Source organism: Myceligenerans indicum (assembly GCF_016742955.1).
Classification (GTDB): domain Bacteria; phylum Actinomycetota; class Actinomycetes; order Actinomycetales; family Cellulomonadaceae; genus Myceligenerans; species Myceligenerans indicum.
Genome location: NZ_JABBYC010000023.1, coordinates 1 through 57,671 on the forward strand (window position 1 = coordinate 1; position 57,671 = coordinate 57,671).

Genomic DNA, 57,671 nt, shown 5'->3' on the forward strand with positions numbered 1-57,671 from the left:
CCTTATCGTCGGCAGCGTCAGATGTGTATAAGAGACAGCCACCCACCCCGAGTCAGCCACCACACTCGAGGAGGCCCCCGCATGAGTCTGAGAGTCCCGTTGCGAGTCGTCGTGATCGGTTTCGGCATGGTCGGCGGCCGGTTCGTCGACGAGCTGCTGCGCCGTGACACCGACAACGCCTTCGACATCACCGTTCTCGGCGCGGAACCCTACGAGCCGTACAACCGTGTGCTGCTGAGCGACGTCGTCGCCGGCCGCACCGACGTCGCGGCGATCGGGATGCCGATGCCCGACCTGGAGCGCATCGACCTGTTGCGCGGCGTCGCCGCCGTCGCGATCGACCGCGCCGCACGCGTGGTCGTGGCCGACGACGGCACCCGGCACCCCTACGACCACCTGGTCCTGGCCACCGGCTCCGAGGCGCGGATCCCCTCGCTCCCGGGGCTCGGTACCGTCGGCAACTCCGCACTGCCCGCGGGCGTGCACGCCCTGCGCACGCTCGACGACGCCCGCGAGATCGTGGCCGCCACCGTGAACACCCCCCGCGCGGTGGTGGTGGGTGGCGGCGTGCTGGGCGTCGAGGCGGCATACGGCCTCGCGGCCCGCGGCCTGGACGTCACCATCGTCGACGGTGCGCCCTCTCTCATGGCCCGTCAGCTCGACGGCCCGGCCGGCGAGGTGCTCGCCGACGGTCTCGCCGCGCACGGCGTGACCGTCCGCGCCGGGGTGCTGCCGAGCGAGGTGCTCGTGGCCGGCGGCCGCGTGGTCGGCGTGCGGCTCGGGAACGACGACGTCGTGGCGGCCGGCCTCGTCGTCATGTCCACCGGAACGGTCCCGACATCGCGGATCGCCCAGGCGGCCGGCCTGAGCACCGACCGCGGGATCCTCGTCGGACCCGATCTGACCAGCCCGGACGACGGCCTGGTCTGCGCGATCGGCGACTGCGCACAGCCGCCCGAGGGTTCGCGCGGGCTCGTCGCCGAGGGCTGGGACCAGGCGCGGCGCCTGGCGGAACGGTTCGCCGAGCAGGCCGCCGCACGTGCCGCCGCGAGCGCGGAATCCGAGCGGGCCGGGGGCGGTCTCGACCCGGGCGCCGGGCCTCGCGAGCACCTCCGCCTTCCGGACCAGGGCGAGCGCCCGTCGATGGCGGTGCGTCTGGGCACGCTGCTCGGTTCCCAGGCGGTGTCCCGGACACCGTCCGACCGGGGGATCGAGACGCGCGGCACGGACGTGGTGAAGGTCAAGGCCGGCGACCTGAGCATCGTCAGCATGGGCGCGGCCGGCCTCGGCCGCGCCCCGCTGGCCGGCGAGCGCGCCGTGCGGCTCGCCGACCCCGCCGCAGGCCGGTTCGTCGAGGCGGTGGTGGCCGACGGTGTCCTGGTGGGTGCCACCTGCGTCGGTGACGCCCGCGTCGCCGCCGACCTCACGGCCGCCTACACGCGGCGGACCCCCGTTCCGGTGGATCCGGCGTTCCTGCTGCTGACGCCGATCATGCCGACCGCGGCCCCCGTCGACTCGCCCGAGCACATGCCGGACGACGCCGTCGTGTGCCGGTGCAACGGCGTCACCAAGGGTGAGATCGCCGACTGCTGCGCCGAGGGGAGGGACTCCCTGGAGGAGATCGCGGCCGAGACCCGTGCGACCACCGGCTGCGGCTCCTGCAAGGAGGCCGTCTGCGGGATCGCGGCCTGGGCGAAGTCCTCCCGCGGGGAACTCACGGGGGAGCAGGTCCCGGCCTGACACGAAACCTGGAGCAGCACCCACCTCTTGATCCAAGTTTCGCGGAAACTTGGATCAAGAGGTGGGTGCTGCTCCAGGTTTCGCCGGTCCAAAGGGCTGGTCGAGACCACGACGGCGCCCGTCTCAGCGGGGTTGCTCACGGCGCATCTCGGTCTGGGGCCGCAGTCGGCCCAGAACGCGCTGAGCCAGCTCACCGACGCCGGCGTGCTGGAGGAACGCACGGGTCTGCGCCGTAACAGGGTCTGGCAGCATGCCGGGATCATCGCCGTGCTCGATCACTTCGCCCAAAGCCTGATCCGGGGCTGATGCCGTGGTGCGGGAGTCGTCGCGTGACTGCCGCTAGGATCACGAATTTTCATGCGATCGCGGCGACCACGTCGCGGCGTCGGTCCACCGGGTTCGCCAGGGGGTAGGCCGTAGCTCGCTCACACGGATGCTTTGGCGGACGTGAGAAAGATGTTCCCCCGGCGCAACCGTCGCCGCACGGTACCGAAAAGGCGTCCGCCTACTTTCAAGACATGGTCAATTCATCCGTGCCCGGCTCCGCGGGCGACACCCAGCGCGAAGCCGCCCGCAGCGACGACACGCAGCGCGTCGTCGTCGTGGGCGGCGGCATGGTGGCGCAGCGCTTCGTCGAGGCGTTGCGCTCTCGCGACACCGAGAACCGCTACTCGATCGAGGTCTTCGCCGAGGAGCCCCGCCCGCCGTACGACCGCGTCGGCCTGAGCCGCTGGTTCACCGAGGGGCCGGAGGCCCTCACCCTCGGCGAGCCCGAGTTGTGGGACGACCCGCTGGTCACCCTGCACCGCGACCGCCGGGTCATGGCGGTGGACCGGGAGCGCAGGACGGTCACCGACCGCCTCGACAAGGTCCACCACTACGACCACCTCGTGCTGGCCACGGGCTCCTACCCGTTCGTGCCGCCCATCCCGGGTGCCGACCTGCCGGGCGTCTTCGTCTACCGCACCATCGACGACCTGGCGGCGCTGCGCGGCTGGGTCGAGCAGAAGAGAGAGGCAAGCCCGAACAAGCCCGTACGTGGTGCGGTGATCGGGGGTGGCCTCCTCGGCCTGGAGGCGGCGGGTGCCCTGAAGGCGCTCGACGCCCATGCCACCGTCATCGAGTTCGGTACCCACCTCATGGGGGTGCAGATCGACCAGGGCGGCGGTGAGGCCCTCAAGCGGCTCATCAACAACAAGGGCATCGCGGTCCGCACCCAGACGGCCACCAAGGAGCTCAAGCCGCACAAGCGCACCGGCCACGTCGGACGCATGGAGTTCGCCGACGGCGGCCGGCTGGACACCGACATCGTCGTCGTCGCCACGGGCGTGCGCCCGCGCGACGAGCTGGCGCGGGAGGCCGGCCTGGAGATGGGCGAGCGGGGCGGCGCCGTCGTCGACCTCGCCTGCCGCACCAGCGAGCCGGATGTCTACGCGATCGGTGAGGTGGCCTGTATCGAGGGCCGCTGCATCGGCCTCGTCGCGCCGGGCTACACCATGGCCGAGATCGTCGTCGACCGTCTGATGGGCGGCGACGCGACCTTCCCCGGTGCCGACACCGCGACCAAGCTGAAGCTGTCCGGTGTGGACGTCGCCTCCTTCGGCGACGCGCACGGCCGGGCCGACGGCTGCGTCGAGGTCGTCTGGGCCGACCAGGTGGCGGGCATCTACAAGAAGCTCGTGTTGTCCGACGACGCCCGCACCCTCCTGGGCGGCGTGTTCGTCGGCGACGCCGGGCCGTACGCGATGCTGCGGCCCATGCTCGGCGCCGAGTTGCCCGAGGGTGACCCGAGCGCCTTCATTCTCCCCGAGGGCGGTAACGGCGCCGCCCTCGGTGGACTCGAACTCCCGGACGATGCCGCCGTCTGCTCCTGCAACAACGTGTCGGCCGGCCAGATCCGCGCAGCAGTAACGGAGCACGGCTGCACCGACGTCCCCGGGGTCAAGGCCTGCACCAAGGCGGCCACCACCTGCGGGGCGTGCCTCCCGGTGGTCAAGAAGCTCACGAACACCGAGCTGGAGAAGGCGGGCATCGAGGTCAGCACCGCGCTGTGCGAACACTTCGAGCTGACGCGCGCCCAGTTGTTCGACGCCGTCCGCGTGGCCGACCTGCACACGTTCAGCGAGATCATCGGCCGGTTCGGACGCGCCCCCGAGGGCGCCACGAGCCCCGGTCGCGGCTGCGACATCTGCAAGCCCGTCGTCGCCTCGATCCTCGCGAGCCAGGGCAACGGCCACATCCTCGCGGGCGAGCAGGCCACGCTGCAGGACACGAACGACCACATGCTGGCGAACATGCAGAAGGACGGCACGTACTCGGTGGTGCCGCGCATGCCGGGCGGCGAGGTCACGCCGGAGGGGCTCATCGCCGTCGGCCAGGTGGCACGGGACTTCGGCCTGTACACGAAGATCACCGGCGGCCAGCGGGTCGACATGTTCGGCGCCCGCGTCGAGCAGCTCCCGGACATCTGGCGCCGACTGGTGGACGCCGGGTTCGAGTCCGGCCACGCCTACGGCAAGTCGCTGCGCACGGTGAAGTCCTGCGTGGGATCCACCTGGTGCCGGTACGGCGTGCAGGACTCCGTGGGCATGGCGGTCGAGCTCGAACTGCGGTACCGCGGCCTGCGCGCGCCGCACAAGCTCAAGATGGGTGTGTCCGGCTGCGCGCGCGAATGCGCCGAGGCGCAGAGCAAGGACGTCGGCGTCATCGCCACGGACAAGGGCTGGAACCTCTACGTCGCGGGCAACGGCGGGCAGCGCCCCGCGCACGCCAAGCTCCTGGCGGAGGACCTCACCCGTGAGGAGCTGCTGACCACGATCGACCGCTTCCTCATGTACTACATCCGCACGGGCGACCGCCTGCAGCGCACCGCCCCCTGGATGGAGGAGGTGGAGGGCGGCCTCGACGGCGTCCGCCAGGTCATCATCGCCGACTCCCTCGGCATCTGCGCCGACCTGGACGCCGCGATGGCGGACCACGTGGCCAACTACGAGGACGAGTGGAAAGCCGTGCTGGACGACCCCGAGAAGCTGCGGCGCTTCACCTCCTTCGTGAACGCCCCGAAGGAGTCCGACCCCAACCTCGCCTACGTCGCCGAGCGCGGCCAGCACCGTCCCGCCACCGACGCGGAACGCGCCGCAGCCGCCTCTGGCGCCGAGGACGCCCCGGTCCTGATCTCGGGTCCCAGCCTGGAGGTGCGCTCATGACCGTGTCCGAACACAGCGAGTCCCGGACCGTGTCCGGTGGTACCGCGACGCTCGCCGCGGCGTCCGGCGGAGGCAAGGGAGTGAACGTGATCGACGATCTCGTGTGGCACACGGTGTGCCCGGTGGACGACCTCATGCCCGAGCGAGGCGTGGCCGCGCTCGTCGACGGTGTGCAGGTGGCCGTCTTCCTGCTGGCCGAGCCGTTCGAGGGAGCGCGGGTGCACGCGGTGCAGAACCTCGACCCCTTCTCCGGCGCCCACGTCCTGTCCCGCGGGATCGTCGGTACCCGCGGCGGCGTGCCGACCGTGGCATCGCCGATCTACAAGCAGGTGTTCTCCCTGGTCACCGGTGAGTGCCTGGCCCTGGCCGACAAGGAGCCGAAGACGGGCCTCGCAGCGGACCTGACGGCGTACCCGGTGGACGTGCGCGACGGCGTCGTGCACGTCGGGACGCCGGCGTGAGGACCCCACAGATGTCGGAGCCGGGCGGTGCGGCAGGCCTGCCCGGCTCCGATCACCGGCGTGGGGGGCGGGTCACCCTCGTCGGCGGCGGTCCCGGTGCCGTCGACCTGCTGACGCTCCGGGCGTGGCGGGCGCTGCAGAGCGCCGACGTCGTCGTCGCCGACCGGCTCGGTGCCGTCGGCGTGCTCGACGACCTCCCCGCCACGACCGACGTGGTCCACGTGGGCAAGACGTCCGGCAACCATCCGGTCCCGCAGGAGGAGATCAACCGCATCCTCGTGGCCCGGGCCCGGGCGGGTGCGCACGTGGTCCGCCTCAAGGGCGGTGACCCGTTCCTCTTCGGGAGGGGCGGTGAGGAGCTGATCGCCTGCCGGGAGGCAGGGATCGAGGTCGAGGTCGTTCCCGGGGTCACCTCGGCGGTCAGCGTCCCGGAGCTGGCGGGCATCCCCGTCACCCACCGGGGCACCGCCCACGGGGTGCACATCACGTCCGGCCACGGGGGTCTGGACGACGCGGCCGTTGCCGTGGTGCGGGAAAACACGGCTACGCTGGTGATACTCATGGGAGTCTCGTCGTTGAGCACCATCGCCCAGCAGGCGCTGCGCGCCGGGACCGACCCGGCCACTCCCGTGGCGATCGTGGAGAACGGCTCCACGCCCGCCCAGCGTGTCACGCGGACCCGCCTCGACGAGGCGGCAGCCGCCGCCGCGGCGGAGGGCGTGGCAGCCCCCGCCGTCATCGTCATCGGTGGCGTGGCGGCGGACGGACTGCTGGGGAGTGTGCGTGACGGACGACTGGCAGGTGCCGGTGTCTGAGGCCACCGAGGGTGTGGCCACGCCTCGTCCTGCGCTGGGACAGGTCATGGCAGGATGCACCGTCCTCGTCACCGCCGAACGCCGGGCCACCGAGCTGGCGGCCGCTCTGGAGCGTCGCGGCGCCGAGATCCGGCACGCCCCCGCGCTGAGCATGATCCCGCACGTCGACGACCAGACGCTGCTCGCGGCCACGCGCGCGATCATCGCCGACCCGCCGGACGTCGTGGTGGTCACCACCGGGATCGGGTTCCGTGCCTGGTTCGAGGCCGCCGACGCGCACGGGCTGGCGGAGCCCCTCACCGCGATGCTGGCGGGAGTGCGGATCGTGGCACGCGGGCCGAAGGCGCGCGGCGCGATCCAGGCTGCCGGCCTGCAGGCCGACTGGGTCGCGGAGTCGGAGACGTCGGCCGAGGTGGCGGAGGTCCTGCTGAGCGAGGGCGTCTCGGGGCAGCGGATCGCGATCCAGCACCACGGCGCGGGTGCGGACGGCCTGGACGACGTCTTCGAGAAGGCCGGGGCGCAGGTGGCGAGCCTGGTCGTGTACCGCTGGGGTCCGGCGCCGGACCCGGACGCGGTGATCGCCTCGGCGGATGCCGCGGCCGTGGGGGAGATCGACGCGATCGTCTTCACCTCCGCGCCGGGCTCCGAGGCGTGGATGCGAGCCACCGAGCAGGCCGGCGTGCTGGCGGCCGTGCGGGAGCGGGTCGACGCCGACCAGCTGATCGTCGCTGCCGTCGGGCCGATCACCGCGAAGCCGCTCGAGGACCGCGGCATCAAGACGCTGCAGCCCGAGCGTGGTCGCCTGGGGGCGCTCGTGCGCGCCCTGGTGGGGCACTACGAACGGATCCAGTCGGTGGCGCTGGCCACGGTCGCGGGCCCGCTGCAGATCCGCGCGCGTGTCGCGGTGCTGGACGGGAGGGTCCTGCCGCTCTCGCCGACGGGCGTCGAGGTGCTGCGGCTGCTGGCCGCGGCCGGGGGTGACGTCGTCTCGCGGGACCAGGTGCTGGCGGCGCTGCCGGGGGAGTCCACGGACCCGCACGCGGCGGAGGTGGCGATCGCCCGCCTCCGGGAGACGGCCGGCAAGGACCTGATCCGAACCGTGGTCAAGCGCGGCTATCGCATCGAACTGGCCTGACCCTCAGGCGGGCAGGCTCCCCGAACCGTTGGGGTGCTTTACCGGCCTTCACGGCATCTTCACATCTAGGCGGTATCAGGATCCTGGATGGTCTCTCTGAGTCAGGTGAGATTCTTTTCGCGGGCAAGGTGCGTGATGCGGAAGAATCTCTCGGTTGCCCCCAACCATCGGGGGCGCTCGTTCGTGACGACCTGACATGAGAACCTTCAGGAGGCCCCTGTGCCACAGTGGGACAAGGAGCTGGCCGACCTCATGACGCATCGAGGTGCCGCCTTGAACGGCTACGCCTACCTGCTGTGCGGTGATCGCCATCAGGCCGAGGACCTGGTGCAGGAGGCGCTTGTCCGCACCTTCTCCCGGTTCCGGCGCCCGGCCGTACCCCGTGTCGCCGATTCCGGCGTGCAGCCGTTCGGCGAGGACGGTGCCTCGCGGGACGGCTTCGACCCCGCGATGGGCATCGAGCGCTACGTGAAGCGCGCGATGACCAACATCTACGTCGACGGCTTCCGGAGGCGATCCCGCTGGTTCGGCATCCAGCACCTCCTGGCGGACGACGGCCGCGCACGCAGCCCCGAGCACGCCGCGGCGGCGAAGGCGGACGTGGAGGCTGCTCTCGAACGCCTCTCCCCGAGGCAGCGGGCCGTGGTCGTGCTGCGCCACTTCGAGGACATGACGGTGCCGCAGATCTCGGCCACCCTGGGTATCGCGCAAGGTACTGTGAAGCGCCACTTGTCGGACGCGATGTCAGCGCTCCAGAACGTCATGGACGTGCAGCCGGGAGGAAGCCTGTGACGAACGCAGACCACCCGCCCGAAAGGGGACATCCAGCGGCGGGCAGCGGACTCGCGGCCGCCCTCGAGGAGATGTCCCGGCGGGGTGCGGCGATGGCTCCACCGCAGGAAGAGGCCTACGCAAAGGTGCGTGGGCGGGTGCGCTCCCGCAGAGCTGCCAAGGTCACCGGGGCCGGGATGATGTCCGTGGCCGCCGTGACGCTCGTGGCTGCCGGCGCGCTGTACGATCCGCCGCACGACATGGGCTACGCACCGGGGGTCGCCGGGTTCCCGAGCGGTCCTGAGGTGCTCGGGCTGGGCGCGGACGGCGAGGCCGACCTCATCCTCGGGTTCCAGCCGCCCGGCTGGGAGGGCACCGCCATCGCCTGCGGCGACCGACTGCCCGGCGAGCTCCTTCCGGACGGCCCGGACGTCGCCGGTCCGGATCCATCGGACGCGGCGGACACCAGGACCTACGGCCTGGAGATCACCGACGTAAGGCGGAACACGCTGGCTGTCACCCGGATCCCGAGATCGTTGTCGAGCGACGTCCTGGCGGGCCCCGTCTCGTACGTGTGGACGCAGGACGACCTGGTCGTGTCGCTCCCGGTGGACGCGGTGCAGGAGGCCACCCTGGGTGTCGAGAGCTTCACCCGGTACGACACGCCGTCGACACGGTCCGCCTGCCTGGGCCATGACGGCTCGGGCGAGGACACGAGCGCGCCCACGGCGGAACCGCCCGAGCTGCCCGCCGGCACCTATCAGGTGCGCGCCTACCAGTCCCTCGTCCCGGCCGGAGGCGACGCCGATTCCGGCGCCGTGGCGCGCGCCGTCGAGGACCCGTCCTCGTGGAGCGCCGCGGTCACGGTCAGGCTCACCGAGGACGGGGTCGTCCTGCCGGCGGACTGACGGTCCGGCCGGTGTCCCCACGCACCAGCGCGGCGGACACCGGCCGCAGGCACGTCAGTTCGCCAGGACCGCCGTCATGGCGCGGGCCAGGTACCACGGGTCGACCACGGCGGTCATCTCCCGGGCCGAGTGCATCGACAGGATGGGGACGCCCACGTCCACCGTCCGGATGCCGAGCCTTGTCGCGCTGATCGGGCCGATCGTCGACCCGCACGGGACGTCGTTGTGCGACACGAACTCCTGGCTCGGCACTCCCGCGGCCGAGCACGCGGCGTTCCAGGCGGCGGCGCCGTGCGCGTCGGTCGAGTAGCGCTGGTTGGCGTTGATCTTCAGGATCGGGCCACCCCCGGCGACCGGGCGGTTCGCCGGATCGTGGCGCTCGGGATAGTTCGGGTGCACCGCGTGTCCGACGTCCGAGGACACGTGCAACGATGTCGCGAACGACCGCGCGCGCTCCTCCGCCGACGCGCCGAGCGCCGCGTGGATCCGGCCCAGCACGTCCTCCAGGAAGGGGCCCGCCGCGCCGGACCGTGAGGCCGAACCGATCTCCTCGTGGTCGAAGGCGGCGACCATGGCGATCCTGGCACCTGCGGTGTCGTCGTCCGGCGACGCCGATCCGCCCTTGCCGTTCCTCCCGCCGTTGACGTGGGCGAGCAGCGCGGTGAGTGCGGCATGCGTGGACAGGAGGTTGTCGAGGCGGCCCGAGGCGAACATCGACTGGCCTGCACCGAAGGTGCGTGGTGGCTGGGTGTCCGCGACCACGACGTCGTACCCCGCGATCGTGGCCGGGTCGACCGCCTGCGGCGCGAGCTCCGCGAGCACGTCCGCGCCCAGCAGGTCCCCCAGACCCCACACCGGCTGGGTGTGGCGCTGCGGTTCGAGCTTGAGCCCCTCGTTCACGCCGCGGTCCAGGTGGATCGCGAGCTGCGGGATGCGCAGCAGCGGCCCGGTCCGGACCAGGTGCTCGGTTCCCTCGGTCGTCACGACGCGGCCGGCGAGCTCCAGCTCGCGGTCCAGCCAGGAGTTGAGGAGCGGGCCGCCGTACACCTCGACACCGGCCTGCCACCAGCCGTGGGCGCCGGTGGTCGGCCTGGGCTTGAGCTTGAAGCCCGGGGAGTCGGTGTGGGCGCCGAGGATGGTGACGGGGGCGTCCGGGCCGGCGTCGGCGGGGACGGCGAAGGCGATCACGGAACCGTCGCGAACCACGACGTACCGGCCACCCGGCACCACGTGCCAGGCGTCGGCCTCGTCGAGCACCACGAAGCCCGCGAGCCGCGCGCGCCGCGTGACCTCGGCCGCCGCGTGGTACGAGGACGGGGAAGCGGCCACGAACGCGCCGAGGTCTTCGACGTGCTGCTTGGCCGCCTTCGGCGCGGGCTGGCGCGGAGGGATCGACGGGGGCAGGGGCGGGGTCGAATTCTGAGGGCTCACCGGCACATTATGTCCGTCCGGCCTGCGGGCCCCCGACATCGCCGCCATGGCACGGCGCTGTCGGGTGCCCGTTGTCCAGGAGGCTCAGCCGGCGGCGGGATCCGGGCCGAGGAACGTGCGCCAGGTGCCGTCCGGCTCGATCGACAGGCGCCAGCCGTAGTACGTTCCGCCCGCGGCGCGCCAGGCGTCGGCCTGGGCCTGGGTGGCCAAGCCCTTCTCGACGGCGTAGTCCCAGGCGCCCGGGTCCTGGCGGTACTCGGGCGAGGCGACCGTGGGCCAGACGTAGTTCCCCGTGTCCGGATCCACGACTCCCACACCGTTCAGGAGCGTGGCGAGCTTCTCGTACACCGGGTCGCCCCGCTCGGGGAGGGCGAAGCGCTCGGCGACGGACAGTTCGGCGGCTCGGTGCAGCTGGGTGACGCCTGGCTCCTCGGCCTCCTGGAGAGCGGGAAGGTCGCAGGCGAGCGCGGCGTCCAGGAGGGCCTGAGCCGTTCGCGCCACCGGTTCGGGCTCGAACGAGAAGTCGCTCGAGTCCTCGGTGCTCGCGGCCGAGCAGTCGGGGCCCGGTGTGCTGCCGCCGCCGTCCGGTCCGTCCGCGTCGGCAGACCCACCCGACTCGCCCGACCCGTCGGCTCCGCCGGTCGGCTCGTCCGCGGGCGTGGTGTAACTTCCGGGTGCCGGCGCCAGCCCGGCGAGGGTTCCGTCGGCGGTCACCGTGACGGTCGTCGCCCCGCCCGAGACGTAGTCGCCGCTGCCGACGCTCGTCCACAGGACGGGGAGGACCTGGTACGCGCCGGCGTCCAGCACTCCCGTGTACTCGACAGGCTCGAAGGACGGCTGGTCCTGTGCGCCCTCGGGAGGGTCGCAGGCGTCGACGGTGTCCAGCCGGAGCTCGGCCTGGGCGGTGCCCGAGTCGTCGAACTCGACGGGCATCGGTTCGGGATCGAAGAAGCGGCTGAGGTTGACCACCTTGCCGTCCCGGACCCAGACGAGCGAGGGCTCGAGGGGCAGGCTCGCGGCTCCGGACCGGGACGGGTCGTGCACGGCCACCGTGATGCTCGCCGTCGCGTCCTCTCCCCGGTGGGGATCTGACGTGAACTCGATCGTGGAGTCCCCGGACGAGCGCGTGATCGAGGCCGCGTCGGCGCCGCAGAACAGGCCGGCGTCCGTGTAGAGGTCCCCCGGAGCCCAGCCGTACCCCGGGGGCGGCTCGCTCACCTCGGGGCTGGGGGGCGTCGTCGCCGACCGGGACGACGACGGCCCGGCGGGGAGCGCGGAACCGCCGTCGAAGGCCGTGAGCTGGGTGGCCCCCACTGCGAGACCTCCGACGACGACCAGTGCCGTGGCCCCGATTCCGCTGAGCTTCGTCGTGCGACGCCGGTGGATCCGGTCACGGACGGTGCCGAACTGCAGGTGCATCTCCTCCGTCTCACCTCCGGGCATCGCGTCCGCGGCGCCGTGCAGGGCGCCGGAGAGGAAGTTCGTGTCGTCGTTTTCGGGCATGTCGTGGTTCATCGGGCGGCCCTCCCTTCGGCCGGGCGGAGATCGTCGGGGCGGAGCAGGTCCCTCAGGTGGTCGGTGGCGTCGGACAGATACCGCTTGACCGTCCCCTGTGCGGTGCCGAGGGCGTCCGCGATCTGCGGGACAGTCAGGTCGTCGAAGTAGCGCAGCACCACGCACGCTCGCTGGCGGGGGCCGAGCCGGGCCAGTGCGGACATGACGTCGACCCGGGCGGTGGCGGCCGCCTCGGCGGCGCGGCCGACGCCGTCGTCGGCCAGCAGGTGCTTGATGTCGTACCAGCGCTGCCGCTTGCGGTAGCCGTCGAGGAAGAGCGTCAGGATCGCGCGTCGCACGTACCCCTCCGTGTTGTCGAGCGGCGACCCGTCGAGCGTGTGCACGCGCGCCCCTTTCGCGCTTCCGGCAGGGCCGCGGGTGCGGCCCGCCGGCCCCCGGAGCCGGGAGAAGACCTTGACGAGTGCGTCCTGCACCAGGTCCTCCGCGAGCGCGCGGTCACCAGAGAGCATGTAGGCATAGCGGACCAGCGCGTTGCCGCGCGTGGCCATCAGCTCGCCGAGCTCGTCCTCCCACGCCACGATGTGTCACCTCCGTGCATCATTTCCGGCCCGTCCGGCCGGACACACAGACCATGACGCGCGGGGTGCGGGGATCGTTGTATCGCCGTCGTGCACCCGGAGGCTCTGACCGCGTCGCCTCCGCTTGACAGCACTCGTTCGGGGCCTCTCGCGGCGTGAATCTTGCGCGGCTTCTGCCGTGGCGCGGCGGGTCTGGTCTCTGGCCTGCGGTGATATGTGGAGGTGTCACATCGGGACCGGGTGAAATCTTGGCCTGTTCGTCATGCATGCACCTGTTCACAGTGATATCACGGAAGTAATCTGCTCAGTCGAAGAGCGACTTGACGAATCATCTGGGAAAGTCGGTCATACAACGACAACGTCATGGGTTGCCAACAGGGGGAGGCTGGCGAAATGCCCAGTAGCAGAAAGTCACGAACTTGTGCTCGATGCGGGTGCGTGTTGAGCCGTTACAACTCCGAGGAGCAGTGCGCCGCGTGCCGGCGCACCGAAAGGGTCCCGGTGGTCGAGCTCCCGACCGTCCCGACGCATGTCTGGGACGACGCCGGAGTGCGTTCCGCACTCGACGACTGGGACTTCGGCCAGGTGAGCCGGATGGTTCGTCAGCTCGTGCCGCTGCGTCAGGAGGACGTCGCCGCGCTGACGGGGCTGAGCCAGTCCTACCTGTCCATGCTCGAGTGCGGTGACCGGAAGCTGACCGATGTCGCTCGCGTCGTCCAGTTCCTCTCGGGCCTGGGGACCCCGGTCGACCTCGTGCGGCTTCCGCTGCCCGGGTCGTCGCGCGGCGACGGCGCCGTGTCCGACCGGTCCGCGGCCGCTCTCGCGCCCGCAGGGGGGACCAGGCCGGCCACGGGGTCGGTCCGCACGGTGGTCAGGAAGAAGAGCGACGTGGCCCGCACGGGTGCCGCGAACGCCACGGCCGACGACGAGGTCGGTCCGAGCCTGACGGACCCGATGCTCGATCCCGTCGAGCCCTGGACCAACGACCGGCTCACGCTCGCGCTGCGCGCCGCGCTCCGGTCCGACGTCTCCGTCGAGGAACCGCGTTCCGCCCTGCAGTTCGCCGAGCCGAACGCCGGCAACTCGGCCATGCTCAGCGGTCTCACGCTCGCCGCCTACGTGCACCACTGGGGCACCGAGGAGACGGAGCTGCTGCGGCGTACGGTCGGCGGGGCACGGGTGACGCAGCAGATGTGCGACCACCTCCAGGGGACCACCGATCAGCTCCGGATGATGGACGCGGGCGCAGGCAGCGGTAGTGTCGCGGACATGGCGCGAGCCCACCTCGCCCTGGTGCTGCGGGCACTGGAGCACGGGAACTTCGACGAGTCGGTGGGACGCCGCCTCGCCGGAGTCGCCGCGGACACCGCGGCGCAGGCCGGGTGGTATGCGTTCGACGCCGACCGGCACTCGGCCGCGCAGGCGTACCTGCTCGGTTCGCTCCGGGCCGCGCACACGGCACAGGACGCGCGTCTCGGCGCGGGGGCCCTGTCATACCTGGCCATCCACGCCTACGCCAACGACCGTCCGCGGGACGCGATCGTCGCGGCCCAGGCCGGACGGCAGCAGGTCCGTGGCTTCGACGTGCCGCACCTGGAGGCGGTGCTGCTCACGCGCCAGGCGCGGGGGCACGCGCTGCTCGGCGAGCGCGAGGCGGTGCGCCGGGCGCTGGGAACGGCGGCCGAGCTCTGCGTGAAGGGCCCCGGCAAGGACGACCCGCACTGGATCTACTGGATGAACGAGGGAGAGATCCACGGTCAGACGGCGTCGGCCAGCCTGGCCATGGGCGACACCGCCGCTGCCGTCCAGTCGTTCGGGCGGGCTGCCGAGGGGCTGAACCCGACCGAGCAGCGCACCCGCGGGCTGTTCCTGGCCCGGGCCGCTCAGGCGTACGCCCGCGCGGGCGACCTCGACGCCGCCTGTGCGACGGGTGGCGAGGTCGTGACGCTCGCCGAGCGCGTGCAGTCGGCGCGGTTGCGCAAGCACCTCACCGATGTGGCCAGTGACGTGCGGGCTGCTGCTCGCCGCACCACGCGCGGCCGGTCGCACGCCGGGGCGCGCAACCTCACCGAGCGGATCGCCATGCTGGCGTGACGTGAGATGAACTCCAGCTCCACCTCACGCGGGGAACACGGCAAGGTCCTGTTGCTGTGGGACATCGACCGCACCCTGATCTACGTGGGGGAGGTGGACCGGACGGCGTATCGCGAGGCGTTCGAGGAGGTCGTCGGACGCCCCGCGACCCGTTTTCCGGCGCGCGGCACAGGCATGACGATGCCGCGCGCCGTTCGCGGTCTGCTCCTGGACAACGGCGTGTCCGACGCCGACGCCGAGTACCTGCTGCCCTGGATGCTGAAGGCGGTGCCGGAGCGGCTGGCCGCGCACGAGGTCGACGTCCGGCGCGACGGGGTCCTCATGCCGGGGGCGCGCGAGGCCGCCGCCGCGGTGGCGGACGACGGCCGGTTCGTCCCGGCCGTCGTCACCGGGAACCTCGAGCCGAACGCCCGGCTGAAGCTGCGGGTGTTCGGGCTCGACCGCTACCTCGACGCCGACGCCGGCGCCTACGTGTCCGACGACGAGCACCGTCCCGCGCTCGTCGCGATCGCCCAGAGGCGCGCCGAGGAGCGCTACGGCGAGCGCTTCACGCGGGACAACACCGTGATCGTGGGCGACTCGCTGGAAGACGTGCGCACCGGTGTCGAAGGCGGTGCGCGCGTGGTGGGAGTGGCCGCCGGCAGGACCTCCGCGGCAGCGCTCCGGGAGGCAGGGGCGGACGCCGTCCTCCCGGACCTCACCGACGTCGAACGGCTGCTCACCGCGGCCGATCCCTACCGCTAGTGACCGGCATCACATGCAGGTACACTCGGCCCATTCCCGCCGCCAACGTTGCCGACGGGACGTTCCCTACCCACCAAGGGTCATGACCGGTTCATGGACTTCCCCGTCGAGGAGGACGGATGCTCACACTAGGCTCCACCAGCATCACCGTTGTCGCGGTGATCGCCCTCATCGCACTAGGCGCGCTCACCTGTGCGTTCGTGCTGCGCAGGCAGGTGCTCGCGGCTCCTGAAGGCACCCCGAAGATGCAGGACATCGCACACGGGGTGCAGGAGGGCGCCTCTGCCTACCTCAATCGCCAGTTCCGGACGCTCGCGCTGTTCGCGGTGGTCGTGTTCGGCCTGCTGTTCCTGCTCCCCGGCGAGAGCGGGGTGCGGGTCGGCCGGTCCATCGCCTTCCTGTTCGGCGCCGGCTTCTCCGCGTCGATCGGCTACCTCGGGATGTGGCTGGCGGTGCGGGCGAACGTGCGTGTCGCCTCCGCGGCCACGCGCCCCGGGGGACGCGCCGAGGGTGCCCGGATCGCGTTCCGCACGGGTGGTGTCGTGGGGATGTCCGTCGTCGGCCTCGGCCTCCTCGGCGCGGCGCTGGTCGTGATCATCTTCCGCGAGCAGGCGCCAGGTGTCCTGGAGGGCTTCGGCTTCGGCGCCGCGCTGCTGGCGATGTTCATGCGTGTCGGTGGCGGCATCTTCACCAAGGCGGCCGACGTCGGCGCGGACCTCGTCGGCAAGGTGGAGCAGGGCATCCCGGAAGACGACCCCCGCAACGCCGCGACCATCGCCGACAACGTGGGCGACAACGTCGGCGACTGCGCAGGCATGGCGGCCGACCTCTTCGAGTCGTACGCCGTGACGCTGGTCGCCGCCCTCATCCTGGGCAAGGCCGCCATGGGCGAGCACGGCCTCGTGTTCCCGCTGATCGTCACGGCCATCGGCGCGTTCGTCGCGCTCCTGGGCGTGTTCATCACCCGCGTACGGGGGTCGGAGAGCGGGCTCACCGCCATCAACCGCGGCTTCTACGTCTCCGCGCTCGTGGGCGCGGTGCTGGCCGGTATCGCGGCGTTCGTCTACCTGCCGGGTTCCTTCGACCAGCTCAACGGCACCGCGGACCTGGGTGACGTCTCCGGGATTGACCCGCGCCTGGTCGCATCGCTCGCGGTGCTGGTGGGCGTGGTGCTGGCCGGCGTCATCCTGTGGATCACGGGCTACTTCACCGACACGAACAAGAAGCCGACCGCGCACGTGGCCGCCACCTCCCGGACCGGGGCGGCGACCGTCGTGCTCTCGGGCATCGGGGTGGGCTTCGAGTCCGCGGTCTTCACGGCCGGCACGATCGCCGCCGCCATCTGCGCGGTGTTCCTGCTGGCCGGGGGGTCGGTGTGGCTGGCGCTGTTCCTCGTCGCCCTGGCGGGCTGCGGCCTGCTCACCACCGTCGGCGTCATCGTCGCGATGGACACCTTCGGCCCGGTCAGCGACAACGCACAGGGCATCGCCGAGATGTCCGGCGAGGTGGACGACGACGGCGCGCAGATCCTCACCGACCTGGACGCCGTCGGGAACACCACCAAGGCGATCACCAAGGGGATAGCCATCGCGACGGCCGTGCTCGCCGCGACCGCGCTCTTCGGCTCCTACGCGGACGCGGTGACGCATGCGCTGAGCGAGGTCTCCGACCAGGGCACCGGCCTGGTCATGGCCATGCTCGACTACGAGATCATCAGCCCCGTCACCCTGGTGGGCGTCATTCTCGGCGGCGCGACCGTCTTCCTGTTCTCCGGGCTCGCGATCGACGCGGTGACCCGTGCGGCCGGAGCGATCGTGTTCGAGGTGCGGCGCCAGTTCCGGGAGCACCCCGGCATCATGACGTTCGACGAGCGCCCGGAGTACGGCCGGGTCGTCGACATCTGCACCAAGGACTCCCTGCGTGAGCTCGCCACGCCCGGACTGCTGGCCGCGTTCGCACCGATCGCCGTGGGCTTCGGCCTGGGCGTCGGTCCGCTGGCGGGCTTCCTCGGCGGCGCGATCGGCGCAGGCGTCCTCATGGCGATCTTCCTCGCGAACTCGGGCGGCGCCTGGGACAACGCGAAGAAGATCGTCGAGGACGGACACTACGGCGGCAAGGGTTCCGAGGCGCACGAGGCGACGATCATCGGCGACACCGTGGGCGACCCCTTCAAGGACACCGCGGGCCCGGCGATCAACCCGCTCATCAAGGTGATGAACCTGGTGGCACTGCTGATCGCACCCGCCGTCGTGGCGATGTCCATCCCGGCCGATGCCAACCACGTGATCCGTATCGCGATCGCGGTGGCCGCGGCCGCGATCGCGCTCGGCGCTGTGGCCTGGTCGAAGGTTCGCGCGAACCGGGAGAACGGTGCGTCCGAGGAGAGCCTGGAGAAGGCGTCGGCCGCGGTCTGACGTCGAAGCGGCATGGCCGGCCACCCGATGGCCGGCCATGCCGGTGCGGTGACGCAGGTGCGTGCTGCCCACGAGGTCGACCGTCACTCCCGTCGTGAGTGCGGGAAGATGGCAGCGTGCCTGCCTCTCCTTCGGTGACCACCTCCGCCCCGCACGTCGACACCGCGCTCGTCGAGGCGCTGCGCGTCGACCTCGTTGCCGGCGGCTACGACGTCGACGGCATCGAGGACCTGCTCGGGCCCGTTGCCTCCGCGGCCCTGCATCGCGAACAGGTGCTGCCCGCCCGCCGGGTCGTGGCCCCTGTCTCCGCCAAGGATCCGCGCGCCGCGCTCGTCTCGCTCTTCCTGCTCGGCGGCGTCGTCCCGCGCTCCGAGCTCGACCGGGCGCTGCCCACGACGGGCACCGTCGGTGCGGAACGTCTCGGCCTGGTCCGGTGCGCCGGTGCCGAGCCCGGCGACGACGTCCGCGCCGCCGTCGACCTGTACCCCTACGCCGCCACTGACGCCTCGGGTGAGGTGCGCTGGTGGCTCGCCTCCGACCTCGGCGAGGCCGCAACGGGTTCCCGGCTCTCCGGTGACCACGTCCTCGGCGCCGGCGGAGCCTCGCTCACCCTCGCGCAGGTCACCACCCGCAACCCGGCCGCACGTGCGCTGGACATCGGCACGGGGTGCGGGATCCAGGCACTGCACGCCACCCGCCACGCGCAGGGTGTCGTCGCCACCGACCTCTCACGGCGTGCTCTCGCCTTCGCCGCGTTCAACGCGGCGCTCAACCTGGGTGCTGACGCCGGGAAGATCGACCTGCGTCAGGGCTCCATGCTGGAACCCGTCGCGGGAGAACACTTCGACCTCGTCGTGTCGAACCCTCCGTTCGTCATCACCCCGCACTCCGGTTCCGCCGGCGCGGCCGTGCGGGACGCGCTCGGTGACTACGAGTACCGCGACGGTGGCCGGGCCGGCGACGACCTGGTGCGTGACCTGGTGACGGGAGTCGGGCAGGTGCTGGCGCCGGGCGGTGTCGCGCAGATGCTCGTGAACTGGGAGCACCGGCGTGGCCAGGAGTGGCAGGAACGTGTCGGGGAGTGGCTCGACGTCGCCCACGACCGGTACGGGCTCGACGGATGGGTGATCCAGCGCGAGGTCCTCGACCCCGCCGAGTACGCGGAGACCTGGATCCGTGACGGCGGCACCACACCCGATCGTGAACCAGAGGCCTGGTCCGCCGCGTACGGCGCATGGCTGGACGACTTCGCGTCCCGCGACGTCGAGGCGGTCGGTTTCGGGATCGTCACGCTCCGCCGCCCGGGCGGCTGCGGCGCCCCGGCCGGCTCGCGGGTCGCGGGCGGGCCGCCCGCAGAGGCCGAGGCCGCCGACGACGGCAGGAGAAGGCTGCGCCGTCTGGAGGAACACACCGGATCGGTGCGCCAGCCCCTGGGCGGTCATCTCGGTGCGGTGCTCGCTGCACATGCGTGGCTCGCCACGCGCAGCGACGATGATGTGGCGGTAACCCGCCTCGTTTCGGCCCCCGATGTCACCGAGGAAAGATATCTGACACCTGGATCGGCGGATCCGAACGTCGTGATCCTGCGGCAGGGTGACGGGCTGGGTCGTGGCGTGCAGGCGTCGTCGCCGCTGGCCGCGCTCGTCGGGGCGTGCGACGGAGAACTGACCGTGGGCCAGATTATCGGCGCCCTGTCAGCGCTCTTCGAGGTCTCGGCCGACGACCTCGCCTCCGAGCTGCTGCCCGCCGTGCGCGGGCTCGTCCTGGATGGTTTCCTCGTTCCCGCGGCGAACGCCGGTGGTGATCGCCGTTGGTGAAGCGTCATCATTTGTTGTATCCAGTTTCACCCAAACTTGGGCCTGTTTCCGGTATGTAACGGCGGGTGGCGGGCATCCGCCAATTGACTCCAGCCCCAAGACAGGGGCATGGGCGGGCGATTATTTTCCTTGACGTGGAACTCGACCTGCGCCACCTGCGGATGGTGGTCGCCGTTGCCGAGTCCGGGAGTGTGACCAAGGCCGCCGCTGTCCTTGGCATCGCGCAGCCGGCTCTGACGGCGCAGCTGAACCGCATCGACCGTGCTCTCGGCGGAAGCGTCTTCGTGCGCGACCGCAACGGCGCGCGCTCGACCGAGCTCGGCGATCTGGTGCTACGCCATGCTCGTGTCCTGCTGCCCGCCATGGCCACACTCACCGACGATGTTCAACGACTGGTCAACTCCGCGGACGGCGATCCAGGGGCGCTTCGCGTGGGTGTCTCCGGCAGCGGCATCGGTGGTCTCTTCGTCAACCGGCTGCACTCGGCGTTGCCCGGAGCCGAGGTGACCACCGTCCTGCCCCGCCGCGGGGACGACCTGAGCGGCGCTCTCGCGTGCGGCACCATCGAGCTGGCCGTCACGGGCATGTGCTCCGACTCCCCGCCGCCGGCCTCCGAGTCGGTGACCTGGACGCGGGTGAGCACCGACCCGCTGTTCGTGCTCCTGCACGAGGGACACGAGTACGCCGACAAGCCGGAGGTGACGCTCGCCGAGCTCGCCGAGGAGCAGTGGCTCAGCGTGCCCGACCACAGCTGTCTGGAGTCCTGCTTCGTGTCCGCCTGCGTGCGCGCGGGCTTCGCGCCCAGCGCCGTCGGCGAGGCGGACTGGACCACTGCGGTCGACCAGGTGCGCACGGGACGCGCGGTGGCGCTGGTGGAGCCGGGGCAGCCGGACCCTCCCGGGGTCCGCTCCGTGCCGCTCACCGACGCGCCGCTGCGCCGCACGCACTACCTCGGCTGGCGCCGCGACGTGCGTGGACTGCTCGACACGGAGCTCATCGAGGACGCCGCGTTCCGCGCCCATCGTGACGCGGTGGCGCGCAGCCCCCAGTACGGTCTCTGGCTGGAGCGTCACCCGAACATCGGGTGACGTCCGGCCCGCGTCCGGCCCGCGTCCGGTCCGGTCAGGCGTTGCAGTCGGCGTTCACGTACCGCGTGATGCGTTTGCTCGTCGCGATCATGTCGTCCGTGTTGACCTTGGTCGAGGCGATCTGAGCGGCTTCGGCGATGCCCTCGGCGTCGCCCGCCTCCTCGGCCTCCAGCGCGTCGGCGATGGTGGCGTAGAACGTGTGGGCGGCACCCCAGTCCTTGGCGATCGCCTCCGGGACGTCGATCGACTCCATCGCGTCGCGCGCCTCGATGAAGCCCGAGCGGACGGACGCCGGCTCGTCCTCGGAGATGCCCGTCTGGGCGTTGGCCGCCTTGGCCCACGCGGTCTGGGCCGCCGCGCACTGCTGCGGTGAGGCGGCGGCGAGGTTCTGCCCGGAGTCGAAGTAGTTGGTGGTCCAGCCGACGCCGAGTCCGAGCACCACGGCCACGACCGCGGCGATGATCAGCACGGTCGGCTTGTCCGCGGCCCTGGGCAGTCCCTTGGCCAGGATGCGGCGCAGCCGCTTGCCCGATGGCTCGGCAGGTCCCGCCGCGGCCGTCCGGCCCGCGGGCCGCCTCCCGGCGGGGCGGCCCCGTTTCGACCGGCCGGCGCCGGCAGGGCCCTCGGGCTTGTCCGAGGGCCGATCCGTCGTCCGGTTGTCCGCGGGGTGGTCCTCGGCCGGTGCTGACCGGCGGCTCCGGCCACGGGCCGGTGGTTCGGCGATCGCGGGGAACGGCGATCCGGTACCGGTCGGCGCCGTCTGGTCCTTCGTGTCCGGCGTCGTCCCGGGTGGGGTGAGCGCGGTGTCCCCCGCCTCGCGCTGCTGCGTCGCGGCGTTGCTCCTGCGTCCGGCGCGCCCGGGCGTGCCCGAGGGCTTCCGGGACGGCTGGGCGTCCGCGCCCGTGCCGCCACCGCGCCGACGGCTGCGCCGGGCGGGAGGTTCTGTCGCGGCGACGGGCCCCCAGCCGGGTGCGCCGTCGTCTCCCGCACCATCGCCGCCCGGCCCTGCGGGAGGCGCGGCTCCGAACGGTGGGGCGGCGCCGGTGGCCCCTGCTTCCAGGGATGAGCCGGGCTCCGGGCCCGTCCGGCCGAACGGGGTGGCGGCCGCGGTCGCCGACCCGGCCTTCGTGGACGCCGTCGGCCACGGGCTCGACGGTGTGGGCTCCTGTTCCGTGCTCCCCTTCGCGAGGCTCTCGGCCCATTCCAGCGCCGACGGTTGTGGTGCCTCCTCGCCCGTCGCGAGGCGCTCGGCCCATTCCAGGGCATTGCTGGTGGGCGGGCCGCCGGCGCGTGCGCCGGATCTGCCGCCTCGCGAGCGCTTACGCCTTGTCGCCATGACTCGCGAGGATACCCGGGTCGCCGGGTGGGGCAGGAGGGCTGAACGGCACGAATCCCTACTGCGGCGGGTGAAATCAGGCGCGGATCGGTCCGGCGGGTATCGCGTGGGTCACACCTGGAACGCTGCCGTGCCGGCCCAGACCATGACGACGAGGGCGAGCAGCAGGCCCGCCAGGATCCCCGCCATGGACCAGTTGCGGGCTGCCCGGGCAGCGGTCCAGGCGCCTTGCCTGTCGCCGGCCATCCAGCGCGGCGCGACGCGCGCGGAGAAGATCAGGGCGAGAAGCCCGGCGGGCGGGCAGAAGACGAAGGTGGTGAGCAGGGCGAGCCAGAGATAGGTGCGCGGCTGTGCATCCGGCGGGACGACGACGACTGGAACGGTCATGACGATCTCCCCTGAGCGTGGTGGGAGAACTTACACCTATTTCGGGTTTTTGTTGAATGTACAGGTCAGGGGATGATCGGGTTCGCTCGTCGCCGCCGTCCGGTACGCCGAAGGTGAGGTGCGAGAAGGGTCAACGGTTCGCCGTCGATGGATTCCATAAAGTCTCCGTATGACCTGAGTGCTATCTGGGCACGGTCAAGTCCTGCCTCTAGTGTGATTTCGGGTGAAACTCACCCAGGAACCCCCACACAAGGAGTAGCTGGACATGAGACGAACACGCACCAGGGCGTTCCTCGCAGCCACCGCTGCGACGACGCTCGTCGGCGGAGTCTGGACCGCCGCCGTCGCAAACGCCTCACCGGTACCCGCACCCGACTCCGGTGTCATCGACAAGTACGAGCCCGGGCTCCTGCGCGCGATGGAGCGCGACCTGGGCCTCGAGGCGCCCGAGGCCGTCGAGCTCATGGAGTTCCAGGCCGGCGCGAACAACACCGCCGACCGCCTGGCCAAGACCCTGGACGACTCCTACGCCGGTGCCTGGCTCGACGGTGCCGACGCGGTGACCGTCGCCGTGACCGACACCGCGGACGTCGCGGCCGTCGAGAAGGCCGGGGCGGAGGCCGTCGTCGTCGACCACTCGCTCGACGCGCTGGACGCCTGGAAGGCCGACCTGGACGACGTGCTCGCGGACACGAAGGGCGTCCCGTCCTTCTACGTGGACGTGGAGAGCAACCAGGTGGTCATCGACGTCAACCGGGGCGCACGGGCCAAGGCGGCCAAGGCGGTGCGGAAAGCCGGCATCCCGGCTGACGCCGTGACCTACGAGGTCACCGACGCGCAGCCCCAGACGCTCATGGATGTCATCGGTGGCAACGCCTACTACATCAACGGCAGCTCCCGCTGCTCGGTCGGCTTCGCGGCGACCGGCGGCTTCGTCTCCGCGGGCCACTGCGGGAGCGTGGGGGACAGCACCACCTCGCCGTCGGGCACGTTCACGACGTCGAACTTCCCGGGGAGCGACTACTCGTACGTCGACGTGGCGTCGGGGAACACCCCGATCGGTGCCGTCAACGACTACGCGGGCGGCACGGTCAACGTGTCCGGGTACTCCGCGGCGGGCGTCGGCACCTCGGTGTGCCGGTCCGGCTCGACCACGGGCTGGCACTGCGGCACGATCCAGGCGCTCAACGCCACGGTGACCTACTCCCAGGGCTCCGTCTACGGCCTGATCCGCACCAACGTGTGCGCCGAGCCCGGTGACTCCGGCGGTTCGCTGCTCGCCGGCACGCTCGCGCAGGGCATGACCTCGGGTGGCTCCGGCAACTGCACCAGCGGTGGCACCACCTACTTCCAGCCGGTGGGCGAGGCGCTGTCGGCCGCGGGGGTCTCCCTCATCACCAACGGCGGTGGCGGTGGCGGCGGCGGTGGCAGTGACTGCTCCGGTTACGAGTCCTCGTTCTCCGGCTCGCTCTCGTCAGGTCAGTCGTACGCGCACCCGTACTTCTACTCGGGCGCCGGCTCGCACGCGGGCTGCCTCGACGGTCCGAGTGGCACGGACTTCGACCTGTACCTGCAGCGGTGGAACGGCAGCAGCTGGAGCACTGTCGCGCAGGGCATCACGTCGTCGTCCCACGAGGAGGTCACGTACTCGGGATCGTCCGGCTACTACCGCTGGGTCGTGGACGCCTACTCGGGCTCCGGGTCCTACACGGGCGGCTACGACGCCCCGTGATCCGAGTGGTTCCGTGTCTCGTCACGACCACGTGACCTGACACGGCGTACCCGGTCGGGCGGCAGCACGGTGCGCGAGCGCCGTGCTGCCGCCGTGCCCGGCGGGCACGGCGGACGCGGTGCGGTCGTCCGTCGTTCCGGCCGGTCGGCGTCCCGGCGGCCAGCGGTCGGAGGTCGGAGGTCAGCGTTCCGGTGGCTCCGGCGTCCGTCGTTCCGTAGGTCGCGGTGGTCGGGGTGGTCAACGTCCCGTCGGCTCCAGGGGAATCCTGACCTCCATGGTGGTCCCGTCCCCGTCGGGCCGGTCGGTGACGGTCACCTCACCGCCATGGGCCGTGACGATCGCTGCGACGATCGCAAGCCCCAGACCCGTCGAGCCGTGGGAGTGACCGCGGGCGCGGTCGCCCCGGGTGAAGCGCTGGAACAACGTGGAGCGCAGGTCCGCCGGAATGCCGGGGCCGTCGTCGGACACTGCCACGACGGCGGTCGCCCGGTCCGCGGGCTCGTCCGGGACCCGCCCCGTGCCCGTGGGCGCCGACGGCGTTCGCTCGGTGCGGACCGACACCACGACGCGGGTCCCCGCCGGTGTGTGCATCCGCGCGTTGCCCAGCAGGTTCGCGAAGACCTGACGGAGCCGTGCCTCGTCGCCCGGCACCACCGCCTCGGGCGGGCCCGCCTCGGCGTCGTCGCCGGCGTCGTCCCCGGACCCGCCGGAGGGGTCGCAGGGCAGGTCCAGCTCCCACGTGTGGTCCGGACTCGCAGCGTGGGCGTCCGAGACGGCGTCCGCCGCGAGCGCCACCAGGTCCACGGGTTCCCGCTCCAGGGGGCGCCCGGCGTCCAGGCGGGCGAGCAGCAGGAGGTCGTTCACGAGCCCTCCCATGCGCTGGGACTCTGCCTCGATCCGTGTGAGGGCGTGGTCGACGTCGGCGCCGGGGCGCCTGGCGAGTTCCGCGTACCCGCGCACGGAGGCGAGGGGCGTGCGCAGTTCGTGCGACGCGTCGGCGACGAACTGGCGGACCTGGGACTCGGAGTCGTGTCGTGCGGTCAGGGCCCGTTCCACGTGTCCCAGGAGCCGGTTGAGGGCGGCGCCGACCTTGCCGGCCTCGGTGCGTTCGTCGGTGTGGCTGCTGGGGACGCGGGGTATCGCGCCGACCTCGCCGCGGGCGAGTTCCAGGTCGGAGGCGTTCACGGCGGCGGCGGCGACCTCGTTCAGGGGGCGGAGGGAGCGTCGCACGAGCCAGGTGCCGGCGGCCGCGGCAAGGGCGATGCCGCTCGCGCCGATCACGAACTCGACGGCGACGTACCTGGTCAGGGTGCCGGTCACGTCGCTGGTGGGCATGGCGATGATGGAGGGCTCGCCCTGGGACGTAGTGGTCGCGACCGCGCGGTAGGCGCCGAGGTCGGGGACGTCGACGGGGTGGGGCCGGTCGTCGGCGGGGACGGTCTGGAGCGTTGTGATCTGTTCCTCGGTCAGGGTGCTGAAGGCGCCCTCGCCGGTGAGATATCCGGCGCGGGAGACCTCGCCGTCGGTGTAGACGATCACAAGTGTTCCGGCGTTCTGGCCGAGCCAGGGTGCGGACGGCGTCTCCGTGGCGTCCGTGTCAGGTGAGGTCCGGTCCGGAAGCTGCATGCGGTCCCGGACGCGCTGCGGCGGAGGGTTGGCCGCGCGCCGGGAGGCCTCGGTGAGCTCGGTGTCGAGCTGGTCGGTGAGCTGGGAGCGCAGCGCGAAGGTCGAGGCGATCCCGACCACGAGGGTGAACGCGAGCAGTACGAGCAGCAGTGTCGCGACGAGGCGCGCCCGCAGGGTGGCGGGCAGGAGGGTCATGCGTCGCCGCCGTCGGTCCCGGCGGCGGGCTTGAGGACGTACCCCACCCCGCGCAGGGTGTGGATCATCGGTTCGCGTCCCTTGTCGACCTTGCGCCTGAGGTAGGAGATGTACAGCTCGACGATGTTGGCGCGTCCGCCGAAGTCGTAGCTCCACACGTGGTCGAGGATCTGTGCCTTGGACAGCACCTTGCGGGCGTTGCGCATGAGGTAGCGCAGCAGTTCGAACTCGGTCGCGGTGAGGCGGATCGCCTCCCCGTCCCGGGCGACGTCGTGGGATTCCTCGTTCAGGACGAGGTCGCCCACGACGAGGGCGGGCTCCGGCCGGATCGGCGAGGCTCCCGCCCGGCGCAGGAGTCCGCGCAGGCGGGCGACCACCTCTTCGAGACTGAACGGCTTGGTGACGTAGTCGTCGCCGCCGGCGGTGAGACCGGCGATGCGGTCCTCCACGGAATCCTTCGCGGTGAGGAACAGAACGGGCATGTCGTGGCCGCTCGCGCGAAGGCGGCCCAGCAAGGACACGCCGTCGGAGTCGGGCAGCATGACGTCCAGGACCAGCAGGTCGGGCGCCGCTTCGCGGACGGCGGCAGTCGCCGCCGCGGCGGTTCCGGCGGTGGACACCTCCCAGCCCTCGTACCGCAGCGTCGCCGCGAGAAGTCCGGCGATGTTGGGTTCGTCGTCGACCACCAGCACGCGCAGCGCCGAGCCGTCCGGGCGGGTCAGGTGCGGGCTTCCGAGCGCCGGGACGGTCGTGCCGCTCGGCGGCGTGGCGGTGGTCATGGCTTCCAGTCTGCTTCCCCGCATCCATGCCCGCTGTGGCGGACCTGTGTCCACGCTGTGTCTTCCCGGGTGCGAGCCGGTCGTCGACGCCCGGACGCCAGGTGGCTCGCCTACTGTGGGCCCGTGGCAGTCCCCACGACGCAGCAGGTTTCCCGTGTCCGGCTCGGTGGCCGGAGGCGTGCCGCCGCACGCGTGGGAGCGGCGGCGGTCACGCTGATCTCCGTGCTGGGCGTGTGGGCGGTCTGGCGGGTGATGGTCGTCACGGGGCTGGGCCAGCAGACCGAGGAGGCCGCGCTCGACGGCGCGGGCCGTTTCCAGGGCGCGTTCGCGCCTCTTGCCGATCCGGTGCTGCGGCTCGGCGAGCTGCGCTGGCTGGTGGCGGGGTCTCTCGTGGCGGTGGCCGTGGCGCTGGCGCGTCGCCGCCCGCTGGTGGCGGTGCAGGTGGCGGTCCTGATCGCGGGGGCCAACGTGACGACTCAGGTGGTCAAGGCCGACGTGCTGTACCGGCCGGACCACCTCGTGGGGTGGAACAGCGGTGTCAACACGCTGCCCAGCGGACACACCACGGTGGCCGCGTCGGTCTGGGCGGGTCTGCTGCTGGCGGTGCCGCGCGGGTGGCGGCCGGTGGTGGCGCTGGGAGGTGCGGCGGCGACGTCGGCGATGGGGGTCGCCACGATCGTGGACCGCTGGCACCGGCCGTCCGACGTCGTGGCCGCACTGCTCGTGGTGCTCGCCTGGGCCGCGCTGATCTGCGCCCTGACCCCCCGCTCCGCGGCCGACCAGCCCACGGAGGCAGGCGGCGGGTTCACCGTGACCGTGGCGGTCCTGCTCGGTGTCGTCGCGCTCGTCACCGGGGTCGTGGCGGTGCCGGCGATCGCGACGGTGGCCGGATTCGGCCCGCTGCCGACGTCGGGAATGATGACGGCGTACGCCGGAGCAGTCCTCGCGGTGATCTCGGCGAGCCTGGGGACGACGGCGGTGCTCCTGGTGGTCCGCCAGGCGACGGCCCGCTCACGCTGACCGCCCGGCGCGGTTCCCTGCGCCAGGCCGATGCGGGCGGTAGTGTCTGGAGGCCACCCGTGGCGTACCGTGGGTTCGCCGGTGCCGCACGTCGACGTGGCGGCCCGGACCGCCCAACGCCACGCCGACCGCCAGGAAGCAGGAACGGATCTCGGATGCCCCAGCCACGCAAGCTCGTGATCGTCGAGTCGCCCACGAAGGCTCGCAAGATCCAGGGCTATCTCGGCGACGACTTCGAGGTCGAGGCCAGCGTGGGGCACATCCGCGACCTCCCGCAGCCGCGCGAGCTGCCCGCCGAGATGAAGAAGGGGCCGTACGGCAAGTTCGCGGTCGACGTCGACAACGGGTTCGACCCGTACTACGTGGTGCACGCGGACAAGAAGAAGAAGGTCACCGAGCTCAAGCGGGCGCTCAAGGAGGCCGACGAGCTCTACCTCGCCACCGACGAGGACCGCGAGGGCGAGGCGATCGCCTGGCATCTGATCCAGGAGCTGAAGCCGAAGGTCCCGGTCAAGCGGATGGTGTTCCACGAGATCACCCGCGAGGCGATCATGCGGGCCCTGGAGAACACCCGGGAGCTGGACCAGGACCTGGTGGACGCCCAGGAGACGCGTCGCATCCTCGACCGTCTGTACGGGTACGAGGTCTCTCCCGTGCTCTGGCGCAAGGTGGGCAAGGGCACCTCCGCCGGGCGCGTCCAGTCGGTCGCGACGCGACTCGTCGTCGAGCGCGAACGTGAGCGCATGGCGTTCGTTTCCGCCGCCTACTGGGACGTGACGGGGACGTTCGCGCAGGCGGACGACGCCGGTCAGCCCGCGTTCCGCGCCCGGCTCGCCCAGCTCGGCGGGGACCGGGTGGCCACGGGCCGCGACTTCGACGACCGGGGCCGGCTGAAGGGCCGCACCGGTGTGATCCAGCTCGACGAGGCCGCCGCGACGGCCGTCGTCGGCGGGCTCGACGGCGCCGACTTCCAGGTCAAGAGCCTGGAGACCAAGCCGTACACGCGGCGCCCGGCGGCGCCGTTCACGACCTCCACCCTGCAGCAGGAGGCGGGCCGCAAGCTGCGGATGAGTTCCCGGCAGACCATGCGTACCGCGCAGGCGCTGTACGAGAACGGGTACATCACCTACATGCGTACCGACAGCCCGTCGCTGTCGAAGGAGGCCACGGACGCGGCGCGCCGCCAGGCGGCCGAGCTGTACGGCGCGGAGTACGTGCCCGGGTCGCCGCGGCTGTACCAGTCCAAGAGCAAGGGTGCCCAGGAGGCGCACGAGGCGATCCGCCCTGCCGGTGACTCCTTCCGCACCCCGGCGCAGGTGGCCGGGGAACTCGCCGGTGACCAGTTCCGGCTGTACGAGCTGATCTGGAAGCGCACGGTCGCCTCCCAGATGGCCGATGCCAAGGGGTCGACCGCGACCGTCCGGCTCGGCGCGCAGGTGGCGGGGTCGGCTCCGGCGCACGCGGGTAGCGAGGCGGTGTTCAGCGCGTCCGGGACCGTGATCACGTTCCGTGGGTTCCTCGCCGCCTACGAGGAGTCCCGGGACCTGGACCCGGACGCCGAGAGCGCGGACGGTGCGCGCAAGGCGTCGTCGGGACGGAACGGCGCGAAGGACGACACCGAGACGCGCCTGCCGACGATGGCCGAGGGCGACACGCTGACCGGCCGTGACCTCGCCGCCGAGGGGCACACGACGTCGCCGCCCGCCCGCTACACCGAGGCGTCTCTGGTCAAGGCGCTGGAGGAGCGCGGCATCGGACGTCCCTCCACGTACGCCGCGATCATCTCGACCATCCAGGACCGTGAGTACGTGTGGAGCCGCGGGCAGGCGCTCGTGCCGACCTGGCGCGCGTTCGCCGTCGTGCGGCTCCTGGAGCGGCACTTCGTCCGGCTGGTCGACTACGACTTCACGGCAGCCATGGAGGCGGACCTCGACGAGATCGCCGCCGGTGACCGCCACCGTGTGGCGTGGTTGCGGGAGTTCTACTTCGGGGAGGAAGCCCCCGGCGTCGACGACGTCGACGGAACGTCGGACTCCGAAGGCGTCGACGCGCACGGCGGGGGGCTGCGTGACCTGGTCGAGCACCTTGGGGAGATCGACGCGGCAGCGATCAACTCCGTGGACATCGGCGAGGGGATCCGGGTGCGCGTGGGCCGCTACGGCCCGTACCTGGAGGACACGCAGGCACAGGTGGCCGACGGGGAGAAGCCCGTCCGGCCCCGCATTCCCGACGACGTCGCCCCCGACGAGATGACGGTCGCCAAGGCGCGTGAACTGTTCGCCGCCGGAGCCGACGACGGCCGGGTGCTCGGCGACGACCCCGGTACCGGGCATCCGATCGTGGCGAGGAACGGCCGCTTCGGGCCGTACGTGACCGAACAGCTCCCGGAGCCGGACCTCGACCCGGACCTGTCCGCCGCGGCGCGGAAGCGGGCGCTCGCGAAACTGCCGAAGCCGCGGACCGCCTCCCTGTTCAAGGACATGACGCTGGACGGCATCACGCTCGACGACGCGCTGCGCCTGCTCTCGCTGCCGCGTGTGGTCGGCGTCGACCCGGAGAGCGGCACGGAGATCACCGCGCAGAACGGGCGCTACGGGCCCTACCTCAAGAAGGGCACGGACTCACGGTCCCTGGCCACCGAGGAGTCCCTGTTCAGCGTCACGCTGGACGAGGCGCTCGAGCTGTACAAGCAGCCCAAGCGCCGCGGACGTGCCGCCGCGGCGCCGCCGCTGCGCGAGCTCGGCGAGGATCCGACCAGCAAGAAGCCGATCGTCGTGAAGGACGGCAGGTTCGGACCGTACGTGACCGACGGCGAGACGAACCGGACGCTTCCCCGCGACCTCACGCCCGATTCCATCACCCCGGAGCGCGCGATCCAGCTGCTGGAGGAGAAGCGGACGCAGGCGCCGAAGAAGAAGACCGCGCGGAAGCCCGCCGCCAAGAAGACGACCACGAAGAAGCCGGCGGCCAAGAAGTAGCCGCCGCGGAGGGCACGCTGTCGGTGTCAGCGTTCCGCACTAGTGTTGCGAGCGTGAGCACACCGGGATTCTTCATCTCCTTCGAGGGCGGCGACGGCGTCGGGAAATCCACCCAGGCACGTCTGCTGGGCGACTGGCTGGCCGACCTGACCGGCCGCGAGGTCGTGCTCACCCGTGAGCCCGGGGGCACCGACCTGGGCAAGGAACTTCGCGCCGCCGTCCTGCACGGCCAGGACATGGGGCCCCGGGCGGAGGCGCTGCTCTACGCGGCGGACCGCGCGCACCACGTGGAATCCCTGATCCGTCCCGCCCTGCACCGTGGTGCCGTGGTCATCACCGACCGCTACCTCGACTCGTCGGTCGCCTACCAGGCGGGCGGGCGCACGCTCGGGGAACGCGACGTCGAGCGGCTGTCGCTGTGGGCCACGGACGGTCTGCTCCCGGATGCCACCGTTCTGCTGGACCTCGATCCCGTCGCCGCCGCCGGGCGGCGCACCGCCACCGGCGAGGCACCCGACCGGCTGGAGCGCGCGGGCGACGAGTTCCACCGTCGCACCCGGGACGCATACCTGCGCCGTGCCGGCACCGACCCGGACCGCTGGATCGTCGTGGACGGGGCCAGGCCCGTGGAGGACATCCAGGCACAGATCCGGGTGGACGTCGCCGCCCGTCTCGGGCTGACGCCCGTGGTGACCGAGGCGGTCACCGAGGCCGCGCCCACCACGGAGGCCGCGCCCACCACGGAGACCGCACCCACCACGGAGACCGCACCCACCACGGAGACCGGCGAACCGGCCCGCGACGCGACGGACTCGCGGGAGGAGAAGGCGTGAGCGTCTGGGACGAGGTCGTGGGCCAGGAGTCGGCCGTGTCCATGCTCAGCACGTCGGCGACTCGTGCGGAGGCGATGACCCACGCCTGGCTGCTCACCGGTCCGCCCGGGTCAGGACGTTCCGTGGCGGCCCGTGCCTTCGCGGCCGCGCTGCAGTGCGAACAGGGCGGATGCGGCTCCTGCCATGCCTGTACGACGGCGCTGGCCGGCACCCACCCCGACGTGACCCTCCTGGCCACCGACAAGGTCGTCATCACGATCGACGAGGTCAGGGACCTGGTCGGCACGGCTGCCCGCACCCCGACGCTGGGCCGGTGGCGGGTGATCATCGTCGAGGACGCCGACCGGATGGCCGAGCGGACCACGAACCTGCTGCTCAAGTCGATCGAGGAGCCGCCCCCGCACACGGTGTGGGTGCTGTGCGCCCCGTCCGTGCAGGACGTGCTGCCCACGATCCGCTCGCGTTGCCGGGCGGTGGTGCTGCGCGTACCGCCTGCCGATGCCGTCGCCGATCTCCTGGTGCGGCGCGACGGAGTCGACCCCGCCGTCGCGCTGACCGCGGCCCGCGCGGCCCAGAGTCACGTGGGGATGGCGCGGCGTCTCGCGCGGGACGCGGGAGCCCGGGAACGGCGCTCCGCCGTGCTCGACGTCGCACGCCGGATCCGTGGCGTGGGAGATGCCGTCCTGGCTGCCGGTGAGCTGGTCGACGTGGCCAAGGCGGAGGCCGCGGCAGCCACCGAGGAGCGGGACGCCGCCGAGAAGGCGGAACTGCTCCGCGCGCTCGGCGTCGCCGACGGCGAGACCCTGCCACCCAAGCTGCGTTCCCAGGTGAAGCAGCTCGAGGAGGGCCAGAAGCGCCGCGCCACCCGCCGCCAGCGTGACGTGCTGGACAGGGCCATGCTCGACCTGCTGTCCCTCTACCGGGACGTGCTCGTGGTGCAGCTCGGCGCCGACGTCGACCCGGTCAACACCGAGCACGCCGGCATCGTCCGCGACCTCGCCCGCGACTCCACCCCCGAGCAGACGATCCGGCGCATGGACGCCATCGCCGTTGCCCGACAGCGTCTCGACGGCAACGTGGCGCCGCTGCTCGCGTGTGAGGCCATGACGATCGCGCTGCGTCCGCAGGGCTGATCGATCCGGTATCAACGTCCTGTCTTGTCCGGAATGAGCGTGGCTCGCTAGGCTCGCGGCTCGGCTTCCCTCTGAGGCCGGAACCCAAAAACTGAAGGAGCCACCGTCGCGATGCGGATCCTGCTGCTCGTCTCAGCATTCAACGGTTTGACCCAACGTGTGTGGTGCCATCTGCGAGAGCATGGCCATGACGTGGGTGTCGAGCTGGCCGGAACCTTCGACGAGCCGCGTGAGCTCGTCGCTGCCGTCGAGTCCGCGGCACCGGACCTGATCCTGTGCCCGTTCCTCAAGCACCGGGTGCCCGAGGCGGTCTGGCGCAAGTACCCGACCGTCGTCGTGCACCCCGGGCCCGTGGGAGACCGGGGGCCCTCGTCCCTCGACCACGCGATCCTCGACGGTCGTGAGCAGTGGGGCGTCACGGCGCTCTCCGCCGTCGAGGAGATGGACGCAGGTCCCATCTGGTCGTCGAACGTTTTCGACATGCCCGCGGAACCGATCTCCAAGGCGGCCCTGTACAACAGCAGGGTCGCGGACGCCGCGATGGCCTGCGTGGAGGAGGTGCTGCGCAAGGTCGACGACGGCGACCTGCCGCTGGACGCCGACCAGTGCCTCCGGGTCGTGCCGGACACCGGTGAGCGTCCCCTCCTGCGACGCAAGGAGTTCGAGATCGACTGGGCGGAGCCGGCCGACGTCCTGGCCCGCCGTGTGGCCGCGGCCGACAGCGCCCCCGGCGCCCCCGCCGACGTGCAGGGCCTCCGGGTCTGCCTGTTCGACGCCGCCGCCTCCGAGGTCGAGACGGGGGCGGAACCCGGGACCGTCGTCGGCCACAACCTCGACGCCGTCGCCATCGCCTGTGGCGTCGGAACCCTCTGGGTGGGCTACGCCGCCACGTTCGCCGGACGCCGCGGCACCAAGCTGCCCGCCTCCCGCGTGATCGAAGCGAGCCGGACCCCGTACCTGAAGGTTCCCGACGCGCTCGCGGAGACCTCCTACGTCCGCGACGAGCACGTCGGGTATCTGACGGTTCGCTCCTACAACGGGGCGATGTACGCCGAGCAGTGCCGGCGGGTCACCAGTGCCGTCGAGAAGGCCCTCACCGAGGACACCAAGGTCCTGGTGCTGCGAGGAACCGAGCACGCGTTCTCGAACGGCATCCACCTCGGAGTGATCGACGCCGCCCCCGACCCGGCAGCCGAGGCGTGGGAGAACATCTGGGCGATCGACGAGTTGTGTCTCGCACTGGCGAACGCCGACCAGCTCACCATGTCCGCGTTCACGGCGAACGCCGGCGCCGGTGGCGTGATGGCAGGTCTGTGCACCGACGTCACGGTCGCCCGCGACGGCGTGGTGCTGAACCCGTACTACGACATGGGCATCTTCGGCTCCGAGCTGCACTCGTGGTCGCTGCCGCAGCGGGTCGGCACGCAGCGGGCCGAGACGCTGCTGCACCGGAAGCTGCCGATCTCCGCGACGGAGGCGGACCGGATCGGGATGATCTCCGGCGTCGGGCCGCGGGACATGGTGGCCTTCGACGAGTGGCTCGGCGAGACCGCGCGCGGCTATGCCGAGCCGGCGACGCTCGCGACGATGCTCGCGCGCAGTGCCGAGCAGCGTGCGCGGTCCAAGCCGCTGTCGTACTACCAGACCGTCGAACTCGCGGAGATGGCGCGGGACTTCTTCGACGACCGGAACGGCTTCGCGGACCTGCGCAAGCGCTTCCTGTCCAAGGCGGCGCCGGAGGTGACCCCGGCCAAGCTGCGGTTCGGCTGAGGCCGAGGCCGAGGAAGTGCCAACGCAACCAAGCGCACTTCCGCTGCTGATCGCGGGGTGATGCGCACATCCTGGGCGTAGCGGACGCGCCTCGTTCCCGACCGGCGCGTCCCACCCGATCCCAGGAGGGCTGACGCCATGAAGGATGCAGTTGGCAGGAGCGCACCGCGCATCGCGGCGGTGGCGGGAGCGGGTGTCGCGCTCGCCCTGGCGGCCGTCACCACCGCGGCCTCCGCGTCCGCCGCCGTGCCGCCGCCCGAGGCACGGGGCGTGGCCGTGGGGGTGGGGGCCGAGGTACGGGCGGCCGGTCCGGGCGTACGGCCCGCGCCGGCGGGCCGGTCGGCCGCGAACGGCGGAGGCGTGACCGGGCACGACGACTTCCTGGTCCTCGTGCCCGGTCAGACGCGGCGTGGCCTGCCGCCCGGGGTCCGGCTCGGGGACGATGCCACGGTGGCGGGCGGTGCGTGGACGCCCGCGGAGGGTCTGCTGTACGTGGTGACACTCGGGTCCAGCACCTGCCCGCGGACGGCGGAGCCGGCGGCGCGCGACACGATGACGGGCGCCGGGCTGGCCGCGGATCGCGAGGTGGGCGACATCGACGTCACGCTGTCGCAACCGCCGCTCGAATCCGTCTGTACGACGGACTGGGTGCCGACCACCACCGTCGTCGCGGCCCCCGAGGGGACGGACGACGGACGGACGGTGCGCCTCCGGATCGGCCCGGTCGGGAAGGTCGAGCTGCCCCCGCGTCCGGCGCGCGGCGAGGCGGGTCCCGCGGCGTGGATCTCCTTCGCGGACTGACACCCTTCCCGCAGGTGCCGTGCCGTGCCGCCTGCCCGAACCCGGCCCGCCGTGGGTTCTTTCGCGCACCGTGCAAGCCGCCCGGTCCTGGTGACATGTGAAGGGTGGGTGGCGCTCCGGAGTGTGGGCCGGAGTGCCACCCACCACATCTGTCCGTGACGACGTCGGGACCGCTCCGGCGGCCGCGGCCCGGCCGGGCCGCGGCCGCTGCGGCAACCCCGTCGCTGTCGGTGGCTCATGGAAGGATCGCAGCATGAAGAGGACGACGGGCGTCCGAGAGGCGCGGTACGCCGGCCTGGCCGGCGCAGTTCTGGCGTGCGTCCTGCTGGCGGGCTGCGCCGGCGCGGACACGACGGGGGGTGGGGACGGCGCCTCGGGGGACGAGCAGACCGGGGTCGCCACGCCGTCGGACACCGCCACGCCGTCGGACACGGCCACGCCGTCCGGCACGGGTGACGAGGAGGACGACATGGACGACGAAGCGCGCAACGCGAGGCCGACGATCGAGGCCACGGAGATCGACCCCCTGGAGGCCGGCGCGACGGGCAGAGGGCTGCCCGAGAGCGTGAAGGGAAGCACCTCGTCCCCGGCCGGTGCCGCCTGGTCGCCGGAGGCGGGCCTGATCTACGTCGTGACGAACGACTCCAGCTCCTGCCCGGTCATCGCCGAACCGACGGCGTCGCGCAGCGACGGTGACGTCGTCGTCGGCCTGCTGCCCAGGAAGCCGGGCATGTGTACGGCGGACTGGGTGCCCACCACGAGCGTCGTGCAGGTGCCGGACGGTGTCGAGGACGGCGCGGAGGTGGTGGTCAGGATCGGTGACAAGGGGACCCTGAACCTGCCGGCTCGCGAGGCCGACGGCGAGCCCGGACCGATCGCGTGGGTGGCGAGCTGAGAGCGCTCCTGGCGTTGCCGGGACACGTCGTGAGGGTGCGGTGAATCCTGCCGTGCCGGGGCGAGTCACGGTCGTGATTTTCGATAGGTTGTCCAGGTGATCCGCCCAGCCCGACGCCCCGCGGCCACCGTCGCCTGCCTGCTCGTGCCCGTCCTGCTGCTCGCAGCGTGTGCGGTACCACCGAAGAACCAGGTGGCGCTCGAGGATGTGGGGAAGTCCAGCAGCGCGACGGAGGGGAGTTCTGCCGCGGCATCGGGCGCTCCCGACGGCTTCGAGGACTTCTACACCCAGCCGGTCGAGTGGAGCGACTGCGGCGGCTTCGAGTGCGCCACCGTCGACGCCCCGCTCGACTGGCACGAGCCCGGCGCCGGCAGCATCGAGATCGCGATGAAGAAGCTGCCTGCCACCACCGACGACCCGCAGGGGTCCCTCCTGGTCAATCCCGGGGGGCCAGGCGCCTCCGGCATCGGGCTCGTGGAGTCGACCAGCAACTTCGGCTTCCGCCTGCGCGCCGCGTTCGACATCGTCGGGTTCGACCCGCGCGGTGTGGGCCAGTCCACGCCGGTGACCTGTGTGGACGATGAGACGAAGGACGAGTTCCTCACCACCGACTACCCGGAAACGGACAAGGGCATCGCCCAGCAGATCGAAGCCATCCGCCAATGGGGCAAGGCGTGCGCCGAGAACACCGGCGACCTGCTCGGCAACGTCGACACGCAGAGCGCGGCACGTGACATGGACATGCTGCGCGCGGTCCTGGGCGACGAGAAGCTGAACTATCTCGGCTACTCCTACGGCACCCAGCTGGGCGCCACCTACGCGGGTCTCTTCCCCGGCAACACGGGCAGGCTCGTGCTCGACGGCGCCATCGACATCACGCTCTCGCCGGACCAGGTGGCCGCGGAACAGGCCGTCGGCTTCGAGAACGCGCTGCGCGCCTACGTGGAGGACTGCCTCGCCGGGCCCGACTGTCCCCTCGGCGGCTCGGTCGACCTCGGACTGCAGCAGATCAGGGCGATGGTGAACGATGCCGCGGCGCACCCCATCGCCACCTCCTCCGGCCGGTCGGTGACGAAGAACCTCGCGTTCTACGGGGTCGCCATGCCGCTGTACAACGAGGCCAACTGGTCGTACCTGACCACGGCGCTGCGGGAGATCTTCTGGGAGGGCAGGGGCGACACGCTCCTGCTGCTCGCGGACAGCTACAACGACCGCAACGCCGACGGCAGCTTCAGCTCCAACAGCGAGGAAGCCTTCCGGGCGATCAACTGCGCCGACGACCGCGCCACCGAGGACCTCGACAAGATGAAGCAGCTCGCAGCCGACATCGTGGCCGAGGCACCCACCCTTGGCGAGTCCTTCGGCTACTCGGGCATCGGCTGCGCCGACTGGCCGTACCCGCCCGCGAAGAAGGAGTTCGACGTCCACGCGAAGGGGGCGGCACCGATCATGGTCATCGGAACCACGAACGACCCCGCGACCCCATACCGCTGGTCGAAGGCTCTCGCCGGAACCCTCGACTCCGGGTTCCTCGTCACCTACGAGGGCGAGGGCCACACGGCCTACGGCCGTTCCAACGAGTGCATCGACGGCGCCGTGGAGGACTACCTCGTGGACGGCGAGGTCCCGGACGGCGCACTGACCTGCTGAAGGCCGTGTCCGACGGCGGTCGTGGCAGGGTGGGGCGCTCGCGCGAGACGGTTCGGCCGGCCGGTCCACTCGTCATGAGCCCCTCGACGTAGATCACATCCGATTCGCTTTGGTGACTCGGCCCCACGTCAGGTACTGTTGTGGCCGCTGCCAGGTGGCTCGCCACCGGGACGCAACGCCGCCTTAGCTCAGTCGGTAGAGCGGTTCACTCGTAATGAACAGGTCGACAGTTCGATTCTGTCAGGCGGCTCCAGGGCGAAAGCCCGGACCAAGCCCCCGATGTCCATGACATCGGGGGCTTCGTCGTCTCAGGCCACCGTGCGGAACGTGCGCCGGTATTGCGTCGGCGTGACGTCCAGCGCCGCCTGCATGTGCGCCCGCAACGACTGTGCAGTACCGAAGCCGCAGCGTGCGGCGATCCGTTCCACGGCAAGGTCCGTGTCCTCCAGGTACTGGCGGGCCGCGTCCACCCGCTCCCGTATGAGCCACTGTCCCGGGCTCTCGCCGGTTTCCTCGCGGAACCTGCGGGTGAAGGTCCGGACGGACATCGCGGCGTGTGCGGCCATCTCGGCGAGCGTGGGGGGCCGGTCGAGTCGTCGCAGGATCCAGGCTCGCGTGGCGGCGGTGCCGGGACCCCGGGCGTCAGGCACGGGGCGCTGGATGTACTGCGCCTGACCGCCGTCGCGATGCGGAGGCACGACCGTGCGGCGAGCGACATCGCGCGCGACGGCCGGACCGTGGTCGCGGCGGACCAGGTGCAGGCAGAGGTCGACGCCGGCCGCGACACCCGCCGAGGTGAGCATGTCGCCGTCATCGACGTAGAGCACATCCGGGTCGATCCGGACCCGGGGATGCAGCTCGCGCATCAGGTCCGTGTAGTGCCAGTGGGTGGTGGCCGGTCGGTCGTCGAGCAAGCCCATGCCGGCGAGTTGGAACGCCCCCGTGCAGATCGAGACGATCCGCGTTCCGGGACGGATCCGGCCGAGTGCCGAGGCCATGTCAGGTGCGACGACCCCGCTCGTGAAGGCCGGCCCCCGCTCCGCGACGGCCGGGACGACGACGGTGTCGGCCGACTCGATCACGTCGGGTCCGTGATCCACGAGCACGCTGACGTCCGAGTCGGAGCGGACGAGCCGGGCCTCCCGGGTGGTGCAGGTGATGACTTCGTAGAGCGGTTCGTGACTGTCCTGAGTGCGGGCAGTGCCGAGGATCCGGTGCGGGATGCCCAGTTCGAACGGGATGAAGCCGTCGGTGATCAGTACCGCGACGCGGTGTCGCCGTCCGGCGGACCGTGGTTGCCCGCGTGCTCCGGAACGGGGAAGCCGGTGACCTGTCATGGCCGGATCCTATCGGCATACGACCATCAGGCCACTGGCTGGAGCCCTACCGGCACCGCAGGCTGAGGCCATGACACAGACCGGCACCCCCGCCCCGGCTACGCGGCCGGACCCGCCCCGCCGACCGGATCGCCGGTATCGCACCTCTCCACGGGTTCACCCGGCCTGGTGGGTCGCCCTGGTCAGCTTCCTCACGATCCTGGGCGCGGCGGCCTTCGCCGCGGCACCAGGTCTCCTGGTCGATCCCCTGCACGCCGACTTCGGCTGGTCCCGCTCCACCATCGGCATGGGCCTCTCCGTCCAGCTCGTGCTGTACGGGATCACGGCACCGTTCGCCGCCGCACTCATGGACCGCTTCGGGATCCGTCCCGTGGTGGCCACGGCACTCACGATCATCGCGATCGGCGCGTTCGCCACGATCTGGATGACCGAGCCCTGGCACTTCGTTCTCACCTGGGGTGTCATGGTGGGCCTGGGCAGCGGCTCCTTGGCGCTGGCCTTCACGGCGACTGTCACACAACGCTGGTTCTCCAAGCGCCGAGGACTGGTCAGCGGCGTGCTGACGGCGGCGACCGCGTCCGGCCAGCTCGTCTTCCTGCCCCTGCTCGCCTGGCTGGTGGAGAACCAGGGCTGGCGTGCGGCGTCGACCGCCGTGGCGCTGTCGTGCGCGCTCGTCATGCCCCTGGTGCTGCTCCTGCTGCGGGACCACCCGGCCGACGTCGGGCTCGCGCCCTACGGTGGTGACGAGTTCGTCCCCAGGCCGCCGGCCCGGCGCGGCGTCGCCCTGCGCACTCTGACCGCGCTGTTCCGTGCGGCGCGCACACCGGTGTTCTGGCTGCTCGCGGGAGCTTTCGCGATCTGCGGCGCGACGACGAACGGCCTCGTGCGCACCCATTTCGTGCCGTCCGCGCATGACCACGGGATGCCCGTCACGGTGGCGGCCTCCCTCCTGGCGGTGATCGGTGTGGTCGACGTCGTCGGGACGGTCGGCTCCGGCTGGCTCACCGACCGGTTCTCCCCGCGGGCCCTGCTCGGCGTGTACTACACGCTGCGCGGCGTGGCGCTGCTCTTCCTCCCGGCGCTCATGGCACCGCAGGTGGAGCCGCCGATGGTCCTCTTCATCGTGTTCTACGGGCTGGACTGGGTCGCCACCGTCCCGCCCACGCTGGCCCTGTGCCGTGAGATCTACGGCGAGGAGGCTCCTGTCGTCTTCGGGTGGGTGCTGGCGTCCCATCAGGTCGGCGCGGGCGTTGTCACCTGGCTCGGCGGCTTGGCCCGGGACCTCACGGGGTCCTACGACCTGGTCTGGTACGGCGCGGGTGTGCTGTGCGCCGGTGCTGCGCTCATGTCGCTGCTGATCCGCCGCGTCCGTCACGGGGATCCGGCCGGCGCCTGACGGGCCGCGGGGCGGGGGCGGGGCAGCTTTCCGCATCGCCTGTCGCACGGCCCGCGAGGAACCATCCGCCCTCGCCGACTACGCTCGTCCACCATGTGGAGCTTCGGACGACGCAAGCCCGTCACCTACCTGCTCGGTGAGCCGGTCGACGACTACCCGGCGCAGGCGCCCGAGGCGCACCGCGGCCGTGTCCTGCGGATCACGGAGATCGGTGAGCCGGTGCTGCACAGCCCGACCCGCAAGGTCACGGAGTTCTCCACCCCCGAGCTGAACCGGCTCGTCGACGACATGTTCGCCACGATGGAGGTGGCCCAGGGCGTCGGCCTCGCGGCCACGCAGGTGGGTTCCGACCTGCGCGTGTTCGTCTACGACGTGACGGACGAGCGCGGGGACCGGCACGTCGGCCACGTCGTGAACGCGCAGCTCGAGACAGACCCGGACGCCGAGCCCATCGAGGAGGACGAGGGCTGCCTGTCGGTCCCGGGCGCCTATGAGCCGCTCCGGCGCCCCGGCGCCGCGACGGTCCGTGGCGTGGACCGCGACGGCGCCCCGGTGCAGCTGACCGGGACCGGCTTCCTGGCCCGCGCGTTCATCCACGAGACGCAACACCTCGACGGGACGCTCTACTGGGACCACCTGTCGCCCGAGCTGCAGCAGGACGCCCTGCGCCAGCGGGACGAGGAGCGTGAGGAGGTCCTCGCGCAGCGCCACGAGATCGCCGTCGAACTCGGCAAGAAGCCTGCGGACTATCCGGCGGAACCGGCGGGCGGGAAGTAGCCGGGCGTACCTTCCCGGGCGGGGTGCTCGCGACCTCGCCAGGGCGGCCACCGGGCCGGAGAAGGGCGGTACCCCCTGGCCGGCATCGTCCCGGACCACCCCGACGGCCGGACGGTGACCGGTTTCCGCCACCGGGTGGGTGAAAATTAACCCCCTCGCAACATCCCCAGCTTCGGACATACGTAACATCACTGGCATCCCCACCATTCAGGAGGATCGATGCGTGTGCCCAAGCTTGCCGCCGCCGCGGCGGGAGTCATGATCGGTACGACGGCGTTCGTGGCCCCCGCGGCCGCCGGCCCGGCCGGACCGGCGGGGCCCGGCCCGGCGATGTCGCCGGACGAAGCCCCCGTCACCCACGACGAGAACCCCCGGGTGCCCGAGGGCGCCGTGTGGACGCAGCACTACTTCCCGTCGACCGACGGGGTGGAACTGCATGCCGACGTCCTCCGTCCCGCAGGCCTGCGGGAGGACGAACCCACGCCCGTGATCCTCGCGGTGGGCCCCTACTTCGCCCACGCCGGACAGGTGGGCGACGACGGCTTCGACGTGGCCGGGCCCTCCGAGAGGTTCGACGACTTCCTCGACGGCGCCGACGTGTTCGCCGAGGGCTACACCTGGGTCATGGTCGACCTGCGAGGCTTCGGCGGCAGCACCGGCTGTCTCGACTGGGTCGGCCCCGGCGAGCAGGCGGACGTCGGTGCCGCGATCGAGTGGTCGGCAGCGCAGCCGTGGTCCAACGGCAAGGTCGGCATGTACGGCAAGTCGTACGACGCCGTGACCGGCCTGGTGGGCAACAACCTCCGCCTGCCCGAGCTGCGCGCCGTCGTCGCCCAGGAACCCGTCTGGGACATGTACAACTACCTCTACTCGAACGGCGTCCCGCGGCCGAACGCCCAGGGCACGCCCCAGGCGTACAACGGCATCGCCACCCTCGACCCCATGAGCGACGACGACGCCCGCTACCGGGCCAACGCCCGCTACGAGGACTCGCACCCGGAATGCCTCGCGGACAACCTGGAGAACAACCAGGACCCGGACCCGGCATCGGACTACTGGGCCGCACGCGACCTCGCCGCCCTCGCCGCCGGCAGCGACACGCCGCTGTTCGTGACCCAGGGCTTCGTCGAGCCCAACACGAAGCCCGAGGACATCCAGCAGTACCTCGACAACCACGGCGGGCCGCAACGCGGCTGGCTCGGGCAGTGGGACCACGTGCGCGGGAACGACACCGTGAGCGACGGCCGCCTGGCCATGGGCCGTGAAGGCTGGTTCGACGAGGTCATGCGCTTCTACGACGAGTACCTCAAGGACGTCGGACCGACCGTGCCGGACCCGGCCTACGCGATCGAGGACAGCACCGGCTCGTGGCGCACGCAGCCGTCGTGGCCCGTGTCCGACCGCACTGTCCGTGCCGCACTCCCGGACGGGGTCTTCGTGGACGACGGCGGATGGCGGGGCGGGTCGTCACCCACCGCCACGTCCTCGGCGGAGCGGGACCCGGCGCGTGACGTGGGGCGGTGGGACATGGAGAACGCCCCGCCCGCGATCGGGCTCACGTCGGCCGACGAGAACGCCGCCCGCCTGGGGGCGGAGCGTGGGCCGGGCCGGGGCGGGAAGACCCGGCCCGCGTCGGCGTACGTCGTGTGGTCGTCGCCGGTGGACGGCCCGACCCGCGTCACGGGAACCCCGTCGGTCGGCCTGACGGCATCGGCTCCGGGCAACGTGATGGTCAGGCTGTTCGACGTCGCGCCCAGCGGCGATGCGGTGATGTTCGACGAGAACGTCGCGCTGCTGGACGGGCCGGGCCGGGTCTCCTTCGACCTGAAGTCGACCGACTGGACGCTCGGCGCGGGGCACAGCGTCGCCGTGCAGGTGGGATCGATCGTGGACGGCGGCTGGTGGGCAACCCCGTCGGGCGAGACGGTCACGGTCTCGGACGCGGTGCTGGAGCTGGAGCTGGCCGACCCGGCCGGCGACATCCCCACGGCCGGGGCGGCCTCGCCCTACCTGGAGACCTACCTGCGGGGCCACAGCATCACGTTCGACGAGATCGGCGGGCCGGACTTCGACCTCGGTCTCTGAGCGGCGCCGGCCCGCGGGTCAGAAGTGCGGGCCGTCGTCGCCGTGCTTCAGGTTGCGGATCGGGCGGGTCACCACGTCGATGCGGTCCACGAGGCCTGCCGGGCCCGTGACCACGAGTGCGCGGTCCGCGGCCGGCGCGTAGATCGCCGCGACGTCGCGCACCGTGACCGCCGTCCCGGCACACGTGTGCCCGTCGACCAGGAAGTCCACCGCCACGCTCGGCACCTCGTCGACCTCGGCGACGATGGCGCGCATGGCCGTGCGGTAGTCCTGATAGGCCTCGGCGAAGTCGATCGGGTCCGGGGGCAGGTCGGCGGAGTCCGGGTCGATGTCCGCGTGCAGCGGTGCCGCGAGGGCGCCGCTGCACGCCGCTCGCACGATGTCGTCGACCTGGTCGTGCGGCGCGGCCACACGCAGTGTCTCCACCTCGAGGGCCTCGCCGGCCACGGAACGGTAGCCGCGGACGAAACGCTCCTCGGTGGGGTCGCCGGGGTCCGCCGCCCCGGTGATCTCCTCGTCGACCAGGTCCAGGCCCCAGGTGAGGGGATCATGGACCTCGCCGACGACGCCGGAGAAGCGTGCGAAGCGCGCGACGATCTGTTCCCACTCGGGTGTGCGGCCGGTGTCCTCCGGCATGGTTCCTCCTGGGCTCGGCTTAGGTGCGAGCCTGCCGTGCCACGCGCGAACGGTCAACGATCTCTTGTGGTCGACACGCCGCCGGACGGGCGGACCACGGCGTGTCGACGTGGCTTGAGGGAGTCTTTGCCCCCTGGCGTCACGCCCCTGGCGAACATGGGCACATGTGGGTCCGCCGTGTCGTTGTGAGCACATAGAGTCGACAGCAGTCAGGTTGTGTCGTCCGCCGGGTCCCCACCCAAGGGACGCGGCAACGCCGCCCGTGTGAGGAGCTGATCATGTTCGAGAGATTTACGGATAGGGCCCGCCGGGTCGTTGTCCTCGCGCAGGAAGAGGCGAGGATGCTCAACCACAACTACATCGGGACCGAGCACATCCTCCTCGGCCTCATCCACGAGGGTGAGGGAGTGGCTGCCAAGGCGCTCGAGTCGCTCGGGATCTCCCTGGACGGCGTGCGGACGCAGGTCACCGAGATCATTGGTGAGGGCCAGCAGGCGCCGAGCGGGCACATCCCGTTCACGCCGCGCGCCAAGAAGGTGCTGGAGCTGTCCCTGCGCGAGGCGCTGCAGCTCGGCCACAACTACATCGGCACCGAGCACATCCTGCTCGGCCTCATCCGTGAGGGCGAAGGTGTGGCGGCCCAGGTGCTGACCAAGATGGGTGCCGACCTGAACAAGGTGCGCCAGCAGGTGATCCAGCTGCTGTCCGGTTACCAGGGCAAGGAGCCGGTCTCCGCCGGCGGCCCCACGGAGGGCCAGCCCGCGGGCTCGGCCGTCCTCGACCAGTTCGGGCGCAACCTCACCCAGGCCGGTCGCGAGGGCAAGCTGGACCCGGTCATCGGCCGCTCCCAGGAGATCGAGCGGGTCATGCAGGTGCTGTCCCGACGCACCAAGAACAACCCCGTGCTGATCGGTGAGCCCGGCGTCGGCAAGACGGCCGTCGTCGAGGGCCTCGCCCAGGACATCGTGCGCGGCGACGTGCCCGAGACGCTCAAGGACAAGCAGCTGTACACGCTGGACCTGGGCGCGCTCGTGGCCGGATCGCGCTACCGCGGTGACTTCGAGGAGCGCCTGAAGAAGGTGCTCAAGGAGATCCGCACCCGTGGCGACATCATCCTGTTCATCGACGAGATCCACACCCTCGTCGGTGCGGGTGCGGCCGAGGGCGCGATCGACGCCGCGTCGATCCTCAAGCCCATGCTGGCGAGGGGCGAGCTCCAGACCATCGGTGCCACCACGCTCGACGAGTACCGCAAGTACGTCGAGAAGGACCCCGCGCTGGAGCGCCGCTTCCAGCCGATCCAGGTCGCCGAGCCGTCGCTGGAGCACGCGATCGAGATCCTCAAGGGCCTGCGGGACCGTTACGAGGCGCACCACCGCGTGTCCATCACGGACCAGGCGCTCGCCTCGGCCGCGACGCTCGCGGACCGCTACATCAACGACCGCTTCCTGCCGGACAAGGCGATCGACCTGATCGACGAGGCCGGTGCCCGCCTGCGGATCCGCCGCATGACGGCGCCGCCGGAGCTCAAGCAGCTCGACGAGGAGATCGCCGACGCGCGCCGGGACAAGGAGTCCGCGATCGACGCGCAGGACTTCGAGAAGGCCGCAGGCCTGCGTGACAAGGAGAAGCAGCTCACCCAGGTCCGGGCCGAGAAGGAGAAGGCCTGGAAGTCGGGTGACCTCGACACGGTCGCGGAGGTCGACGAGGAGCTGATCGCCGAGGTGCTGGCGATGTCCACGGGCATCCCGGTGGTGAAGCTCAACGAGGAGGAGTCCTCGCGTCTGCTCAAGATGGAGGAGGAGCTGCACAAGCGCGTCGTCGGTCAGGAGACCGCGATCAAGGCGCTGTCGCAGGCGATCCGCCGTACGCGGGCGGGCCTGAAGGACCCGAAGCGTCCTGGTGGCTCGTTCATCTTCGCCGGTCCCACCGGCGTCGGGAAGACCGAGCTGGCGAAGGCCCTGGCCGAGTTCCTGTTCGGGGACGAGGACGCGCTCATCCAGCTCGACATGTCGGAGTTCTCGGAGAAGCACACGGTCTCGCGGCTGTTCGGTTCCCCGCCGGGATACGTGGGCTACGACGAGGGTGGCCAGCTCACCGAGAAGGTGCGGCGCCGGCCGTTCTCCGTGGTCCTGTTCGACGAGGTGGAGAAGGCCCACGCGGACATCTTCAACTCGCTGCTGCAGGTGCTGGAGGACGGACGTCTCACCGACTCGCAGGGTCGTGTCGTGGACTTCAAGAACACCGTGATCATCATGACCACGAACCTCGGGACGAGGGACATCGCCAAGGGCGTGCAGACCGGCTTCAACGCCGGCGGCGACCTGGTGACCTCGTACGAGCGCATGAAGGCCAAGGTCAACGAGGAGCTCAAGCAGCACTTCCGGCCGGAGTTCCTCAACCGTGTCGACGACACGGTGGTGTTCCCGCAGCTCACCCAGGACGAGATCATCCAGATCGTCGACCTGGAGATCGCGAAGCTGGACAACCGCCTGCGCGACAAGGACATGGGCATCGAGCTCACCCCGGCCGCCAAGAAGCTGCTCGCCGAGAAGGGCTACGACCCGGTGCTCGGTGCGCGGCCGCTCAAGCGGGCGATCCAGCGGGAGATCGAGGACACCCTGTCCGAGAAGATCCTGTTCGGCGAGCTCAAGTCGGGTCAGACCGTGCAGGTCGACGGCGAGGGAGAGGGCATCCTCGGCGAGTTCACGTTCAAGGGCGTGACCCGCGGGCGTCGTCGCAAGCCGGCCGAGGCGGAGACCCAGTCGGTCCCCGCGGGCGCCGGCCTGGCGCCGCGCGACCTCCCGCCGTCGGGCGAGATGATCGCGGGCGCGTGACGCACTAGCCGACACGGGACGGCCGAGAGGGCGCCGGGGACTTCCCCCGGCGCCCTCTCGCCGTCCCACCCGCCGCGCGAGGGCGGCGTCGACGGCACGCCATGTCGTCGGCCGCACGGCGTCCCCACGAGCAGACGGAGCCGGCCGAGGCGCCGCGACGGCTCAGGCCCGCGCCTTGGCCGGGAGGCCGATCTCCCAGAACTCGATCGTCTGGAGTACCCAGAACACGGCGAAGGCCAGGAGCAGCAAGGCCTCCACCAGGAAGACCGACTGGGCGGGGAGAGTCCCGTCCGTCGCCCGGACCCCGAAGTATCCCGCGAGCCCGACGACCAGGACCGTCAGCATCGTGACCGCGATGGCACGGTAGGCCCGGCGATATCCTGCCTGGCTCATTCCCCGGGTCCGTTCGTCCGGTCCGCTCGTCACCGACGTGTCCCGCCCGTTCACCCACGCGACGGCGATCAGGCACCCGAACAGCAGCGCGGCCGCGACATAGTGGGCCCAGCCCACGAAGGACACCGGCCACGCCAGGTGCCAGGCGGCGACTGCGACCCCGGCGAGCCAGGTCGCCCACAGGTCCCAGCCCTCGCTGCGCAGCAGGTCACGGCGTCGCGGCCAGGTCGCGAGCACGAGCACGGCAGTTCCGGCGATCAGGAGGGCTCCGACGTTGTTCGCCACGCGCTCCGAGACCTCCAGGCAGTACGGTTCTCCGGCGCAGGCGTCGGGTCTCAGGGGCGTCGGAACCACGGCCGTCAGGAACGCCAGCATCCCGGCGAAGTTCAGCAGGACGTCCTCGCCACCGCTGCGGCCCTTGATCGCGATCAGGCAGAGCCCGACCCCGACGAGCACACCGACGAAGATGCTCTGCACGGGCGTGTAGAAGTAGGTGCTGATCGCACTCAACCACCACTCCTGCCCGGGTGCGGCAGCCGCGTGGTCCGTCGAGATCTGCAACGCCAGCGCGGCGAAGAGCGCCAGCACCATCGCCACGATTCCCACCCGCAGGTAGCGGTAGGTGAGGCTGACACCCTGCGTCTGCGCCATCCCTCCACGATGGCACATGCCGTAAAGAACCGACATCTTGCCGCGCCGCCAGGGTGGAAACCGCCGGTTGCGCGCCGAGGCTCAGTCGCTCGCGGGCACCGTGAACCGTGACTCGACGTCGCGCGCCATCGCCTGGTGGTTGCGCAGCACCGCGGCCGTCCAGAGCACCCCGACGGCGCCGAACACGACGTCCCCGGCCAGCATCAGGATCGCCGCCCCGAGCACCACCAGAGACAGCGCGCCGAGCGTCACCCGCCAGTTGGCGAAAAGGTAGTAGGCCGCGAGCCGCGCGACGTCCTGCATCCGGAAGCTGAAGAGTGCGGAGATGACCATCGCGTTCATCGTCCAGAGCGCCACGAGCACCCCGATCACGATCAGCAGCCCCAGGTACACCTCGGGCACGGCGGCGAGGATGCTCACGCCGTCGCCTGCCAGTGCGCCGCCGTCACCGACGACGCCGGCACCGAGCCCGCCGATCGCGACGAAGACCAGCCCGGGAAGCGCCATGCGCAACGCGTCCGCCCAGTTCAGCCGATAGCCTCGGAAGAACGAACGAGCCGGGGTCAGCGCCTCGGCGTGTTGTCGGTCGCGGAGTGCGAACAGGCCCGCCGTGAACGCGGGCGCCAGCGGTGCCAGGCACAGTGCGAGGACCGGCGCGTTCCCCGGAGAACTCTCCAGGAAGCGGATCGGCAAGGCACTCGGCAATGCGGCCAGGATCATCAGCGCACCCGTCACGAGATACCAGTAGACGGCATTCGTCACGCGTGTGAGCGGCCCTGCCCCGAATCTCTCGCCCGGTGCCGACCGCTGGTCCCCTTCCCTGCTCATGTCCCCCTGATCCCGCCTTCTGAGTCGCAACGTTCGTGCACGATAGCCCGATATGCTGACGAGGGACTGGGCGAATAGTGGCACGTTATCGAGATGGAACCGCACGTGATCGAACTGTCATCAACGCGCCCCCGCACCACTGTCACCGGTATCGGTAGAGCCGGACCCGTTGTACCGTCATGCGGCCCGGCTCCAGGCGGACGTGGCGGCCCTGGTGGGTCTGGTCACCGTTGAGCCACCGCAGGTGATGCCACTCGCCGTCGTCGAAATGGCCCTCCTCGCAGGACAGGATGCCGACCGTCTCCGCCGGCTCGTGGGAGGCGAACGTGACGGTCACGCCGATGCCACCGAGAACGAGCTCGTCCGGTCCGGTGCGGACGACGATCGCGCCGGCAGGCAGCGTCGTGGTGTCGCGGGCGCGGTCGCCGGACTCGTTGATGACGCCGTCGGCGAGGCTCGCGGACTCGACCCGCTCGTAGGTCGCCTCGACCAGGACGTCCTCGAGCCGGTGGCGGTGCGGGGCACGCTGCTCCGGGCCGGGCTGCAGCAGGCCGAGCGTCGTGCCACGGCCCGCGTGCGCGGTGAGCAGTGGCGTGAGCTGCCGGACCACGTCGAACGCACCGCCCAGCAGCCGCGCGGGCAGCTCCTCCATCGTCTCGACGCCGAACACGCAGAAGCCGATCGCCTCGTGCGCGCCGAAGGCGTACAGCGCGTTGGCGGCAGCATCGACGGAGCGCAGAGCCTCAGGGACGAACAGCGGGTTCCCGCCGCGGGTGTACCGCTCGGCCCATCCGGCGAAGTCGGGAAAGTAGATGTCGGGCGCGAGGAAGTCCAGCGACGGCGCCCCGGCCCGCCACACGTCGATCAGGTGCGGCAGGGGCCCGCCGCTCGGGTACTGCCCGGGTGTGTGCGAGGCCCGGATCAGCGCGGCGTTGGTGTACATCGGCAGGTCGAGCTCCGCCTTCCCGGCCGCCGTGACGGCTTCGACGTACCGCGCGAGGTGCCACGCCGTGAACAGCTCGTCGGTCCCGTCGCCGGCGCCGAACACCTCGGCCCAGGTCTCCGTGACCGATGCCGCTGCGGCATCGTCCCGCACCCCCGTGCCGGTGTCGTCCACCGTCCCGGTGTCGCGCCGGCGGACGACGTCGGCCCACTGCTCCCGCAGCCCCGGAGCCAGTGTCGCGAGGTGTTCGTCGAGGTAGGCGACCAGCCCGCCGGGCAACGGTTCCGCGAACGCCGCCTCCGCCGCGGCGCAGCGGTCCCGTGCCTCGGGGATCATCCCGACCTCGTTCTCGACCTGCACCATGACGACGGTGTGCTGCCGGTCGACGTCGGCGAGGTGCGCCATGAGAGCCGCGAACGCGCGCGCGTCCGCGTCCCGGTTCGCCGGGGCGAACGGTGTGAGGATCTCCAACGCCCGTCCGTGGGCGTCCCGGGCGCGCGGGAACCGCGCGGTGTCCGTCTTCACCCAGCCCGGTACGTAGCTCGACATGCTGTTCTTCCAGCTGCCGAACCACAGCAGCACCAGCCGCATCCCGTGGGAGCGGGCGTCGTCGAGCAGCTCGTCCACGCTCCACCAGTCGAAGGCGCCCTCGGCCGGCTCCACGAGCTCCCAGGACACCGGAGCCACGACCGTGTTCAGCGCCATGTCCTGGAACGTCGTCCAGTGGTCGCCGAGAAAGGCGTGCTCGAAGCTGGAGTTGCCGAGTTCGCCCCCGCGGACGGGGAACGGCTCGCCGTCGACGACGAGCTGCGTCGCCGTTCCTGTCCTCCGGAGCCGGGGACGATCGTGCGCGGTGGCCCCGTCCGGCGCCGTGCGCTCCTGCGTGCTCATCCGAAATGCCTCCTGGTCGTGGTGGTCCCGTCCGCGTTGCCGGGTGCGGTAGGCGTCGCTGCCGCCGGTGCGACCCGCCCCGCCCGTCGGCCGCACCGGCCGGGCGTCCTCGGCGGGACCTCGAGAACTGGTGGGAGCCTCTGGAGCCGCGCGATCATCGTCCGAGGACGCGGGTGTCGTCGATCCACGCCGGGGTCTCGTCGCTGACCGGATCGAGCTCGACCAGGGTCACGCCGTGCCGCCCGAGCGTGAGGTCCAGGTCCACGCGCCCGACGCCGTCGTCCCCGGGACGGATCGGTGCCGAGGAGGCGCCGCGACGCGGTTCGGAGGCCTCGCGCAGCAGGTCGAGCTGCCGGGACGACGGCGAGGCGGGGCGCCCCATCTCACCCCAGGCGTGCCAGACGTTGCCGTGCTCGACGTCGACGTCATGACGCAGGAGGAACACGCGTCCGGATCCGGCGGCCGAGACCTGCAGTTCCTGCCACGACGACGTTCTCCCTCCCGCCCCCGGCGTCGGCCACGACACCGGGACGCTGAGGCGTATCTCGTGGCGGTCCGGTGAGTCCGGGGCGTCCGTCCCGCCGACCGGCTGCCAGGCGAGCACCGTCGTCCGGCCGGACGCGGGATCGCGGGAGACGAGGTGGTCCACGCCGCGGGCCAGCACCTCGCCGCCCATCCGTGCCATGAAGGCGTACAGATGGTAGGTGGGCTTCTTGAGCCCGCGGTGGCTCAGCATGCCGAAGCCGCCGTGGAGGATCGAGACCGGGATCCCCGTCTCCTCGAAGACGTCGCTGAAGGTCCAGTAGGAGAAGGAGTCCACGAGCTCGCCGCCCCCGGCGAGGACGGGTGCGAGATAGGCGGCGTTGTAGGCGGTGTCGTGGATGGGGTTGTCGGGGCGGTAGGAGGAGTTGAACTCCGAGACGTGCAGCGGGAGGTCCGCGAGCGGGGTGCCGGCCAGCAGTTCCCGCGGACGGGCGAACTGGTCGAGCAGGTTCTGCGGCGGCTTGAGCGTCTGGTAGACGCCGAACGGCACGTGCTGGGCCGGGCCGGTCGCGTAGGCGTGCACCGACGTGAAGTCGACGGGCACATCGCGTGCGGTGACGAACTCGGCGAACGGCTCCCACCAGTCGTCCGAGCCGGGGGAGATGGCCGGGCCGCCGACCTGCAGGGAGGCGTCCACGTCCTTGATCGCGCGTGCCGTCACCTCGTACAGGCGGAAGTAGGCCTCCTGGTCCGCGTTCTTCCAGAACACGTCGAGGTTGGGCTCGTTCCACACCTCCACGGGCCAGGTGCGGACCTCCTCCAGGCCGTAGCGGTCGACGAGGTGTCGTAGCACCGCCTGAACCAGGCGGGCCCACTCGGCGTGGTCCCGCGGCGGAGTGATGTTGCCCTGCCACCAGAACACCGTGTCCGGGCCCGACGCCAGCGACTCCGGCATGAACCCGAGTTCCAGGAAGGGCTTGATGCCGAGGCTGAGGTAGGCGTCGACCACCTGGTCGACATAGGTGAAGGCATAGCGGGTGCCGCGGTGGCCGGCCTCGTCGTACGGGCGGTGGACGCCGACGTCGTCGGACAGCAGACCGTGCCCGCGGATGTACCGGAAGCCGATGTCGCGCTGCACCAGCGCGAGGGCTTCCTGGTAGTCCTGCCGCAGGGCGAGGTTGAAGCGCCCGGTCCCGACGCACGCCCGCCAGGCGTCGCCGAGGGGTCCGACGGGGTCGGCGGGCACGACGGTGCGGTTCACGTGATGGTTCTCCTCAAATCGGCGCCGGAGAGGGCGCCGAGTACCAGTGCCGGATGCACTGCGGTGGTCAGATGCGGTGTGCTGCGGTCGCGGCGCAGGGGCGGTGCGGGGAGGCGCGCGGTGCCGGTGATCGGCGCCGGGGCGGCGGCATCCGCGAGGGACGCGCCGCTGCCTCGGCGGCCGGGGCCCGCCGGGACGGTTCGGTCAGGGGGCGACCGGACCGTCCCGGCGGGCCGGGGAGGGACGGGTCACCCCGTGACGCCCGCCGCGGCGTTCGCGCGGTCGACGTACTCCTGCATGCCGGCCCCTTCGAGCTCGGCGACGAAGGTGTCCCAGTCGTCCATCGAGCGGTCGCCGAGGATGAACTGGGCGGTGGCCTGGAAGGTCATGTCCTGCAGCGTGGTCTGCTGCAGCCCTGCCTGCTCCTGCTCCATCTCGTCGTAGGCGACGGCGGGCGGGATCTCCAGCTCCTCCTTCGTGGCGTTCATGGCGTCGATGTACTTGACCGCCTCCTCGCTGCGCATCGACATGTCGAGGTCCTCGGTGGAACCGTGCGCCAGCGAGAAGACTCCGTTGTAGTACCCGAAGTCACTGTTCAGCAGCTTGGGCGCGCCGGGGTTGAGCGCGCCCCACGTGATGTCGTCGTGCAGGACGCGCTTGTCGCCGTCCCGGTCGAAGGTCTCGCCCTCCATGCCCCACTTGGCGAACTCCATGCCCTCGTCGGAGTAGTAGAGCCAGTCGACGAACTGCAGCATCGCGAGGAAGTGGTCGGACTGCGCCGCCTGCGCCGAGAACATCAGGCCGGACTCGCGGCGTGAGCCACCGGCGATGTAGTCACCGGCCGGCCCGCCCGGGACGGTGAGCAGCTCGACCTCGGACGTGTCGTCGCCGATCTCCTTGAAGGCGTCGCGGTACTCGAGGATGACCTGGTCGTTGGCGCCGATGGCGGCGGCCTTGCCGGACGCGAACTTCTGCTCGGCCTGGTCGTCCTCCTGGGTGAGGGCCTCCGGGTCGAGCAGGCCGTCGGCGACCAGACCCGCGAAGTACCCCACCAGGGACTTGTACTCGTCGGAACCGCCGGCGTACTCGTACACGCCCTCGTCCTGGTCCCACTGGAGTCCCAGGCCGTAGCCCCAGCCGGCGACGGTGCCGAAGTTCGGCGCCGCGGCGGAGATGGTGGCCTCGATCGGACCGTTGATGGACCAGCGGTCCGTCATGGGGTAGTCGAGGTCCGGGTTCTTCTGCTTGATGACCTTCAGCTGGTCGGCGAACTCGTCCCAGGTGGCCGGCTCCGACAGGCCGGCGTCGTCCCACAGGTCCTTGCGGATCGCCACGGTGTAGGCGCCCGGGATGGTGACCTGGTGGATCCCCGGGATCATGTAGTACTTGCCGTCCTCCTGCTTCTGGGCGTCGATCTCCGCCCCCAAACCCCACTCCTCGACCTTCTGCTCGAAGTTGGGCATGTACTGCACGTAGTCGGAGATCGGCAGCAGCGCGCCGCCGCTGACGAACGGTGCCTCGTCTCCCGGGTAGGTGACGGGCATGATCTCGGGGGCCTCGCCCGAGGAGATGAGCACGGAGCGACGCTGCTTCATGTCCTCGAGCGGCACGTTCTCGAAGTCGAACGTGACGTTCTGGTTGTCCTTCAGATGCTGAAGGATCGGCCAGTCCTCCTGGAACGGGTAGTTCGGGTGATCGCGGTACAGCATGCTGAACTCCACGGGGTCCGTCGCCGTGAAGCTGGTTCCGGCCTCGAAGTCCTCCATGTAGCCGACCTGCGAGGCCATGTCGATCTCGCCGTTGAGGTCTGCCTCGTCGCCGCCTCCGCTGCCGCACGCGGTGAGCGTGACGGTCATCGCGGCCGCGGCGGACGCCGCGACGGCCTTGTGTCGTGTGATTCTCATTGTTCTCCTTCGTTCTGAACGACGTCGTTCATGACGCACACGAGTGAATCGTTTTCTACCGGGCGAGCGACCGCCCGGCGTCGAGGTGCCGGCGCGCGCGGGGGCATCGCTGCCCGGCCCGCGCCGTACAGGTGCCTCAGCCCTTGACCGAGCCGAGCATCACGCCGGTCACGAAGTACTTCTGGACGAACGGGTACACGGCGATGATCGGGACGACCGTCAGCAGCATCGTCACCGCCTTGAGGTTCGATCCGATCTGGACCTCCTCCATGCCAGCCTCCCGTCCGGCGCCCGAGGCGCCTGCCAGCAGGTTGCGCAGGTAGAGGGTGACCGGCTGGAGGTCCGCGTCGCTCAGGTAGAGCATCGCGGGGAACCAGGAGTTCCAGAAGAAGACCGCGTAGAACAGGATCATCGTCGCGATGACGGCCTTGGACAGCGGCAGCACGATCCGGAAGAAGATCCCGTAGGTCGTCATTCCGTCGATCGCCGCCGCCTCCTCGAGCTCGGCGGGAAAGTTCTCGAAGAACGCCTTCATCACCAGCAGGTTGAACGCGCTGATCGCGTTCGGGACGATGATCGCCCAGACCGTGTTCTTGAACCCGAGGTTCGTGATCAGCAGGTAGTTCGGGATGAGGCCACCGTTGAAGAACATGGTGACCACGACCATCCCGATCACGATCCCGCGCCCCTTGAGATGCTTCTTGGCCAGGGCGTAGGCCATGGTGGTGGTCAGCACCATCGCGATCGTCGTGCCACCCACGGTCTGGATGATCGTGTTCCCGTACCCCGTCCAGAAGCGCTCCTGGTGCGCCAGCCAGTCCAGGGTGGTCAGGTTGAAGCCGCGCGGCCACAGGTTGACCTGCCCGGCCATGATGTAGCCCTGCGAGCTGAACGCCTTCGCGGCCAGGTTCACGAACGGGTACAGGGTCACGGCGCAGACGATCACCAGCACGGTGACGTTGACGACCCGGAACACCCGGTAGCTCGCGGTGTCCTTGACGGTCCGGGGAACGTCCCGGACGCGGGAGATGTCGGGGACGACGTCGGTGGTCACCACAGGGAAGCTCCAACCGTGCGCTTCGCGATCAGGTTCGCGGAAAGGACGAGGACCAGGCCGATCACGGCCTCGAACAGGCCGATGGCGGCCGCGTACGAGAACGACCCGCTGTTGATGCCGACGCGGTACAGGTAGGTCGCGATGACGTCCGCCGTCGGGTACGTCAGGGGGTTGTACAGCAGCAGCACCTTCTCGAACCCGACCGCCATGAACGTGCCGATGTTCAGGATGAGCAGCACGACGATCGTGGGACGGATCCCGGGCAGCGTGATGTGCCAGGTCTGCTGCCAGCGGTTGGCTCCGTCGATCCGCGCGGCCTCGTAGAGCTGGTCGTCGATCGTGGTCAGCGCGGCGAGGTACAGGATCGTGCCGAACCCGACGGTCTGCCAGATCTCCGAGGAGACGTAGATCTGCCGGAACCACTCGGCCTTCTGCATGAACGGGATGGGGTCGTTGCCCAGGCCGGAGACGACCTGGTTGATCGTCCCGTTGACCGCGGTGAGCTCGAACACGAACCCGGCCACGATCACCATCGACATGAAGTGCGGCAGGTAGGTGATGGTCTGCGCGAACTTCTTGAACCGTCGTGAGCGCAGCTCGTTGAGCATCAGTGCCAGCACGATCGGCAGCGGGAACACGACGATCAGGGTCAGCGCTCCCAGGATCACGGTGTTCAGGAACACCTCCCAGAACTTCGGGTCCTGGATGAACGCCTGGAAGTAGTAGAGCCCGACCCACTCGTCGCCGAACATCGAGCTGCCCGGCCGGAACCGGCGGAACGCGACGACGTTCCCCGCCATCGGCGTGTACCGGAAGATCAGCAGGTAGATGATCGGCAGGATCAGGAAGGTGTAGAGCCGCCAGTCCTTGCGCAGCGCGCGTGCCCAGGTGTCCTTGTCGCGCAGCGGCTGCGGCGGGCGTGACCTTCCGCCGAGCACTGCGTCCGGCGTGTCGGCCGCCAGTTCCCCTCCGCGGGTTGGCGGGGAGGCCTCGGCCGTCCCGGTGTCTGGTGCCATCGATCCCTCCGGTCACAACGGTGTGACGTGCGCCTCCTTTCTGGAGACTCGCACCACATCATCGTGGATAACGTTTTTCGAAACTATCGGCATCTGCGCCGATAGAAGAAGGCATTGGACGGGACAGTAGGCGGACAGCGGTTGCCGCGTCAAGGCTCAGGGTGTCCGCTGTGGGTCACAATTCAGCATAGGTTCGGCAAATCCGGGTGGCGGACTGGTGTACCGTCATTCCGAAAGTTGCGCGATCCCCGTCCGAAAGAGGTGCCGTCCGAGATGGCCCGTACAGACTCCGGGGCGATGGCAGCGTCCGGGGCAGCCGGTCCGACCATCGCCACCATCGCCCGCGAGGTCGGGGTGTCGGTTCCCACGGTGTCGAAGGTGCTGAACGGGCGGGCCGACGTGGCCGCCGCGACCCGCGCCCGGGTCGAGGCCGCCCTGGAGAAGCATCAGTACCGCCGGCGGCGCGCGGCGCCCGCACCCACCGCCTCGGGGCTGATCGACCTGGTCTTCCACCGGCTCGGCTCCGCATGGTCGATGGAGATCATCCGCGGGGTGGAGGTTGCCGCCGCCGCGCACCGCACCAGCGTGATCCTGTCCGAGCTCGGCGGGGAACACCGTCCCCCGCAGGACTGGCTCGACATGACCATGACGCGTCCCCCGCTCGGCGTGCTCCTCGTTGCGGCGAACCTCACCGACGCCCAGCACCAGCAGCTCGACCGTCGCTCGATCCCGTACGTCGTGATCGACACCGACGGTGAGCCCCCGCCGGACGTGCCCTCCGTGGGCTCGGACAGCTGGAACGGCGGCCTGCTCGCCACGCGCCACCTGCTCGGGCTGGGTCACCGTAGGATCGCGTGCATCACCGGACCGAGTGACATGCTGTGCAGCAGGGCGCGGGTCGACGGGTTCCGGTCCGCGCACGACGAGGCCGGCGTCGCCCATGACCTGTCGCTCGTGGTCAACGGCAACTTCTACGTGGAGGCCGGCTACGAGTACGGCCTGCGGATGCTGTCCCGGCCCGACCGTCCGACGGCGATCTTCGCCGGCTCGGACATGCAGGCGATCGGCGTGCTGCGGGCGGCGCAGGAACTGGGCCTGAACGTGCCCCGCGACGTGTCGGTGGTGGGGTACGACGACCTCCCGCTCGCCTCCTGGGTGGGGCCGCCCCTGACCACGGTCCGCCAGCCGCTGACGGAGATGGGTGCCGCCGCGACCCGGATGCTCTTCGAGATGGCGGCCGGTCAGGTGCCGGCGGTGGCCCGGCTCAATCTCGCCACGGAGCTGGTGCTGCGGGAGTCCACGGCTCCGCCGTCGCGGTAGCCGG

General features: G+C 71.1%; 43 protein-coding genes and 1 tRNA gene. 28 read left to right on the top strand and 16 right to left on the bottom strand.

Features of this window, described 5'->3' with window-relative positions:
* Positions 1–81 precede the first annotated feature (81 nt).
* From HGK34_RS12950 to HGK34_RS12985, 8 genes are all read left to right on the top strand, one after another.
* On the top strand, positions 82–1,740 hold the full coding sequence (locus HGK34_RS12950) for an FAD-dependent oxidoreductase (RefSeq protein WP_201847944.1): 1,659 nt from the start codon (positions 82–84) through the stop codon (positions 1,738–1,740).
* A 132-nt stretch (positions 1,741–1,872) separates the two neighbouring features.
* On the top strand, positions 1,873–2,046 hold the full coding sequence (locus HGK34_RS12955; RefSeq protein ID WP_201847946.1) for a hypothetical protein: 174 nt from the start codon (positions 1,873–1,875) through the stop codon (positions 2,044–2,046).
* Between the two features lie 212 nt (positions 2,047–2,258).
* A complete protein-coding gene (gene nirB, locus HGK34_RS12960) occupies positions 2,259–4,946 on the top strand; it encodes a nitrite reductase large subunit NirB (RefSeq protein ID WP_201847947.1) in 2,688 nt (895 codons plus the stop codon).
* 134 nt (positions 4,947–5,080) lie between these two features.
* Complete coding sequence (locus HGK34_RS12965; protein ID WP_244666697.1) at positions 5,081–5,407, top strand: nitrite reductase (NAD(P)H) small subunit; 327 nt, start codon at positions 5,081–5,083, stop codon at positions 5,405–5,407.
* Complete coding sequence (gene cobA, locus HGK34_RS12970) at positions 5,404–6,222, top strand: uroporphyrinogen-III C-methyltransferase (protein WP_307815941.1); 819 nt, start codon at positions 5,404–5,406, stop codon at positions 6,220–6,222. Before HGK34_RS12965 ends, cobA begins: the two co-directional genes overlap by 4 nt.
* 46 nt (positions 6,223–6,268) lie before the next feature.
* Entirely contained in the window at positions 6,269–7,357 is a 1,089-nt protein-coding gene (locus HGK34_RS12975) for a uroporphyrinogen-III synthase (protein WP_201848025.1), read from the top strand.
* Positions 7,358–7,576: 219 nt separating this feature from the next.
* Positions 7,577–8,149, top strand: a complete 573-nt coding sequence (locus tag HGK34_RS12980; protein WP_201847951.1) for a sigma-70 family RNA polymerase sigma factor — start codon at positions 7,577–7,579, stop codon at positions 8,147–8,149.
* Positions 8,146–9,036, top strand: a complete 891-nt coding sequence (locus tag HGK34_RS12985; RefSeq protein ID WP_201847953.1) for a hypothetical protein — start codon at positions 8,146–8,148, stop codon at positions 9,034–9,036. The genes HGK34_RS12980 and HGK34_RS12985 overlap by 4 nt, the downstream gene beginning before the upstream one ends.
* Before the next feature lie 54 nt (positions 9,037–9,090).
* On the opposite strand, the gene HGK34_RS12990 is transcribed toward HGK34_RS12985, so the two are convergent.
* From HGK34_RS12990 to HGK34_RS13000, 3 genes are all read right to left on the bottom strand, one after another.
* Positions 9,091–10,467 carry a M18 family aminopeptidase gene (locus tag HGK34_RS12990; RefSeq protein ID WP_372433126.1) on the bottom strand — a complete coding sequence of 459 codons (1,377 nt, stop codon included), beginning with the start codon at positions 10,465–10,467 and terminating at the stop codon, positions 9,091–9,093.
* An 84-nt stretch (positions 10,468–10,551) separates the two neighbouring features.
* Positions 10,552–11,970 carry a hypothetical protein gene (locus HGK34_RS12995; protein WP_201847957.1) on the bottom strand — a complete coding sequence of 473 codons (1,419 nt, stop codon included), beginning with the start codon at positions 11,968–11,970 and terminating at the stop codon, positions 10,552–10,554.
* An 8-nt stretch (positions 11,971–11,978) separates the two neighbouring features.
* Positions 11,979–12,563 (bottom strand): sigma-70 family RNA polymerase sigma factor, encoded by a 585-nt coding sequence (locus tag HGK34_RS13000; protein WP_201848027.1) that lies wholly within the window; start codon positions 12,561–12,563, stop codon positions 11,979–11,981.
* A gap of 498 nt (positions 12,564–13,061) precedes the next feature.
* On the opposite strand from HGK34_RS13000, the gene HGK34_RS13005 reads away from it, so the two are divergent.
* The 5 genes from HGK34_RS13005 to HGK34_RS13025 all read left to right on the top strand — a co-directional run bounded on the left by HGK34_RS13005 (position 13,062) and on the right by HGK34_RS13025 (position 20,717).
* Positions 13,062–14,654 (top strand): helix-turn-helix domain-containing protein, encoded by a 1,593-nt coding sequence (locus HGK34_RS13005; protein ID WP_201847959.1) that lies wholly within the window; start codon positions 13,062–13,064, stop codon positions 14,652–14,654.
* 6 nt (positions 14,655–14,660) lie between these two features.
* On the top strand, positions 14,661–15,398 hold the full coding sequence (locus tag HGK34_RS13010) for an HAD family hydrolase (RefSeq protein ID WP_201847961.1): 738 nt from the start codon (positions 14,661–14,663) through the stop codon (positions 15,396–15,398).
* 119 nt (positions 15,399–15,517) lie between these two features.
* On the top strand, positions 15,518–17,812 hold the full coding sequence (locus HGK34_RS13015; RefSeq protein ID WP_201847963.1) for a sodium-translocating pyrophosphatase: 2,295 nt from the start codon (positions 15,518–15,520) through the stop codon (positions 17,810–17,812).
* Positions 17,813–17,928: 116 nt separating this feature from the next.
* Positions 17,929–19,629, top strand: coding sequence for a DUF7059 domain-containing protein (locus HGK34_RS13020; protein WP_201847965.1), 1,701 nt, complete (start codon positions 17,929–17,931; stop codon positions 19,627–19,629).
* 134 nt (positions 19,630–19,763) lie between these two features.
* The gene (locus HGK34_RS13025; RefSeq protein WP_307815944.1) at positions 19,764–20,717 is read left to right on the top strand and encodes a LysR family transcriptional regulator; all 954 of its coding nucleotides are present in this window, start codon (positions 19,764–19,766) and stop codon (positions 20,715–20,717) included.
* Between the two features lie 34 nt (positions 20,718–20,751).
* Here the strand turns inward: HGK34_RS13025 and HGK34_RS13030 are convergent, their stop codons facing one another.
* Positions 20,752–22,053 (bottom strand): hypothetical protein, encoded by a 1,302-nt coding sequence (locus HGK34_RS13030; RefSeq protein ID WP_201847967.1) that lies wholly within the window; start codon positions 22,051–22,053, stop codon positions 20,752–20,754.
* A 111-nt stretch (positions 22,054–22,164) separates the two neighbouring features.
* The gene (locus HGK34_RS13035) at positions 22,165–22,440 is read right to left on the bottom strand and encodes a CD225/dispanin family protein (protein ID WP_201847969.1); all 276 of its coding nucleotides are present in this window, start codon (positions 22,438–22,440) and stop codon (positions 22,165–22,167) included.
* A 265-nt stretch (positions 22,441–22,705) separates the two neighbouring features.
* Between HGK34_RS13035 and HGK34_RS13040 the strand changes: the two genes are divergently transcribed.
* Entirely contained in the window at positions 22,706–24,172 is a 1,467-nt protein-coding gene (locus HGK34_RS13040; protein ID WP_201847971.1) for a S1 family peptidase, read from the top strand.
* 237 nt (positions 24,173–24,409) lie between these two features.
* On the opposite strand, the gene HGK34_RS13045 is transcribed toward HGK34_RS13040, so the two are convergent.
* Positions 24,410–25,993, bottom strand: coding sequence for a sensor histidine kinase (locus tag HGK34_RS13045; protein WP_201847973.1), 1,584 nt, complete (start codon positions 25,991–25,993; stop codon positions 24,410–24,412).
* Positions 25,990–26,772, bottom strand: a complete 783-nt coding sequence (locus HGK34_RS13050; RefSeq protein WP_244666694.1) for a response regulator transcription factor — start codon at positions 26,770–26,772, stop codon at positions 25,990–25,992. The genes HGK34_RS13045 and HGK34_RS13050 overlap by 4 nt, the downstream gene beginning before the upstream one ends.
* Positions 26,773–26,895: 123 nt before the next feature.
* Between HGK34_RS13050 and HGK34_RS13055 the strand changes: the two genes are divergently transcribed.
* The 9 genes from HGK34_RS13055 to HGK34_RS13095 all read left to right on the top strand — a co-directional run bounded on the left by HGK34_RS13055 (position 26,896) and on the right by HGK34_RS13095 (position 38,105).
* Positions 26,896–27,792, top strand: coding sequence for a phosphatase PAP2 family protein (locus tag HGK34_RS13055; protein WP_307815945.1), 897 nt, complete (start codon positions 26,896–26,898; stop codon positions 27,790–27,792).
* A gap of 155 nt (positions 27,793–27,947) precedes the next feature.
* Positions 27,948–30,770: a type I DNA topoisomerase gene (topA, locus tag HGK34_RS13060; protein ID WP_201847977.1), complete on the top strand. Its 2,823-nt coding sequence runs from the start codon at positions 27,948–27,950 to the stop codon at positions 30,768–30,770.
* 53 nt (positions 30,771–30,823) lie between these two features.
* A complete protein-coding gene (tmk, locus tag HGK34_RS13065; RefSeq protein WP_201847979.1) occupies positions 30,824–31,603 on the top strand; it encodes a dTMP kinase in 780 nt (259 codons plus the stop codon).
* A complete protein-coding gene (locus HGK34_RS13070) occupies positions 31,600–32,736 on the top strand; it encodes a DNA polymerase III subunit delta' (RefSeq protein WP_201847981.1) in 1,137 nt (378 codons plus the stop codon). The genes tmk and HGK34_RS13070 overlap by 4 nt, the downstream gene beginning before the upstream one ends.
* 192 nt (positions 32,737–32,928) lie before the next feature.
* Complete coding sequence (locus HGK34_RS13075) at positions 32,929–34,506, top strand: enoyl-CoA hydratase-related protein (RefSeq protein WP_307815946.1); 1,578 nt, start codon at positions 32,929–32,931, stop codon at positions 34,504–34,506.
* A 138-nt stretch (positions 34,507–34,644) separates the two neighbouring features.
* Complete coding sequence (locus HGK34_RS13080) at positions 34,645–35,307, top strand: hypothetical protein (RefSeq protein WP_201847985.1); 663 nt, start codon at positions 34,645–34,647, stop codon at positions 35,305–35,307.
* A gap of 253 nt (positions 35,308–35,560) precedes the next feature.
* Positions 35,561–36,202 (top strand): hypothetical protein, encoded by a 642-nt coding sequence (locus HGK34_RS13085; protein ID WP_201847987.1) that lies wholly within the window; start codon positions 35,561–35,563, stop codon positions 36,200–36,202.
* Between the two features lie 96 nt (positions 36,203–36,298).
* Positions 36,299–37,852 (top strand): alpha/beta hydrolase, encoded by a 1,554-nt coding sequence (locus HGK34_RS13090; RefSeq protein WP_201847989.1) that lies wholly within the window; start codon positions 36,299–36,301, stop codon positions 37,850–37,852.
* Between the two features lie 177 nt (positions 37,853–38,029).
* Positions 38,030–38,105 (top strand) — tRNA-Thr (locus HGK34_RS13095).
* Between the two features lie 55 nt (positions 38,106–38,160).
* On the opposite strand, the gene HGK34_RS13100 is transcribed toward HGK34_RS13095, so the two are convergent.
* Positions 38,161–39,189 (bottom strand): GlxA family transcriptional regulator, encoded by a 1,029-nt coding sequence (locus HGK34_RS13100; protein ID WP_201847990.1) that lies wholly within the window; start codon positions 39,187–39,189, stop codon positions 38,161–38,163.
* A gap of 70 nt (positions 39,190–39,259) precedes the next feature.
* Here HGK34_RS13100 and HGK34_RS13105 point away from each other — a divergent pair, with 70 nt between their 5' ends.
* From HGK34_RS13105 to HGK34_RS13115, 3 genes are all read left to right on the top strand, one after another.
* Entirely contained in the window at positions 39,260–40,585 is a 1,326-nt protein-coding gene (locus HGK34_RS13105) for an MFS transporter (RefSeq protein WP_201847993.1), read from the top strand.
* A gap of 93 nt (positions 40,586–40,678) precedes the next feature.
* Positions 40,679–41,362 (top strand): peptide deformylase, encoded by a 684-nt coding sequence (def, locus tag HGK34_RS13110; protein ID WP_201847995.1) that lies wholly within the window; start codon positions 40,679–40,681, stop codon positions 41,360–41,362.
* Positions 41,363–41,581: 219 nt separating this feature from the next.
* Entirely contained in the window at positions 41,582–43,447 is a 1,866-nt protein-coding gene (locus HGK34_RS13115) for a CocE/NonD family hydrolase (RefSeq protein ID WP_201847997.1), read from the top strand.
* An 18-nt stretch (positions 43,448–43,465) separates the two neighbouring features.
* Here HGK34_RS13115 and HGK34_RS13120 read toward each other — a convergent pair whose 3' ends face one another.
* Positions 43,466–44,083, bottom strand: a complete 618-nt coding sequence (locus tag HGK34_RS13120; protein WP_201847999.1) for a hypothetical protein — start codon at positions 44,081–44,083, stop codon at positions 43,466–43,468.
* A gap of 278 nt (positions 44,084–44,361) precedes the next feature.
* Between HGK34_RS13120 and HGK34_RS13125 the strand changes: the two genes are divergently transcribed.
* The gene (locus HGK34_RS13125; RefSeq protein WP_201848001.1) at positions 44,362–46,920 is read left to right on the top strand and encodes an ATP-dependent Clp protease ATP-binding subunit; all 2,559 of its coding nucleotides are present in this window, start codon (positions 44,362–44,364) and stop codon (positions 46,918–46,920) included.
* Positions 46,921–47,082: 162 nt separating this feature from the next.
* Here the strand turns inward: HGK34_RS13125 and HGK34_RS13130 are convergent, their stop codons facing one another.
* From HGK34_RS13130 to HGK34_RS13160, 7 genes are all read right to left on the bottom strand, one after another.
* A complete protein-coding gene (locus tag HGK34_RS13130; RefSeq protein ID WP_201848003.1) occupies positions 47,083–47,964 on the bottom strand; it encodes a hypothetical protein in 882 nt (293 codons plus the stop codon).
* Between the two features lie 81 nt (positions 47,965–48,045).
* Entirely contained in the window at positions 48,046–48,792 is a 747-nt protein-coding gene (locus tag HGK34_RS13135; protein WP_201848005.1) for a DUF624 domain-containing protein, read from the bottom strand.
* Positions 48,793–48,934: 142 nt separating this feature from the next.
* Entirely contained in the window at positions 48,935–50,626 is a 1,692-nt protein-coding gene (locus HGK34_RS13140; protein ID WP_201848007.1) for a DUF5597 domain-containing protein, read from the bottom strand.
* 154 nt (positions 50,627–50,780) lie between these two features.
* Entirely contained in the window at positions 50,781–52,370 is a 1,590-nt protein-coding gene (locus HGK34_RS13145; RefSeq protein WP_201848009.1) for a GH39 family glycosyl hydrolase, read from the bottom strand.
* A 248-nt stretch (positions 52,371–52,618) separates the two neighbouring features.
* A complete protein-coding gene (locus HGK34_RS13150; RefSeq protein ID WP_201848011.1) occupies positions 52,619–54,274 on the bottom strand; it encodes an ABC transporter substrate-binding protein in 1,656 nt (551 codons plus the stop codon).
* A 136-nt stretch (positions 54,275–54,410) separates the two neighbouring features.
* Positions 54,411–55,331: a carbohydrate ABC transporter permease gene (locus HGK34_RS13155; protein WP_201848013.1), complete on the bottom strand. Its 921-nt coding sequence runs from the start codon at positions 55,329–55,331 to the stop codon at positions 54,411–54,413.
* On the bottom strand, positions 55,325–56,347 hold the full coding sequence (locus tag HGK34_RS13160) for an ABC transporter permease (protein WP_201848015.1): 1,023 nt from the start codon (positions 56,345–56,347) through the stop codon (positions 55,325–55,327). The genes HGK34_RS13155 and HGK34_RS13160 overlap by 7 nt, the downstream gene beginning before the upstream one ends.
* Positions 56,348–56,620: 273 nt before the next feature.
* On the opposite strand from HGK34_RS13160, the gene HGK34_RS13165 reads away from it, so the two are divergent.
* Positions 56,621–57,667 (top strand): LacI family DNA-binding transcriptional regulator, encoded by a 1,047-nt coding sequence (locus HGK34_RS13165; protein ID WP_244666695.1) that lies wholly within the window; start codon positions 56,621–56,623, stop codon positions 57,665–57,667.
* Positions 57,668–57,671 lie beyond the last annotated feature (4 nt).

Coding starts and splice junctions, on each gene's coding strand:
- HGK34_RS13150 (WP_201848011.1), bottom strand. CDS start 54,274: ATGAGAATCACACGACACAAGGCCGTCGCGGCGTCCGCCGCGGCCGCG.
- HGK34_RS13135 (WP_201848005.1), bottom strand. CDS start 48,792: ATGAGCAGGGAAGGGGACCAGCGGTCGGCACCGGGCGAGAGATTCGGG.
- HGK34_RS13080 (WP_201847985.1), top strand. CDS start 34,645: ATGAAGGATGCAGTTGGCAGGAGCGCACCGCGCATCGCGGCGGTGGCG.
- HGK34_RS13120 (WP_201847999.1), bottom strand. CDS start 44,083: ATGCCGGAGGACACCGGCCGCACACCCGAGTGGGAACAGATCGTCGCG.
- HGK34_RS13160 (WP_201848015.1), bottom strand. CDS start 56,347: ATGGCACCAGACACCGGGACGGCCGAGGCCTCCCCGCCAACCCGCGGA.
- HGK34_RS13115 (WP_201847997.1), top strand. CDS start 41,582: ATGCGTGTGCCCAAGCTTGCCGCCGCCGCGGCGGGAGTCATGATCGGT.
- HGK34_RS12965 (WP_244666697.1), top strand. CDS start 5,081: ATGCCCGAGCGAGGCGTGGCCGCGCTCGTCGACGGTGTGCAGGTGGCC.
- HGK34_RS13045 (WP_201847973.1), bottom strand. CDS start 25,993: ATGACCCTCCTGCCCGCCACCCTGCGGGCGCGCCTCGTCGCGACACTG.
- topA (WP_201847977.1), top strand. CDS start 27,948: ATGCCCCAGCCACGCAAGCTCGTGATCGTCGAGTCGCCCACGAAGGCT.
- HGK34_RS13130 (WP_201848003.1), bottom strand. CDS start 47,964: ATGGCGCAGACGCAGGGTGTCAGCCTCACCTACCGCTACCTGCGGGTG.
- HGK34_RS13040 (WP_201847971.1), top strand. CDS start 22,706: ATGAGACGAACACGCACCAGGGCGTTCCTCGCAGCCACCGCTGCGACG.
- HGK34_RS13105 (WP_201847993.1), top strand. CDS start 39,260: ATGACACAGACCGGCACCCCCGCCCCGGCTACGCGGCCGGACCCGCCC.
- HGK34_RS12975 (WP_201848025.1), top strand. CDS start 6,269: ATGGCAGGATGCACCGTCCTCGTCACCGCCGAACGCCGGGCCACCGAG.
- HGK34_RS13125 (WP_201848001.1), top strand. CDS start 44,362: ATGTTCGAGAGATTTACGGATAGGGCCCGCCGGGTCGTTGTCCTCGCG.
- HGK34_RS13100 (WP_201847990.1), bottom strand. CDS start 39,189: ATGACAGGTCACCGGCTTCCCCGTTCCGGAGCACGCGGGCAACCACGG.
- HGK34_RS13010 (WP_201847961.1), top strand. CDS start 14,661: ATGAACTCCAGCTCCACCTCACGCGGGGAACACGGCAAGGTCCTGTTG.
- HGK34_RS13030 (WP_201847967.1), bottom strand. CDS start 22,053: ATGGCGACAAGGCGTAAGCGCTCGCGAGGCGGCAGATCCGGCGCACGC.
- HGK34_RS13035 (WP_201847969.1), bottom strand. CDS start 22,440: ATGACCGTTCCAGTCGTCGTCGTCCCGCCGGATGCACAGCCGCGCACC.
- HGK34_RS13050 (WP_244666694.1), bottom strand. CDS start 26,772: ATGACCACCGCCACGCCGCCGAGCGGCACGACCGTCCCGGCGCTCGGA.
- HGK34_RS13165 (WP_244666695.1), top strand. CDS start 56,621: ATGGCCCGTACAGACTCCGGGGCGATGGCAGCGTCCGGGGCAGCCGGT.
- def (WP_201847995.1), top strand. CDS start 40,679: ATGTGGAGCTTCGGACGACGCAAGCCCGTCACCTACCTGCTCGGTGAG.
- HGK34_RS13140 (WP_201848007.1), bottom strand. CDS start 50,626: ATGAGCACGCAGGAGCGCACGGCGCCGGACGGGGCCACCGCGCACGAT.
- nirB (WP_201847947.1), top strand. CDS start 2,259: ATGGTCAATTCATCCGTGCCCGGCTCCGCGGGCGACACCCAGCGCGAA.
- HGK34_RS13015 (WP_201847963.1), top strand. CDS start 15,518: ATGCTCACACTAGGCTCCACCAGCATCACCGTTGTCGCGGTGATCGCC.
- HGK34_RS12950 (WP_201847944.1), top strand. CDS start 82: ATGAGTCTGAGAGTCCCGTTGCGAGTCGTCGTGATCGGTTTCGGCATG.
- HGK34_RS12995 (WP_201847957.1), bottom strand. CDS start 11,970: ATGCCCGAAAACGACGACACGAACTTCCTCTCCGGCGCCCTGCACGGC.
- HGK34_RS13085 (WP_201847987.1), top strand. CDS start 35,561: ATGAAGAGGACGACGGGCGTCCGAGAGGCGCGGTACGCCGGCCTGGCC.